Origin of the sequence: Actinomycetospora sp. NBRC 106375 (assembly GCF_030269665.1) — a bacterium.
Classification (GTDB): domain Bacteria; phylum Actinomycetota; class Actinomycetes; order Mycobacteriales; family Pseudonocardiaceae; genus Actinomycetospora.
Genome location: NZ_BSTS01000025.1, coordinates 1 through 54165 on the forward strand (window position 1 = coordinate 1; position 54165 = coordinate 54165).

Annotated in this window: 63 protein-coding genes and 1 pseudogene (1 of these 64 only partly in view); 25 read left to right on the forward strand and 39 right to left on the reverse strand. The window is 74.6% G+C overall.

The genetic code is table 11. The annotated features are described in order from the left end of the window. Nucleotides 1-144: 144 nt before the first annotated feature. From QSK03_RS28820 to QSK03_RS28840, 5 genes are read right to left on the reverse strand one after another with little or no spacing between them, the layout of a single operon-like run. A complete protein-coding gene (locus QSK03_RS28820) occupies nucleotides 145-2157 on the reverse strand; it encodes a CehA/McbA family metallohydrolase (protein WP_285659025.1) in 2013 nt (670 codons plus the stop codon). Then, entirely contained in the window at nucleotides 2157-2987 is an 831-nt protein-coding gene (locus QSK03_RS28825; protein WP_285659026.1) for a mycofactocin-coupled SDR family oxidoreductase, read from the reverse strand. Before QSK03_RS28825 ends, QSK03_RS28820 begins: the two co-directional genes overlap by 1 nt. 58 nt (nucleotides 2988-3045) lie before the next feature. Then, nucleotides 3046-3834 carry a DUF1684 domain-containing protein gene (locus QSK03_RS28830; protein ID WP_285659027.1) on the reverse strand — a complete coding sequence of 263 codons (789 nt, stop codon included), beginning with the start codon at nucleotides 3832-3834 and terminating at the stop codon, nucleotides 3046-3048. Then, complete coding sequence (gene msrA, locus QSK03_RS28835; RefSeq protein WP_285659028.1) at nucleotides 3831-4346, reverse strand: peptide-methionine (S)-S-oxide reductase MsrA; 516 nt, start codon at nucleotides 4344-4346, stop codon at nucleotides 3831-3833. The genes QSK03_RS28830 and msrA overlap by 4 nt, the downstream gene beginning before the upstream one ends. A gap of 60 nt (nucleotides 4347-4406) precedes the next feature. Beyond that, nucleotides 4407-4955 (reverse strand): helix-turn-helix domain-containing protein, encoded by a 549-nt coding sequence (locus QSK03_RS28840; RefSeq protein WP_285659029.1) that lies wholly within the window; start codon nucleotides 4953-4955, stop codon nucleotides 4407-4409. Between the two features lie 154 nt (nucleotides 4956-5109). Here QSK03_RS28840 and QSK03_RS28845 point away from each other — a divergent pair, with 154 nt between their 5' ends. After that, a complete protein-coding gene (locus tag QSK03_RS28845; protein ID WP_285659030.1) occupies nucleotides 5110-5577 on the forward strand; it encodes an SRPBCC family protein in 468 nt (155 codons plus the stop codon). Here QSK03_RS28845 and QSK03_RS28850 read toward each other — a convergent pair. Next, nucleotides 5513-6085: a 2'-5' RNA ligase family protein gene (locus QSK03_RS28850; RefSeq protein WP_285659031.1), complete on the reverse strand. Its 573-nt coding sequence runs from the start codon at nucleotides 6083-6085 to the stop codon at nucleotides 5513-5515. The genes QSK03_RS28845 and QSK03_RS28850 overlap by 65 nt on opposite strands. Before the next feature lie 10 nt (nucleotides 6086-6095). Between QSK03_RS28850 and QSK03_RS28855 the strand changes: the two genes are divergently transcribed. From QSK03_RS28855 to QSK03_RS28875, 5 genes are all read left to right on the forward strand, one after another. Beyond that, on the forward strand, nucleotides 6096-6422 hold the full coding sequence (locus tag QSK03_RS28855; RefSeq protein WP_285659032.1) for a hypothetical protein: 327 nt from the start codon (nucleotides 6096-6098) through the stop codon (nucleotides 6420-6422). 22 nt (nucleotides 6423-6444) lie between these two features. After that, the gene (locus QSK03_RS28860) at nucleotides 6445-7371 is read left to right on the forward strand and encodes an LLM class flavin-dependent oxidoreductase (protein ID WP_285659033.1); all 927 of its coding nucleotides are present in this window, start codon (nucleotides 6445-6447) and stop codon (nucleotides 7369-7371) included. Nucleotides 7372-7589: 218 nt separating this feature from the next. Next, entirely contained in the window at nucleotides 7590-8465 is an 876-nt protein-coding gene (locus tag QSK03_RS28865) for an EamA family transporter (protein WP_285659034.1), read from the forward strand. A gap of 67 nt (nucleotides 8466-8532) precedes the next feature. Next, nucleotides 8533-9840 (forward strand): alpha/beta hydrolase family protein, encoded by a 1308-nt coding sequence (locus QSK03_RS28870; RefSeq protein WP_285659035.1) that lies wholly within the window; start codon nucleotides 8533-8535, stop codon nucleotides 9838-9840. Between the two features lie 39 nt (nucleotides 9841-9879). Beyond that, nucleotides 9880-10659, forward strand: coding sequence for an SDR family NAD(P)-dependent oxidoreductase (locus tag QSK03_RS28875; RefSeq protein ID WP_285659036.1), 780 nt, complete (start codon nucleotides 9880-9882; stop codon nucleotides 10657-10659). Nucleotides 10660-10675: 16 nt separating this feature from the next. On the opposite strand, the gene QSK03_RS28880 is transcribed toward QSK03_RS28875, so the two are convergent. Further along, entirely contained in the window at nucleotides 10676-11497 is an 822-nt protein-coding gene (locus tag QSK03_RS28880; RefSeq protein WP_285659037.1) for a sulfite exporter TauE/SafE family protein, read from the reverse strand. Between the two features lie 55 nt (nucleotides 11498-11552). On the opposite strand from QSK03_RS28880, the gene QSK03_RS28885 reads away from it, so the two are divergent. After that, on the forward strand, nucleotides 11553-11711 hold the full coding sequence (locus QSK03_RS28885) for a hypothetical protein (RefSeq protein ID WP_285659038.1): 159 nt from the start codon (nucleotides 11553-11555) through the stop codon (nucleotides 11709-11711). Nucleotides 11712-11724: 13 nt separating this feature from the next. On the opposite strand, the gene QSK03_RS28890 is transcribed toward QSK03_RS28885, so the two are convergent. From QSK03_RS28890 to QSK03_RS28915, 6 genes are all read right to left on the reverse strand, one after another. Further along, nucleotides 11725-12489, reverse strand: coding sequence for an SDR family NAD(P)-dependent oxidoreductase (locus QSK03_RS28890; protein WP_285659039.1), 765 nt, complete (start codon nucleotides 12487-12489; stop codon nucleotides 11725-11727). 71 nt (nucleotides 12490-12560) lie between these two features. Beyond that, nucleotides 12561-13250 carry an alpha/beta fold hydrolase gene (locus QSK03_RS28895; protein ID WP_285659040.1) on the reverse strand — a complete coding sequence of 230 codons (690 nt, stop codon included), beginning with the start codon at nucleotides 13248-13250 and terminating at the stop codon, nucleotides 12561-12563. A gap of 79 nt (nucleotides 13251-13329) precedes the next feature. Further along, entirely contained in the window at nucleotides 13330-13614 is a 285-nt protein-coding gene (locus tag QSK03_RS28900) for an alpha/beta fold hydrolase (RefSeq protein WP_285659041.1), read from the reverse strand. Between the two features lie 129 nt (nucleotides 13615-13743). After that, nucleotides 13744-14382 (reverse strand): DNA-3-methyladenine glycosylase family protein, encoded by a 639-nt coding sequence (locus tag QSK03_RS28905; protein ID WP_285659042.1) that lies wholly within the window; start codon nucleotides 14380-14382, stop codon nucleotides 13744-13746. A 27-nt stretch (nucleotides 14383-14409) separates the two neighbouring features. Further along, nucleotides 14410-16239, reverse strand: coding sequence for a [protein-PII] uridylyltransferase (locus QSK03_RS28910; protein ID WP_285659043.1), 1830 nt, complete (start codon nucleotides 16237-16239; stop codon nucleotides 14410-14412). A gap of 117 nt (nucleotides 16240-16356) precedes the next feature. Then, on the reverse strand, nucleotides 16357-17622 hold the full coding sequence (locus QSK03_RS28915; protein ID WP_285659044.1) for an ammonium transporter: 1266 nt from the start codon (nucleotides 17620-17622) through the stop codon (nucleotides 16357-16359). On the opposite strand from QSK03_RS28915, the gene QSK03_RS28920 reads away from it, so the two are divergent. Next, entirely contained in the window at nucleotides 17609-17746 is a 138-nt protein-coding gene (locus QSK03_RS28920; RefSeq protein ID WP_285659045.1) for a hypothetical protein, read from the forward strand. The genes QSK03_RS28915 and QSK03_RS28920 overlap by 14 nt on opposite strands. A gap of 17 nt (nucleotides 17747-17763) precedes the next feature. Here QSK03_RS28920 and QSK03_RS28925 read toward each other — a convergent pair whose 3' ends face one another. The 3 genes from QSK03_RS28925 to QSK03_RS28935 form a co-directional block, all read right to left on the reverse strand. After that, complete coding sequence (locus QSK03_RS28925; RefSeq protein ID WP_285659046.1) at nucleotides 17764-18963, reverse strand: pyridoxal-phosphate-dependent aminotransferase family protein; 1200 nt, start codon at nucleotides 18961-18963, stop codon at nucleotides 17764-17766. Nucleotides 18964-19058: 95 nt separating this feature from the next. After that, nucleotides 19059-19892 carry a polyphosphate kinase 2 gene (gene ppk2 / locus QSK03_RS28930; RefSeq protein WP_285659047.1) on the reverse strand — a complete coding sequence of 278 codons (834 nt, stop codon included), beginning with the start codon at nucleotides 19890-19892 and terminating at the stop codon, nucleotides 19059-19061. A 65-nt stretch (nucleotides 19893-19957) separates the two neighbouring features. Continuing rightward, the gene (locus QSK03_RS28935) at nucleotides 19958-20503 is read right to left on the reverse strand and encodes a hypothetical protein (protein ID WP_285659048.1); all 546 of its coding nucleotides are present in this window, start codon (nucleotides 20501-20503) and stop codon (nucleotides 19958-19960) included. Nucleotides 20504-20728: 225 nt separating this feature from the next. Here QSK03_RS28935 and QSK03_RS28940 point away from each other — a divergent pair, with 225 nt between their 5' ends. Then, on the forward strand, nucleotides 20729-20884 hold the full coding sequence (locus QSK03_RS28940; protein ID WP_285659049.1) for a DUF6131 family protein: 156 nt from the start codon (nucleotides 20729-20731) through the stop codon (nucleotides 20882-20884). 9 nt (nucleotides 20885-20893) lie between these two features. On the opposite strand, the gene QSK03_RS28945 is transcribed toward QSK03_RS28940, so the two are convergent. The 4 genes from QSK03_RS28945 to QSK03_RS28960 all read right to left on the reverse strand — a co-directional run bounded on the left by QSK03_RS28945 (nucleotide 20894) and on the right by QSK03_RS28960 (nucleotide 23379). After that, complete coding sequence (locus QSK03_RS28945; RefSeq protein ID WP_285659050.1) at nucleotides 20894-21961, reverse strand: CHAD domain-containing protein; 1068 nt, start codon at nucleotides 21959-21961, stop codon at nucleotides 20894-20896. Between the two features lie 93 nt (nucleotides 21962-22054). Next, complete coding sequence (locus tag QSK03_RS28950; RefSeq protein ID WP_285659051.1) at nucleotides 22055-22651, reverse strand: hypothetical protein; 597 nt, start codon at nucleotides 22649-22651, stop codon at nucleotides 22055-22057. Nucleotides 22652-22671: 20 nt separating this feature from the next. Beyond that, a complete protein-coding gene (locus tag QSK03_RS28955) occupies nucleotides 22672-22818 on the reverse strand; it encodes a hypothetical protein (protein ID WP_285659052.1) in 147 nt (48 codons plus the stop codon). Nucleotides 22819-22887: 69 nt separating this feature from the next. Then, the gene (locus tag QSK03_RS28960) at nucleotides 22888-23379 is read right to left on the reverse strand and encodes a TIGR03618 family F420-dependent PPOX class oxidoreductase (RefSeq protein WP_285659053.1); all 492 of its coding nucleotides are present in this window, start codon (nucleotides 23377-23379) and stop codon (nucleotides 22888-22890) included. Nucleotides 23380-23518: 139 nt separating this feature from the next. Between QSK03_RS28960 and QSK03_RS28965 the strand changes: the two genes are divergently transcribed. Beyond that, entirely contained in the window at nucleotides 23519-24109 is a 591-nt protein-coding gene (locus QSK03_RS28965; protein WP_285659054.1) for a dihydrofolate reductase family protein, read from the forward strand. 37 nt (nucleotides 24110-24146) lie between these two features. Here QSK03_RS28965 and QSK03_RS28970 read toward each other — a convergent pair whose 3' ends face one another. Then, nucleotides 24147-24857, reverse strand: a complete 711-nt coding sequence (locus QSK03_RS28970; protein ID WP_285659055.1) for a hypothetical protein — start codon at nucleotides 24855-24857, stop codon at nucleotides 24147-24149. A gap of 529 nt (nucleotides 24858-25386) precedes the next feature. On the opposite strand from QSK03_RS28970, the gene QSK03_RS28975 reads away from it, so the two are divergent. Next, entirely contained in the window at nucleotides 25387-26376 is a 990-nt protein-coding gene (locus QSK03_RS28975; RefSeq protein WP_285659056.1) for a hypothetical protein, read from the forward strand. Nucleotides 26377-26465: 89 nt separating this feature from the next. Further along, entirely contained in the window at nucleotides 26466-27236 is a 771-nt protein-coding gene (locus QSK03_RS28980) for a GntR family transcriptional regulator (RefSeq protein WP_285659057.1), read from the forward strand. A 12-nt stretch (nucleotides 27237-27248) separates the two neighbouring features. On the opposite strand, the gene QSK03_RS28985 is transcribed toward QSK03_RS28980, so the two are convergent. Continuing rightward, nucleotides 27249-28358, reverse strand: coding sequence for a YeiH family protein (locus QSK03_RS28985; protein WP_285659058.1), 1110 nt, complete (start codon nucleotides 28356-28358; stop codon nucleotides 27249-27251). 134 nt (nucleotides 28359-28492) lie between these two features. Here QSK03_RS28985 and QSK03_RS28990 point away from each other — a divergent pair, with 134 nt between their 5' ends. The 5 genes from QSK03_RS28990 to QSK03_RS29010 all read left to right on the forward strand — a co-directional run bounded on the left by QSK03_RS28990 (nucleotide 28493) and on the right by QSK03_RS29010 (nucleotide 34676). Beyond that, nucleotides 28493-29857 (forward strand): MBL fold metallo-hydrolase, encoded by a 1365-nt coding sequence (locus QSK03_RS28990; protein ID WP_285659059.1) that lies wholly within the window; start codon nucleotides 28493-28495, stop codon nucleotides 29855-29857. Nucleotides 29858-30110: 253 nt separating this feature from the next. After that, on the forward strand, nucleotides 30111-31139 hold the full coding sequence (locus tag QSK03_RS28995) for a 3-oxoacyl-ACP synthase III (protein ID WP_285659060.1): 1029 nt from the start codon (nucleotides 30111-30113) through the stop codon (nucleotides 31137-31139). Next, on the forward strand, nucleotides 31136-32032 hold the full coding sequence (locus tag QSK03_RS29000; RefSeq protein ID WP_285659061.1) for an alpha/beta fold hydrolase: 897 nt from the start codon (nucleotides 31136-31138) through the stop codon (nucleotides 32030-32032). Before QSK03_RS28995 ends, QSK03_RS29000 begins: the two co-directional genes overlap by 4 nt. Further along, nucleotides 32029-33684 carry a fatty acid CoA ligase family protein gene (locus tag QSK03_RS29005; protein WP_285659062.1) on the forward strand — a complete coding sequence of 552 codons (1656 nt, stop codon included), beginning with the start codon at nucleotides 32029-32031 and terminating at the stop codon, nucleotides 33682-33684. The genes QSK03_RS29000 and QSK03_RS29005 overlap by 4 nt, the downstream gene beginning before the upstream one ends. Further along, entirely contained in the window at nucleotides 33654-34676 is a 1023-nt protein-coding gene (locus QSK03_RS29010; protein WP_285659064.1) for an NAD-dependent epimerase/dehydratase family protein, read from the forward strand. Before QSK03_RS29005 ends, QSK03_RS29010 begins: the two co-directional genes overlap by 31 nt. Here the strand turns inward: QSK03_RS29010 and QSK03_RS29015 are convergent. After that, nucleotides 34613-35059 (reverse strand): YchJ family protein, encoded by a 447-nt coding sequence (locus QSK03_RS29015; RefSeq protein ID WP_285659065.1) that lies wholly within the window; start codon nucleotides 35057-35059, stop codon nucleotides 34613-34615. The genes QSK03_RS29010 and QSK03_RS29015 overlap by 64 nt on opposite strands. 99 nt (nucleotides 35060-35158) lie before the next feature. On the opposite strand from QSK03_RS29015, the gene QSK03_RS29020 reads away from it, so the two are divergent. Further along, nucleotides 35159-35854 (forward strand): ankyrin repeat domain-containing protein, encoded by a 696-nt coding sequence (locus QSK03_RS29020; RefSeq protein ID WP_285659066.1) that lies wholly within the window; start codon nucleotides 35159-35161, stop codon nucleotides 35852-35854. A 9-nt stretch (nucleotides 35855-35863) separates the two neighbouring features. Here QSK03_RS29020 and QSK03_RS29025 read toward each other — a convergent pair whose 3' ends face one another. Next, nucleotides 35864-37216, reverse strand: a complete 1353-nt coding sequence (locus tag QSK03_RS29025) for an NAD(P)/FAD-dependent oxidoreductase (protein WP_285659067.1) — start codon at nucleotides 37214-37216, stop codon at nucleotides 35864-35866. Nucleotides 37217-37410: 194 nt separating this feature from the next. Here QSK03_RS29025 and QSK03_RS29030 point away from each other — a divergent pair, with 194 nt between their 5' ends. Continuing rightward, on the forward strand, nucleotides 37411-38481 hold the full coding sequence (locus QSK03_RS29030) for a homocysteine S-methyltransferase family protein (protein WP_285659068.1): 1071 nt from the start codon (nucleotides 37411-37413) through the stop codon (nucleotides 38479-38481). 13 nt (nucleotides 38482-38494) lie between these two features. Here the strand turns inward: QSK03_RS29030 and QSK03_RS29035 are convergent, their stop codons facing one another. Continuing rightward, a complete protein-coding gene (locus QSK03_RS29035) occupies nucleotides 38495-39073 on the reverse strand; it encodes a TetR/AcrR family transcriptional regulator (RefSeq protein ID WP_285659069.1) in 579 nt (192 codons plus the stop codon). Nucleotides 39074-39161: 88 nt separating this feature from the next. On the opposite strand from QSK03_RS29035, the gene QSK03_RS29040 reads away from it, so the two are divergent. Next, a complete protein-coding gene (locus QSK03_RS29040) occupies nucleotides 39162-39614 on the forward strand; it encodes an anthrone oxygenase family protein (RefSeq protein ID WP_285659070.1) in 453 nt (150 codons plus the stop codon). Here QSK03_RS29040 and QSK03_RS29045 read toward each other — a convergent pair. The 3 genes and pseudogenes from QSK03_RS29045 to arr all read right to left on the reverse strand — a co-directional run bounded on the left by QSK03_RS29045 (nucleotide 39592) and on the right by arr (nucleotide 42110). Further along, the gene (locus tag QSK03_RS29045) at nucleotides 39592-40725 is read right to left on the reverse strand and encodes an MBL fold metallo-hydrolase (protein ID WP_285659071.1); all 1134 of its coding nucleotides are present in this window, start codon (nucleotides 40723-40725) and stop codon (nucleotides 39592-39594) included. The two genes, QSK03_RS29040 and QSK03_RS29045, sit on opposite strands and share 23 nt — an antisense overlap. Nucleotides 40726-40762: 37 nt before the next feature. Continuing rightward, a complete protein-coding gene (locus QSK03_RS29050) occupies nucleotides 40763-41506 on the reverse strand; it encodes a TetR family transcriptional regulator (RefSeq protein ID WP_285659072.1) in 744 nt (247 codons plus the stop codon). 158 nt (nucleotides 41507-41664) lie between these two features. Beyond that, a pseudogene (arr, locus tag QSK03_RS29055) lies at nucleotides 41665-42110 on the reverse strand (NAD(+)--rifampin ADP-ribosyltransferase). A 74-nt stretch (nucleotides 42111-42184) separates the two neighbouring features. Between arr and QSK03_RS29060 the strand changes: the two are divergent. The 3 genes from QSK03_RS29060 (at nucleotide 42185) to QSK03_RS29070 (ending at nucleotide 44630) form a co-directional block, all read left to right on the forward strand. Continuing rightward, nucleotides 42185-42742, forward strand: a complete 558-nt coding sequence (locus QSK03_RS29060) for a cysteine hydrolase family protein (RefSeq protein WP_285659073.1) — start codon at nucleotides 42185-42187, stop codon at nucleotides 42740-42742. A gap of 167 nt (nucleotides 42743-42909) precedes the next feature. Continuing rightward, complete coding sequence (locus QSK03_RS29065) at nucleotides 42910-43869, forward strand: CPBP family intramembrane glutamic endopeptidase (RefSeq protein WP_285659074.1); 960 nt, start codon at nucleotides 42910-42912, stop codon at nucleotides 43867-43869. Beyond that, nucleotides 43866-44630 (forward strand): alpha/beta fold hydrolase, encoded by a 765-nt coding sequence (locus tag QSK03_RS29070; protein WP_285659075.1) that lies wholly within the window; start codon nucleotides 43866-43868, stop codon nucleotides 44628-44630. Before QSK03_RS29065 ends, QSK03_RS29070 begins: the two co-directional genes overlap by 4 nt. Before the next feature lie 5 nt (nucleotides 44631-44635). On the opposite strand, the gene QSK03_RS29075 is transcribed toward QSK03_RS29070, so the two are convergent. The 3 genes from QSK03_RS29075 to QSK03_RS29085 form a co-directional block, all read right to left on the reverse strand. Further along, complete coding sequence (locus QSK03_RS29075) at nucleotides 44636-44830, reverse strand: hypothetical protein (protein ID WP_285659076.1); 195 nt, start codon at nucleotides 44828-44830, stop codon at nucleotides 44636-44638. Nucleotides 44831-44853: 23 nt separating this feature from the next. Further along, nucleotides 44854-45156, reverse strand: a complete 303-nt coding sequence (locus QSK03_RS29080) for a DUF1905 domain-containing protein (RefSeq protein ID WP_285659077.1) — start codon at nucleotides 45154-45156, stop codon at nucleotides 44854-44856. Between the two features lie 121 nt (nucleotides 45157-45277). Further along, on the reverse strand, nucleotides 45278-45733 hold the full coding sequence (locus tag QSK03_RS29085) for an ArsI/CadI family heavy metal resistance metalloenzyme (protein ID WP_285659078.1): 456 nt from the start codon (nucleotides 45731-45733) through the stop codon (nucleotides 45278-45280). Between the two features lie 91 nt (nucleotides 45734-45824). Here QSK03_RS29085 and QSK03_RS29090 point away from each other — a divergent pair, with 91 nt between their 5' ends. After that, nucleotides 45825-46211: an ArsR/SmtB family transcription factor gene (locus QSK03_RS29090; protein WP_285659079.1), complete on the forward strand. Its 387-nt coding sequence runs from the start codon at nucleotides 45825-45827 to the stop codon at nucleotides 46209-46211. 25 nt (nucleotides 46212-46236) lie between these two features. Here the strand turns inward: QSK03_RS29090 and QSK03_RS29095 are convergent, their stop codons facing one another. Then, nucleotides 46237-47475, reverse strand: coding sequence for a helix-turn-helix transcriptional regulator (locus QSK03_RS29095; RefSeq protein ID WP_285659080.1), 1239 nt, complete (start codon nucleotides 47473-47475; stop codon nucleotides 46237-46239). Nucleotides 47476-47982: 507 nt separating this feature from the next. After that, nucleotides 47983-48888 (reverse strand): AAA family ATPase, encoded by a 906-nt coding sequence (locus tag QSK03_RS29100; RefSeq protein WP_285659081.1) that lies wholly within the window; start codon nucleotides 48886-48888, stop codon nucleotides 47983-47985. 246 nt (nucleotides 48889-49134) lie between these two features. Here QSK03_RS29100 and QSK03_RS29105 point away from each other — a divergent pair, with 246 nt between their 5' ends. Further along, nucleotides 49135-50145 (forward strand): beta-ketoacyl-ACP synthase 3, encoded by a 1011-nt coding sequence (locus QSK03_RS29105; protein WP_285659082.1) that lies wholly within the window; start codon nucleotides 49135-49137, stop codon nucleotides 50143-50145. A 42-nt stretch (nucleotides 50146-50187) separates the two neighbouring features. Here the strand turns inward: QSK03_RS29105 and QSK03_RS29110 are convergent, their stop codons facing one another. From QSK03_RS29110 to QSK03_RS29135, 6 genes are all read right to left on the reverse strand, one after another. Next, nucleotides 50188-51147 (reverse strand): universal stress protein, encoded by a 960-nt coding sequence (locus tag QSK03_RS29110; protein WP_285659083.1) that lies wholly within the window; start codon nucleotides 51145-51147, stop codon nucleotides 50188-50190. An 8-nt stretch (nucleotides 51148-51155) separates the two neighbouring features. After that, the gene (locus QSK03_RS29115; RefSeq protein WP_285659084.1) at nucleotides 51156-51359 is read right to left on the reverse strand and encodes a hypothetical protein; all 204 of its coding nucleotides are present in this window, start codon (nucleotides 51357-51359) and stop codon (nucleotides 51156-51158) included. A gap of 117 nt (nucleotides 51360-51476) precedes the next feature. Further along, nucleotides 51477-52022, reverse strand: coding sequence for a MarR family winged helix-turn-helix transcriptional regulator (locus tag QSK03_RS29120; RefSeq protein ID WP_285659085.1), 546 nt, complete (start codon nucleotides 52020-52022; stop codon nucleotides 51477-51479). A gap of 60 nt (nucleotides 52023-52082) precedes the next feature. Next, nucleotides 52083-52526 (reverse strand): DUF7144 family membrane protein, encoded by a 444-nt coding sequence (locus tag QSK03_RS29125; RefSeq protein ID WP_285659086.1) that lies wholly within the window; start codon nucleotides 52524-52526, stop codon nucleotides 52083-52085. Between the two features lie 151 nt (nucleotides 52527-52677). Then, nucleotides 52678-53298, reverse strand: a complete 621-nt coding sequence (locus QSK03_RS29130; protein ID WP_285659087.1) for a CBS domain-containing protein — start codon at nucleotides 53296-53298, stop codon at nucleotides 52678-52680. Further along, a protein-coding gene (locus tag QSK03_RS29135) for a universal stress protein (protein WP_285659088.1) crosses the window boundary here: on the reverse strand, nucleotides 53295-54165 show its 3' portion. 62 nt of this gene lie beyond the right edge of the window; only the last 871 of its 933 coding nucleotides appear in the window; its start codon lies beyond the right edge, outside the window; the stop codon is at nucleotides 53295-53297. The genes QSK03_RS29130 and QSK03_RS29135 overlap by 4 nt, the downstream gene beginning before the upstream one ends.

Consider the following 54165-nt stretch of genomic DNA (forward strand, 5'->3'; position numbering starts at 1 on the left):
CACCAACACCTTGACCCCACCAAGCGCTACCAAGGCCGCCTCACCCCCGCGGCCTGACCACCAAGATCCGAACCCGCGACACAACCACCGAGACTCGGCCTTGACAGATCACCCGAGACAGGACACCGGCTACAGCCGGGAATTTCACTCACACAGGGGTCGGTAGACGGCGCGGGCCTGCTCGAAAACCGCGTGGTGGTCGGCGAGCTGGGTGTCGCGGTGGTCGGGGTCGAAGCGGCCCTCGGCGAGCAGGAGCGCCTCGACACGGTCGAGCAGGCCCAGGCACCAGCGGGCGTCGGCGGGCCGGGCGACCCGCTCCCCCGCCACCTCCACGTGCACCGGCGAGGTGTGGGCGAACACCGGCCGCTCCGGGTCCATCGGGTGCGGGCCGCCGCGGGCGAGCGCGGCGATCCACAACGGGCCGCCGACCGTCACCGAGGCCACCACGGTGTCGTCCGAGCCGTCCGGCCCGACCGGGGCCGCGGCGATCTCGCCGTCGGGGCCGACGAGGACGACCTCGTCCGCCCCGCTCCCCCGCACCCGGGCGTGGACGGCGAGGACGTCGCCGGCCTCGGCCGCCACGACGTCCCCGGGTCCGGCCCCGTTGACGGACAGCGTCACGAACGGCCCGTTCGTCGCCAGCGTCCGCCCGGCCCGGATCGCGTCCCGCACCGCCTCGGCGGAGACCGGCGCGTCACCGAGCTGCGCGTAGGTCCGCAGCCAGCCCGGCGGGTTGGACGCGACGCCCGGGCCGTGGGCGAAGGACAGGAAGACGTCGCTGCCCGCCACCGCCGCGAGACGCAGGCCGCACCCGAGCAGGCGGTGGTACAGCTCGGCGCCGGCGCGGTCGTCGAAGCACGACACGACCTCGAGGCCGTCGACCAGACCGAGCGCGGCGTCCACCACGAGCGCGCGGGCCTCGACGGTGCGGTGCGGCGAGAGGAACGGGCCGTACGGGTCGTCGTCCGCGACCCCGAACGGGGCGAACACCGGGTGCGCGTACGCGGTGGAGGCGCCGGTGGCCTGCAGGTCGGTGCACGCCTCGCTGTTCGGTGGCCAGTCGTGCGGCTGCGCGGTGCCGGGGTGCCCGGTCTGGTACCGCGCCGGCGGGGCGCCCGGGGCGAGCGCGTGGACGTGGCCGAGCAGGTCGTTGCGGAACTCGACCGACGCCCGGGCGGAGGCATCACCACGCCAGAGGTCCGTCCCGACCGTCGCCTCGAACAGCTCACGGTCGTACACGCGCTCGCCGCCGAGGTTGCCGGCGGTGAGGTTCAGGAGGTCGAGAGCCTCGCCGCGCTGCATCGCGCGGGCCTGCTCGGGGGCGACGACGAGGTCGCCGGAGTAGTTGAGGTGGACGTGCAGGTCCGCCGAGCGCCAGCCCTCGGCGCCCGGGTCGACGACGCGCTCGGGCTCGAGGTCGACCACCGCGTCGTTGTCCACGGCGATCGTCCGCGACTCCGGCGCGTACTCCGGCCCGCGGGTGCACGTCACCGTCAGCTCGCCGGCCGGGACCGTGAGCGTGGTGTCGCGCGCGTGGAAGTACGGCCGGTGCGCGCCGTCGTGCTTGGCCGGCGCCCCCTCGGGCCACCACCCGCCGCCCGCCGCGTCGACCACCGACCAGCGCGACCACCCCGTCCCGCGCACCCGCAGCGTCGCGGCGGCCCGGACGTCGACCGCCCCGTCCACCAGGTGCACGGCGCCCGCGTACCCGACGCGCAGGGCGTCGCCGGCGAGGTCGACGGTCAGCACGTGCGCGCCCCCGGTGCGCACGGTGACCGGCGTGCCCGCGACGTCGAGCTCCGCGGTGACGGCGGCCTCGACGACCACGTCGAGCGTCACCGGCCGGCCCGCGACCGCGAGCCGCGGCGTCCCGACCCGCGAGGTCAGCGTCCCGTCGGCGTCGACGGCGAGCACGACGAGGCCCGGTCCGGGGTGCTCGCCCGCGACGCGGCGGATCGCCAGCGACCAGTCGCCGCCGGTCGACGCCAGCGCGGCGGTCAGGTCGCCGAGACGCGAGAAGCGCGCGAGCCGGAGGAACTCGGGCAGGTCCTCGGCGCCCCAGTCCCAGGGGCGCTCGTCGCGCAGCCGCCGGTAGTGGGCCAGCGCCTCGATCGCGGCCGGCGGGAGATCGAGGACCTCGTCGTCCTGACAGCACATCAGCGAGCAGTGAACCCCGCGTCGACGGGCAGCGCCACACCCGTCACGTAGCGGGCCTCGTCGGAGACCAGCCAGGCGACCGCCGCCGTGATGTCCTCCGGCGCCAGCAGGCCGACGGGCAGCAGGTTGCCGACGTCGGGCATCTCGTCCGCCGGCACGGAGAAGCGCGCCGCCACCGCGTCGTTCAGCACCATCGTCGTGGCGACGCCGGCGGGGTGGACGGAGTTGACGCGGACGGAGTGGGGCGCGAGCCAGTGCGCCCACGACCGCATGAGCCCCACGACCGCGTGCTTGCTCGCGATGTACCCGTCGGACTGCCCGCTGCCGTCGCCGCCGCGCCCGGTGAGGCCCATCGAGGAGCTCGTCAGCACGATCGCGCCGCCCCGCCCCTGCTCGATCATCGTGGGTGCGGCGGCCTGGACGGTGTTCCAGACGCCGACGGTGTTGACCTCGAGCTGGTCACGGAACGCCCGCGCCTCGGTGATGTCCGGCGAGGCCATGCCGATGCCGGCGTTGGCGAGCACGACGTCGACGCCGCCGAGCTCCGCGATCCCCGCCGCGACGGCCTTGCCGAGCGCGTCGCCGTCCCGGACGTCGGCGATGTGCGCGCTCACCCGGCCGCCGCGGGCACGGATCCCGGCCGCGGTCTCCTCGAGGTCGTCGTGGCCCGCCATCGGGTAGGCCACGCCCTCGATCGACGCGCAGATGTCGACCGCGATCACGTCAGCGCCCTGCTCGGCGAGCCGCCAGGCGTGACTGCGGCCCTGCCCGCGGGCCGCGCCCGTGACGAGCGCGACCCGCCCCGCCTGAGGTCCTGTGCGTGCGTCCATGGCGGGCACCGTAGCAGGCGGTGGTTGTAAAAAAGAACCACGTACTACGGCGGCAGGATCAGACCGGTGTCTTCTCCCCCGCCGCCACCGGCACCGTGACGGTGTTGCCCGCCGGGGGCAGCGGGCACGTCGCCGACGCGGTGAAGGCGCACGGCAGGTTGAGCGTGCGGTTGAAGTCGATCCGCACGCTGCCGTCGGCTGCGGGCACCTCGGTGCGCAGGATGCGCCCACCGCCGTAGGTCTCCGCGCCCGACGTGCCGTCGCGGAAGTGCAGCTTGAGCTCGTCACCCTCACCGGAGAGCGCCACCAGCTCCTGCTCCGCGCCGCCGACGGTGAACGTCACGGTCCCGACGGCGGTCGGGTGGAACCCGAGGCCGTCCACCACCGTGTCGACGTCGATCCGCCGCGGCGCGTCCCACGGCGTGAACCGGCCGGTGACGACCCACGCGGCGTCGACCGGGAACGCGGGCACGCCGGCGAACTCCCGGCGCGTCCGTGCTTCGGGGTCGCGCACCCGCAGCGCCAGGTGCTCCTCGCGGCGGATCACCTCGACCCGGCGCCGGTCGACCGTGACGAGCACGCCCGGCTTGCCGTCGACCGGCTCGACGCGGGCGGTGCCGTCCACCGGCTCGCCGTCGACGCCGACCTCGTCGGCCGCCGCGGCGGTGATCTCCACCCCGCCGTCGGCGGCCCGCCACGTGCCCGGCAGACCCGGGTACGGGCGGGCCTCGCCGTCGAGCCAGTACAGCCCGGTGAGGCTCAGCCAGCCGTGGGGCGCGCGGAGCACGTCCTCGCGCTCGGCGTGCCAGGTGGCCCAGTCCTGCGCGAGGTCCAGGGTGCTCGTCATCCGGTGGTCGCCTCCCGGCGCGGCAGCACCCAGCCGGGGCGCACGAAGTGGCAGGTGTAGCCCCAGGGCTGCTTCTGCAGGTAGTCCTGGTGCTCCGGCTCGGCCTCCCAGAAGTCGCTCGCCGGCTCCACCTCGGTGACGACCTTGCCCGGCCACAGGCCGGAGGCGTCGACGTCGGCGATGGTGTCGCGCGCGATTCGCTCCTGCTCGGGCGTCGTGTAGTAGATGGCCGAGCGGTAGCTGCGGCCGATGTCGTTGCCCTGACGGTTCTTCGTCGACGGGTCGTGGATCTGGAAGAAGAACTCCAGGATCGTCCGGTAGGAGATCACCTCGTCGTCGAACACCACCTCGACGGCCTCGGCGTGGTCGCCGTGGCGGCGGTAGGTGGCGTTCGGGGTGTTCGGGTCTCCGGAGTATCCGACCCGGGTGGAGAGGATGCCCGGACGCTGCCGCAGCAGCTCCTGCGCTCCCCAGAAGCACCCACCGGCCAGGATGGCGGTCTGCGTGGCCACTGATCGACCTCCTCGGTCTCGGCTTGCGTGGGGGAAACGCACGCCGGCTCGTGGGTGTTCCTACTCCCGGCTCACCACCGACAGGAAGCGCACCGGGGCCTCGAGCAGCTCGTACGGGCCGTGCTCGCCCTCGGCGTCGAGCTGCAGCGTGTCCCCCGCCCGCAGGGTGTAGCGCGCGTCCTCGTAGCCGTAGACCATCGCGCCCTCGAGGACGTAGAGCAGCTCGCGTCCCGGGTGCCGGCCACGATCCCGGGGGCCGACACCGGCGTCGCCGTCCAGCGTGACGAGGTGGGCCTCGAGTGGGCCGTGCGGTGGTCCGAGCCGGCGGTCCCCCGGCGTGGCGACCGGCGCGCCGGCGGGCGTGAACACCACCCGGTGGGTCGGTGCGACCTCACCGAGCAGCGCCCCGACCGGCACCTCGAGGGCCGCCGCGAGGCGGGCCAGCGTCGTCAGGCTGGAGGACGTCCGCCGGTGCTCGATCTTCGAGAGCATCGCCCGCGAGATCCCCGCGCGGGCGGCGAGCTCACCGTTGGACAGACCGAGGGCCAGGCGACGCCGGCGGACCTGCTCGGCGAGGGCGTGCTCGGGGCCCTCGGGATCCTCAGTCACCGCTCCCGTTCACCCGTCCTCCCCCTCGCGTCGCACGACCAGCGTCACCCGCGGCTCGGCGCGGTGGGTTACAGGGACGTTTCCGGTGGTGCGTCGCGGCGCGCGTCCGGGTGCCGACGGTCGATGTGCCACTCGGGGTGACATGCTCCGCACCGTGAGCGAGCAGCGCATCGAGGTCACGCGGGTCATCGCCGCCGAGCCCGCCACGATCTTCGACGTCCTGCGCGACCCGCACGGGCACGTCTCGATCGACAGCTCGGGCATGCTCATGGACGCCACCGGCGAGCCCGTCGAGGCGGTGGGCGACCGCTTCACCGTGCACATGGACCGCGAGTCGCTCGGCGACCGGCCGCTCGGCCGCTACGACGTCGACGTCGTCATCACCGTCTACGAGCCCGACCACGACATCGCCTGGACCATCGAGGGCGTGGCGCGGCCGTTCATCGGCCACGTCTACGGCTACCACCTCGAGCCCGTCGAGGACGGGACGCGTGTCACGTCGTACTACGACTGGTCGCACATCCATCCCGAGTGGGCGGAGCGCGACGTCTTCCCGATCATCCCGGAGCAGGCCCTCCGGTCGACGCTGGGGATCCTCGCCCGGACGGTGCAGAAGGACTGAGCACCGCCTCGGCGCCCACGTCCCAGGTCTGCGTGCGGATCATGAGCTGCACCCGGTCGACGGTGGTCGTGAGCGGGAGCCGCGGGGCGAGGGCCGCGGCGGCGTCGGCCAGCGCGGCGGCCGGGGCGGCCCGGCGCAGGCCGACGGTGAGGTGCGGGACGAGCTCGCGGTCCGCGGGCGGCAGCGCCGGGACGGCGCGCCGGATGCGCTCGGCGATCTCGCGGAACGGGTCGACCGGGTCGGGAGCGAGCCACAGCACGCGGTCGGAGAACCACCGCAGCGCGCCGAACGAGCAGGCGAACCGCGCGACGGGCGCCACGGCCTCGCGGAGCGCCGCGACGTCCGAGTCGGTGACGTCCGCGGGCTCGAGGAAGGGGTACACCAGCGTGAGGTGCGCCCCGAGCCCGCGGCGCGCGGTGGGGTCGAGCCGCTCGCGGAACGGGGCCACCAGCGGCTCGGCGTCGGGGACCAGCACCGCGATCATCGTGCGGCGCGGCTGATCGTCCATGCTGGAGAGCGTGGCAGCGACGACGGCGAGCTTCGACCGCTTCGGTGTGAGCTACCTGACCGGCAACTCCCGCGCGCCGGGCGCCATCGCGGCGGTCGTCCAGTGCTTCTCCGGCGACGGGGAGGTCGCGCAGCTGCAGTTCTTCCCCCGCGGGGTCCCGGTGACGCTGCCGGGCGGCCTGGGCTCGAGCGGCAACGTCGTCCTCTACTTCGGGATCGACGACCTGCCCGGTGTCCTCGACGTGCTCCGGCGCACCCCGGCGGCCACGGTCGTGCTCGATCCCGACGAGGGCCACGGCGCCCTGTACGGGGCGACCGAGCAGGCCGGCGACGGCTGACGGCGGGGCTAGGGTCGGCGGCGTGCGCTGGTCGATCTCCCTGCCCCAGCTCGACGTCGACGGCTTCGACGGCGACGGGCTCGCGTTCTTCCTGGCCCGCGCCGAGGAGCTCGGCTTCGAGGGCGGCTGGACGCTCGAGCAGGCGGTCGGCCCGACGCCGCTGATCGCCCCGCTCGAGCTGCTCGCGTGGGCCGCCGGGCACTCGACGCGCCTGCGCCTCGGGGTCGCGGTGCTGGTCAGCTCGCTGCACGACCCCCTCCAGCTCGCCGCCTCGCTCACCGCGGTCGACCGCCTGAGCCACGGGCGCCTGGACGTCGGCGTCGCGCCCGGCGGCGGGTTCCGGAAGTTCGAGGCGTTCGGGGTGGAGCGCGAGACCTTCGTCGCCCGCTTCACCGAGGGCCTCGAGCTGATGGAGGCCGCGTGGTCGGACGCCCCGCGGGTGACGTTCCACGGCCGGTTCCGCGACGTCGACGACCTCCCGATCGCCCCGAAGCCGGTGCAGCGCCCGCACCCGCCGATCTGGTTCGGCGCGAACGCCCCGCGCGCCCTCGCCCGCGCGGTCCGGCTCGGCGACGCGTTCCTCGGCGCCGGGTCGTCGTCCACGGCGCGGTTCGCCGAGCAGGTGTCGACGGTGCGTGCCGAGCTCGACCGCCAGGGCCGCGACCCGGTCCCGTTCACGATCGGCAAGCGCGTCTACCTCGCCGTCGACGACGACGCCGACCGCGCGCGCCGGCAGGTCGCCGCCGGCCTGCACCGGATCTACGGCGAGATGCCGGGCCTCGACGACGTCGCCGTCGCCGGCACTCCCGACGACGTCGCCCGGGGGCTGACCGAGGTCACGGCCGCGGGCGCCGAGATGATCGTGCTCAACCCGCTCGGGGACACCGTCACCGACGACCGCGAGCAGATGGAGCGCCTCGCGGCCGAGGTCCTGCCCCGGGTGGGCTGAGCGGGTACGGTCCGGCACAGCACGTGGTTGCGCCTAGGGTTCCGCCCGCTGCCCGCCTCCTGACCCACAACCAGGGTGGCCGGGGCCAGGACCGAGCGGCGCCACGGCCGCCCCGAGGACAGCGTCGGGCCGGTCGACACCTGACGGGAGAGAAGCCCTGAGGGCTCCGATTCGACGTGCCCGTCCCCGGACGGGACCGACGCCCAGGAGCCTCCCCGGTGATCCTCCCCGTCCTCTCCACCTCCCCCGCCACCGACGGTCTGTCCGGCGGGATCGTCGCGATCACGCTGCTCGCCGCCGTGCTGCACGCCACGTGGAACGCGGTCGCCCACGGCGTCCCCGACCGTCTCGTCGGCTTCGGGCTGATCGGCGCGGCCTACGTGGTGGTGCCCGGCATCGGCGTGCTCGTGCTCGGGCTGCCGCCGGCCGCCGCGTGGCCCTTCATCGCGGCCTCGGCCGTGCTGCACGTCGTCTACACGCTGCTGCTCTGGGCGAGCTACCAGCTCGGTGAGTTCAGCCAGGTCTACCCGGTGGCGCGCGGCACCGCGCCGTGGGTCGTCGCGCTGATCGAGGTGGCTCTCGGGCACGGCCTGCCGCCGCAGCAGCTCGCAGGCGTCGTGGTGATCTCCGTGGGCCTCCTGAGCCTGGCGCTCGACGGCGGCCATCCGTCCCGGGCGACGCTGCCCGCGCTGGCGGCCGCGACGGCCACCGGGCTCGCGATCGCCGGGTACACCGTCGTCGACGCCACCGCGGTCGCCACCACGCCGGTGCTGGTGTACGCGTCGTGGACGTTCCTGCTGCAGGGCCCGGTGATGCCGATCGTCGCCCTCGCCCGCCGCGGACGCCGGCTCCGGGCCGTCACGCCCGCCGTCGCGCTCGTGGGCCTCGGCGGCGGCGTCGTCTCCCTGGCCGCGTACGGGCTCGTGCTCGTCGCCCAGACCAGCGGGGCCACCGCCGCCGTCGCGGCCCTGCGCGAGACCAGCATCGTCATCGGCGCGCTGATCGGGACGGTCTTCCTCGGTGAGAGCTTCGGGCTGCGCCGGGCGGTGGCCGCCGCCGTCGTCGCGGTCGGCATCGTGCTGGTCAACGTCTGATACCGGTATCGGGACTGGTCGTCGTGACCAGTGCCCCGGGCGCGGGCGGCGACCACGATCGGCCGGTATGGCGGACACGCAGACCCCCTCCACCACTCCCCCGGCGGCCGGCCTCAAGGTCGACCAGCTCTCCCACTCCGGGACCACCTCGCACGAGATCTACACCGCGGGCTTCTACGAGGACGTCGGCCGGGACTTCGTCGTCCGCGTCCTGCTGGGCAAGGCGACGCGGGGCGGCGCGGACATCGGTGAGGTGCTCGCGGCCATCGCGCCGATCCGCCCGAGGGACGACACCGGGTGGTTCGCCGCGTGGAAGGCGCTGGGCGAGCGCACCGCCGCGATCGCGGACGGGTGCGCGCGGCGTGGCCACCGGGCCAGCGCCGCGCGGGCCTACCTCCGGGCGGCGAACTACCTCGCCGTCGAGGTCAACGCCGTCAACGGGCTCGACACCGACGACGAGCTGCTGCCGACGTTCCGGGCCCACCGGGCGGCGTGGGAGGGGTTCCTCGGGGCCACACGGTGGCCGGTCGAGCGGTTCACGATCCCCTACGACGGCGACACGATGCCGGGCTGGATCTTCCGTCCGGACGCCTCCGGCGCGGTGCGCCCGACGCTGGTGATGAACCTCGGCAGCGACGAGGCGATCACCGGCGTGTGGAGCGAGGGCGCGGAGGGCGCGCTCGAGCGGGGCTACGACGTCGTGCTCTTCGAGGGCCCGGGCCAGCAGTCGATGCTCTTCGAGCGCGGCATCCCGTTCCGTCCCGACTGGGAGGAGGTGCTCACCCCGGTCGTCGAGACCGTCCTGGCCTTCCCCGACGTCGACGCCGCGAAGCTCGCGGTCTACGGCGTGAGCCAGGCCGGCTACTGGGTGCCCCGCGCCCTCGCCTTCGAGCACCGGTTCGCCGCCGCGATCGCCGACGGCGGCGTCGTCGACGTCTCCCGGACCTGGACCGACGCCCTGCCCCACCGCGTGGTCGCCGCCTGGGAGCGGGGCGAGAAGGAGCGCTTCGACACGGAGATGGGCCTGGCCATGCACCTGCCCGGCATGAAGGGCCGGCGCACCGAGTGGCGCTTCCGCTCCCGTCCGTACGGCGTGTCCGGCTACTCGACCGTTCTCGACGAGGTCGCGAAGTACTCGCTGCGCGACGTCGCGGGTCGGATCACCACGCCGCTCTACGTCATCGACGCCGACGGCGACCAGTTCTTCGCCGGCCAGCCCGCCGAGCTCGCCGCCCTGGTCCCCGGCGCGACCCACGCCCGCTTCACCGAGGCGGAGGGCGCGAGCTACCACTGCCAGCCGCTCGCCCGCGAGCTCACCGAGCAGCGCATGCTCGACTGGCTGGACGAGCAGATCGGTCACGTCGAGGGCCCGTAGGGCGCGACGGGGCAGATCACCAGAGGATGAGGAGGGGTCATGGACCTGGGGTTGCGTGATGCGGTCGCCGTCGTGACCGGGGCGAGCCGCGGCATCGGGCTCGCGGTGGTGCGCGGGCTGGTCGACGAGGGCGCGCACGTCGTCGCGGGCGCCCGGTCGAGCTCGGAGGAACTGGCGGCGCTCGCCGACACCGGAGCGGTCGACGTGGTCCCGGTCGACCTCGCCGATCCCGCGGGCCCGGCCGAGCTGGTCAGGGCGGCCGGCGACCGGATCGACGTGCTGGTGAACAACGTCGGCGCCGTCACGCCGCGCCTCGAGGGCTTCCTCGCGATCACCGACGAGCAGTGGGAGCGCTCCTGGGCGCTCAACCTCATGACCGCGGTCCGGTCCACGCGCGCGGCGCTGCCGGCGATGCTCGCGGCCGGTCGCGGCTCGGTGGTGTGCGTCGGGTCGGTCAACGCCTTCCTGCCCGACCCCGGGGTGATGGACTACTGCGCGGGCAAGGCGGCGCTCGAGAACTTCGCCAAGGCGCTGTCGAAGGAGGTCGGGCCGCGCGGGATCCGCGTGAACTGCGTGAGTCCCGGGCCCGTGGCCACCGACCTGTGGCTCGGTGACCAGGGGGTCGCCCAGACGATCTCGGCGTCGGGTGCGGGCACGCCCCAGGAGATCGCCGACGCCGCGGTCGCGGGCACGGCCACCGGACGCTTCACCCGGCCCGAGGAGGTCGCGGACCTCGTCGTCCTGCTCGCGGGCGGGCGCGCCGGGAACGTGACCGGTACCGGGATCACGATCGACGGCGGGCTCGTGCAGACGCTGTGAGGGCCGGCGCCAGGGACTAGCCGACGCCGGCCCGCGACCGGCGGCGGGCCAGCGCCACGATCTCCCGCACCGCCATGAGCAGCGCGAACGTGCCGAACACCAGACCGAGCACCTCGGTGTGCAGCGCGAGACCGAGCAGGGCACCGACGATGACGCCGGGTGCCGAGGTCAGCCCGAGCACCCAGCCCCAGCGCGCCGAGGCGGTGCCCTGGCGGACGTGCACCACGGTGCCGACGACGGAGTTCGGGATGAACATCAGCAGCGACGTCCCGGCCGCCACGTGCAGCTCGACGCCGAACAGCAGCACCATCGCGGGCACCGCGAGCAGCCCGCCGCCGAGCCCCATCGCGCCCGACCACGCACCCACCACGAGACCGACGACCAGGGTCGTCGGCACGACGAACCACGGGTCGGCGAGCAGCGCGGGCGGGACGAGGGCGTGGGTGAACAGCGGCGGGCCGAAGGCGTCGATCCCGAACTTGGCCGCCGTCAGCAGCAGGATCGCGATCAGCAGTACGCGCAGCACGGTCTCGTGGGTGCGGGCCAGCAGCCACGGCCCGAGCGCCCCGCCGAAGGTCGCGCCGACCGCCATCGGCGTCCCGACCGCGAGGTCGAGCGCGCCGCCCCCGATCGCGTAGGTGGCGGCACCGGCGACGCAGAGCCCGATCTGCGCGACGGTGGACGTGCCGTGCACCCGGGCACGGGTCATCGACGTGAAGCGGTCCAGCGCGGGGACGAAGAGCACCCCAGCGCCGCCGCCGATGAGGCCGCCGACCACGCCGCCCGCGACCCCGATGGCCGCGATCCGCCCGGTGGAGCCGACCTCCTCGTCCGTCACGCGCCCCACGCTAGAGCTCGCCCGTGATCTCGCCGCGGGACATGCTCGCGATGACGTGGCGGCGTCGTCGTCGGTGTCGACCGGCGAGGCGACGATCCGGGGTCAGGTCGATGCCGTTCTGCGCGCCGAGCCGCGGCAGGACGGGCAGGTGCCGCACGTGCAGGCCTGGGGCTCGTCGACGTCCTCGATGCGGATGTCGTGGGGGTGGTGGTAGATCGCCGCGCGCATCAGGCGCCGCCGCTCATGCCGCCGTCGATGGCGAAGGTCGTGCTGGAGACCATCGCGCTCGCGTCGGAGGCGAGGTAGAGCGCGGCCTGCGCGATCTCGTCGACGGTCGTGTGCCGGCCGAGGGGGATCATCCCGTCGAAGTCGACCGCGGCGTCGGCCTGCGACTTGCCGGTCGCCCGCATCTCGATGTCGTCCTGGAACGGGGTCGACGTGGGCCCGGGGTGCAGGGTGTTGACCCGGATCCGCCGCGGAGCGACCTCGGCGGCCGCGGACTTCATCAGCCCGACCTGGCCGTGCTTCGCCGCGACGTACGCCGACAGGTCGCCGAAGCCGACCAGCCCGACCACGCTGGACGTGATGATCACGCTCCCGCCGTCGTTCATCTGCGGCAGCGTGTGCTTGAGGACGTGGAAAGCGCCTCCGACGTGCACCGCGAGCGTCCGGGCGAACACGTCCTCCGGGTAGTCGACGATCTTCGCGACCGCGCCGGAGATGCCCGCGTTGGAGAACACGACGTCGAGACGCCCGAAGCGCTCGACGCCCGTGCCCACCGCGGCTGCCACCGCGGCGGAGTCGGTGACGTCGGCGACCGCCGACACCGCGTGGTCGGGCCCGATCTCCGCGGCCGCGGCCTCGAGCCTGGTCTCGTCGATGCCGACGAGCACCACCTTCGCCCCCTCGCGCACGAAGAGCTCGGCCGCGGCTCGACCGATCCCGCTCTCCCCTCCGGTGATCAGGGCGACCTTGTCCTGGAGATGGGCCATCGAGCGTCCTCACGTCGTCGGTCGTGTCCGACCGACATGATGACCATGCGGCCCCGGCGAGGAGAAGGACGTCAGCCGACGCGGGCCAGCGCGGTCTCGACGAGATCCACGACGGCGTCGGGGTGCGAGATCATCGGCACGTGGCTGGACGCGACCTCGACGGTCGCCGCCCCCATGCGCGCGGCGAAGGCGCGCTCGGCGTCCGGCGGGATCGCCTCGTCGTTCGTGGCGACCATGTACCAGCTCGGCAGCCCCTTCCACGCCGGGATGCCCATGACGTCCTCGAGCGTGCTCGCCGCGAGCGGCTGCTGGACGGCGTGCATGACGCGGGCCTGCGCCGGCTCGACGTCGGCGGCGAAGTGCTGGACGAAGTCGTCCTGGGGGAGCCACGCATAGCCGAGCTCGTCGATCTCGAGGTGGGCCAGGGCCGGGGTCGGCGGGCCCTGGGCCAGGAGCTTGCCGATCGACTCGCCCTCGTCGAGCCCGAACGCCGCGATGTAGACGAGGCCGACGGCGTTGGGGGCGTCCTGGCTCAGTGCCGTCATGATCTGTCCGCCGTACGAATGGCCGACCACGAGCGTCGGCCCGTCCTGCCGGCGCAGCACCTGGCGCAAGCGCGCCACGTCGGCGTCGAGCGAGGTCTCGGGGAACTGGGGGCTGGTCACGGTGTGGCCGCGCTCCTGGAGCGCCCGGACCACCGCGCTCCAGCACGAGCCGTCGGCCCACGCGCCATGGACGAGGACGATGTTGAAGCCGCTCACCTGGTCTCCTCCCGCAACGGCTGTCGTGACGCCGACCGTTCCCGGTGGCGGACACGCTCCGATATCGCGGGTACGTCGATCAGGTGACGGAATGGATCACGCGGCGCAGGACGTCGCGGACGGTGGCCAGCAGCTCGTCCGGATGGTCGAGGTGCACACTGTGGCCCGCCCGCGGCCAGGAGATCACCGGCGCATCGAGCGCGTGGGCGATGCGCTCGTGGGCACGCCGGACCGGCGCGCTCGACGGGCGGTCGGCGGTGACGACGGCGGCCGGGACGGTCGGCAGGGCGTCGTCGCGCCACCGCCGGGCCTGCTCGGTGAGCCCGACGACCGACGCGGCGACCTGCCCGGGATCCAGACGCACGGTCCGGTCGACGGCCGCGGCGCAGTCCGGCCGAGCTCGGGGTCGTTCACCGGTGTCGTGTCCAGCAGCACCGCCGGGCCGTCGTCGCCGTGGACACGCACTCCCTCGATCGCCATGGGCCCATCGTCATCAGGCGTTCCCCGGGCCGGGCGCCTGCCCCAGCACCGCCCAGCAGTACCAGGCCGCGACGGTCCGGTAGGGCCGGAACGCCTCCCCCAGGAGATCCAGTTCCCGTGCGGTCGGGAGCGGGATCTCCCAGGCCGCGGCGTAGCCCTTGCGCACGGAGAGATCCCCGGTCGGCCAGACGTCGAGGCGCAGCAGCTGGAGCATGAGGAACATCTCCGCGGTCCACCGGCCGACGCCGCGCACGGTCGTCAGCTCGGCGACGACGTCCGCGTCGTCCAGGGCGGCGAGCGCCGGGCCGTCGAGCCGCACCACACCCCCGCCGACCTTCGCGGCCAGGTCCCGCAGCGACACGATCTTCGCGAGCGACAGCCCGGCCCGGCGCAGGTCGTCGTCCGGTACCGCCCGCAGCGTTTCCGCCGTGACCTCCCCGCCGAGCGCGTCCACCAGGCGACCGTGGATGGCGTCCGCGGAGCGGTTCGACAGCTGCTGGTGCGTGATCGCCCGCATGAGGAAGGCGAACCCGGTCGCGGTCGGCGCCGCGATGGTCGGCAGGCCGAATCTGTCGGCCAGGCGTGCGATCGTCGGCTCCCGGGCGGCGAGCGCGGTGGCCGCGGCGCGATGGGCCTCCGACAGGACCGGCACGACGCCGCCTCCGTTCCCGCCCGGGTGTCAGGCTCCGTGCCGGTCGGCGAGGACGACGCCGACGTCCGGGGGCTCCGAGGATTCCATCCCGATCCCGGCGACGACGGCCGTCTCGCCCGCGCCGCGTCGCGGGTGGGGCACCGGCCCGGGTACCGGGCGCCCGGTCAGCACCGCCCGACACCGCCGCACCAGGTCGCCGACGAGGGCCGCCTCCCACGGGGTCCAGGCTCCGGGGCCGGTGGCGAGGGCGTCCGCCTCGGCGAGGGTCGCCAGCAGCTCGAGCAGGACCGGGTCACCGCCGAGCGTCGCGAGGACCCGCCGCACCGTCGCCGGATCCTCCGGATCGCGGCGCCGTGCCGTCAGGGGCAGGAGCCGGTGGTGACGCACCAGCGTCGCCAGGGTCTCCCGGTCCGCCGGCGCGAGCCCCAGCCGGCGCCCGAGGTGGCGGGCCAGCTCCGCGCCCACGGCAGCGTGGTCGGGGCCGCGCCCCCGCCCGAGGTCGTGCGTGAGCGCCCCGAGCAGCAGGAGGTCCGGGCGCGGGACGCGGGTCGTGCGCGCCGCGGCGTGCCGTGTCGCCTCCACCAGGTGGCGGTCGACGGTCCAGAGGTGCCGGTGGTCCCCCGACGGCAGGTCGCGGACCGCGCCCCACTCCGGGAACAGCCGGCCCCACAGCCCGGCACGCTCGAGCGCCTCGACGACGCCGACGACCCCGTCCGATCCGAGCACGGCCAGCAGCTCGGCGCGGGCCTCGTCGGGCCACGGCTCCCGCAGCTCCGGCGCGGCGTCGGCCAGCCGGCGCAGGGAGGACGGCGCCATCGGCAGGCCCGTGCGGGCCGAGGCCGCCGCGAGCCGCAGCACGAGGGCCGGGTCCCGGCCGGCGGGTGCCTGGCGGGCGAGCCCGACCTCCCCGCCGTGCTCGACGACCCCCTCGGCGAGCGATCGGCGGCCGGGGCCGCGCCGGAGGGCCGCGAGGCCCCGCTTCGTCGCCGTGGCCTGCACGGACCGCAGCGCCGCGTCGAGGGCGTGGGCGACCGTGCGCCCCGCGCCCGAGAGCGACCGCGCGAGCTCGGCACCGTCGGCGAAGCCGGACCCGGGCGTCGCGGCCAGCTCGTGGGCGTCCTCGGCCCACAGGACGTCCCGCGCGCGACCGGCCCGGCGGTGCAGCTCGGTGCGGAGGTCCAGGAGCAACGCCCGGGCCGCGCGGACCTGGGCGCCCGGCGCCTCCACCAGCTCGGCGGCGACCAGCGCGTCGAGCACCCGGAGATCGCGCAGCCCGCCGCGGCCGCGCTCGAGGTCGGCGCCGATCAGCTGGGCGACCTCCCCGGAGGCCTCCCGGCGGGCCCGGACGGCGTCGGCGACCACGTCGATCCGGCCGCGGGCCCCGGCCCGCCACGCCCGTCGCGCCGCCGCGGCCAGACGCTCGGCCACGGCGGCGTCGCCCGCGACCGGCCGCACGTCCAGCAGGTCCATCGCGACGTCGAGGTCCTCGAGCGACCGCGCGACGACCTCGCCCACCGTCCCCGTCGCGGAGCGCAGCCCGATCCCGGCGTCCCGCAGCGGGGACCACAGCGCGCCTGCGGTCCGGCCGGTGCCCGCCGCCGGGGCGCTCCCGTCGTGCACGAGCAGGAGATCCAGGTCCGACCACGGAGCCGGCTCGCGCCGGCCCAGCGCCCCGAGGGCGACCAGCGCGGTCCCCCGGGCCACGCCGACGGCCGCGGCCCGGCTCGCCAGCCAGAAGTCGTGCAGCTCGACCAGCGCCCCGCGCAGCGCCTCCGGACCCAGGCGCCGGGCGCCCTCCGGCGGGGAGATCAGCGCCTCCCGGGCCCGCATCAGGTCCGTCGCCGCGTCCCCGTCCATCCCCGACCCCTCGTCTCGACCGTGCCGGCTCCCAGCACGCGCGCAGGCGAACGGCACCGGCCCCGCCGTCGCTCCCGGCGGGAGGACGGCGGACCCGGTGCCGTGCGACGTGCGGTGCTAGAGGACCCCGGCGGTCGCGCCGTTGCCCGCGGCCGCCCCGACGCGGCCGCTCGCCATGCCGGAGTAGTCGTAGCCCGACTCGGCGTGCTCGGCCTCGTCGATGCCGACGGTCTCGGCCTCCTCCTCGATCCGCAGACCCATCGTGACCTTGACGATCAGCGCGATGACCGCGGTGAGCACCCCGGAGTAGACGATGACCGCGAGCGCGGCGACGGCCTGGACGCCGAGCTGTCCCCAGCCCCCGCCGTAGAAGACGCCCCCGGCACCGGCCGGCGAGCCGTCCCAGGCGAAGAAGCCGATCAGCAGCGTGCCCACGAGGCCGCCCACGAGGTGGACGCCGACGACGTCGAACGCGTCGTCGAACCCGAACCGGTACTTCAGCCCGACGCCGAAGGCGCAGGCGAGGCCGGCGATGAAGCCGATGGCCATGGCGCCCAGCGGCGTGACCGCCGCGCAGGCCGGGGTGATGGCGACCAGGCCCGCGACGATGCCGGAGGCGGCCCCGAGCGAGGTGGGCTTGCCGTCCCGGATCTGCTCGATGATCAGCCAGCCGCAGATCGCCGTGCAGGTCGCGACCACGGTGTTGAGGAACGCGTAGGAGGCGGCGAAGTTCGCGACGGCGGCGGAGCCGGCGTTGAACCCGAACCAGCCGAACCACAGCAGCCCGGCGCCGAGCATGACCATCGTGAGGTTGTGCGGGCGCGCCGAGTCGTTCGGCCAGCCCTTGCGCTTGCCCAGGATGAGGGCGAGGACGAGCGCGGCCATGCCGGCGTTGATGTGCACCGCCGTCCCGCCGGCGAAGTCGACCGCCCCGATGCCGTTCGCGATCCAGCCCGCGTCGAGGTCGAACACCCAGTGCGCGATCGGGAAGTAGACGATCAGTGCCCAGAGCAGCGAGAAGACCATCCACGAGTTGAACTTCATGCGGTTGGCGACCGCACCGGCGATCAGCCCGACCGTGAGGATGGCGAACATCGCCTGGAAGGCCACGAACGCGATGTCGGGCAGCCCGTCGGTCTGGACGCTCTCCGAGAGCAGGCTCGAGAGCATGAAGTACTGCGCGGGGTTGCCGAACCACCCGCCGACGGCGTTGTCACCGAAGGCGAGCGAGTAGCCGACGATGACCCACAGGACGCCCACCGTGGCGAACGTCGAGAAGACCATCATCATCATGTTGAGGACGCTCTTCGAGTGCGCCTGGCCGCCGTAGAACAGCGCCAGGCCCGGCGTCATGAGGAGGACCAGCGCGGTGCTGGTCAACATCCAGGCGATCGTTCCACTGTCGAGTTCCACGACCGGCGGGTTCCTTCCCTATCAGGACAATCCGGTCGCAGAGCTTCTGATCATCGTGTTGCGCGACGAAACGCCCACGATGACGGTCGGGTGACGTCACGGCCCCGCCGGTTACGTCCTGATCACCGGCTCGCCGCCCTTCTCGTCGGCGAGCGCCTGCCGGAAGTACTGCTGCGCCGCGGCCACGCCCGCGCCGGGGTCGATCGCGGCACCGGCGTCGAGCAGGGCCATCTCCGCCGCCGCCAGGGCCGTCAGGCAGGACACCTCGTTGACGTCGCCCAGATGCCCGATCCGGAACACCTTCCCGGCGACCTTCCCGAGCCCGCCCCCGAAGGACGTCCGGTAGCGGTGGTAGGCGTTGCGGCAGAGCGCGGCGCCGTCGACGTCGGTCGGGAGACGGACGGCGGTCACCGTGTCCGAGTGCCACCTCGGGGCGGTCGCGCACAGGTCCAGGCCCCAGGCCTGCACGCCCTGTCGCACGCCGTGGCCCAGGCGGCGGTGCCGCGCGGCGACGTCGTCCATCCCCTCGTCGAGCAGCCGGTCCAGCGAGGCGCGCAGCCCGTGCAGCAGCGGGGTCGGCGGCGTGTAGGGGAAGTAGCCGACGTCGTTGGCGGTGATCATGTCCCGGAAGCTGAAGAAGCACCGTTCCGTCGCCGTGCGCTCGGCGGCCTCGACCGCCCGCTCGCTCACGCCGAGGATCGCGAGGCCCGCCGGCAGCATGAAGCCCTTCTGGCTCCCCGCGACGGCGAGGTCGACGCCCCAGTCCTCCTGCCGGAAGTCGACGGAGCCGATCGACGAGACGCCGTCGACGAACAGCAGCGCGTCCGAGCCGGCCGCGTCCATCGCCCGGCGGACCGCGCGGACGTCGGAGGCGACACCGGTCGACGTCTCGTTGTGGGTGACGAAGACGGCCTTGATGCTCGGGTCGGCGCGGAGCTCCCGCTCGTAGGTCTCGACGGGGACGCCCTCGCCCCACGGCACGTCGTGGCAGACGACGTCGAGCCCGAGCCGGCGCGCCATGTCCGCCCACAGGTGGGAGAAGTGCCCGAAGCGCGACATCAGGACGCGGTCGCCGCGCTCGAGGCAGTTGGTGATCGACGCTTCCCACGCCGCCGTGCCGGAGCCGGGGTAGAGCAGCACGCGGCCGGTGCGGAGCCGGAAGACGCACCGGAGGTCCGAGAGGATCTCCAGGACGAAGTCCGGGAAGTCGGGCGCGCGGTGGTCCTCCATCGGCACGTTCATCGCGCGCCGGACCACCTCCGGCACCACGGTGGGCCCGGGCACGAACAGGTGCGTCGTTCCGATCTTCACGACCGAGCCTTTCGCCGAGGGCGTGGGTCGTGTCGCACCGTAGGCGCACGGACGGCCTCCCCACGTCCCCCGACGTGGGGGGACGAGGGGGGAGCTCAGTCGCCGTCGAGCAGGGTCGCCGCGTGGTCGGGGACGGCGCGGGCCAGCTCACGGGGCGGGCGCACGTAGCCCTCGCTCGGCGGGCGCACCGGCAGGTGCAGGGCCGGCTGCTCGATCGGCTCCCACGGCACGGTGTGCAGCAGGTGGGCGATCATGTTCAGCCGGGACCGGCGCTTGTCCTCCGATTCCACGATCGTCCAGGGCGCGATGTCGGTGTCCGTGGCGGCGAGCATGGCGTCCTTGGCCTTGGAGTACTCGTCCCAGCGGTTGATCGACTCCAGGTCCATGGGCGAGAGCTTCCAGCGCTTGAGCGGGTTCTCCAGCCGGCCGCGGAAACGGCGCTCCTGCTCGTCGGGGCTCACCGAGAACCAGTACTTGCGCAGCAGGATCCCGTCCTCGATGAGCATGTCCTCGAAGGTCGGGCACTGGCGCAGGAACCGGTCGTACTCCTGCGGAGTGCAGAAGCCCATGACGTGCTCGACGCCGGCGCGGTTGTACCAGGAGCGGTCCAGCAGCACGATCTCCCCGGCCGCCGGCAGGTGCGGGACGTAGCGCTGGAAGTACCACTGGGTGCGCTCGCGCTCGGTGGGCGCGGGCAGCGCGACGATGCGCGCGACGCGGGGGTTGAGGTTCTCGACGACCCGCTGGATCGCGCCGCCCTTCCCGGCCGCGTCGCGTCCTTCGAAGATCACGACGAGGCGCGCGCCGGTCGCCTTGACCCACTCCTGCATCTGGACCAGCTCGCCCTGCAGACGCAGCAGCTCGGCCTCGTACACCTTCTTGGGGAAGCGCTTCTTCTTCGCGTCCGACTTCGTGCCCGACTTCGCCACCGTCCTGACCCCCTGCCTCGAACGACCTCGGACCAGCATGTCGTGCGCGACGCCGATCGGACAGATCAGCCGATCCGGGGGGACAGCGCCGCGCCTGCGAAGCCCAGGAGCGCGGCCCCGGAGCCGACGCCGGCGAGCAGCTGGACGAGCAGGACGGATCCCGTGAGCACCGCCGCGACGGCGGCGAGCACGGCGAGGGCGCTCATCACCGCGCCGAGCGCGACGAAGCGGCCGAAGCGCCAGACGCGGCCGAGGACCACGAAATGCACCCCCACGACGAGGGCCACCCACACGACGGCGAGGTCGGGGCGGTCCAGCACACCGTTGATCAGCCAGAGGCCGGCGGCGAGGGCGACGACCTCGCCGGCCACGACGAGCCAGTAGCCGCGTCCCCACCGGGTCCGGCCCTGCCCGGCGCCGGTCGCGCTGCGCGCGGCCCGGCGGAACACGACGACCGCGCCGACCGCCAGCGCGACGGCCGCGACGACCGCCGCGATCCGCAGCGCCGCCGCCCACGGCGCCGGGAACGCGTCGGTGTTGGCGAGGACGAACACGGCCCCGAAGGCGGCCGCCACGAGCGTGCCGACGAGCCGGCCGAAGGGGTCTGCCACGCGATCATCCACGCGGCCGGCATCCCTCTGAGACAGCCCCGCTGTCCCTGTCGCGCCGATTGTCAGAACCCCCCGCGACGGCACGGCCGAACAGCGCAACCTCATCCGCAATCCGCGGCCGGGCCGCACCACGGGCGCCGACCGCGTCGTTGCCGCTCTGCCCGTCGGGGGTCAGGACGTTCCTCGCCCGACGGCGAACGCTCCCCAGCGGACAGGAGTCCTCACGTGATCATCCTCGGCATCATCCTCATCGTCCTGGGCTACCTGGCCCCAGTGCCCTCCATCGTCATGACCATCGGCTGGATCCTGCTGGTCGTCGGCCTGATCCTGACCCTGCTCGGGGCGGTCGGGCGGCCGATGGGGCGCAAGACGTACTTCTGAGCCCGACCCTCAGGCGGCGTCCACCAGGCCCTTGCGCAGCTTGGGCCTGGTGTACGCCGCGACCGCGGCGGTCAGGGCCTCGTCGGCCGCCACGCGGCGGGCGCCCGCCTCGGCGTGCAGCACGCCGTAGGTGAAGCTCGGCTCCCCGGCGCGGTGGGCCAGGTCGGCGAGGTCGACCAGCCAGTGCGCCACCGCCTCGCTGCGGCGCCGGTCCTCGACGGCGCCGGCCAGGGCCTCCGCGGCGTCGGCCAGCCGGCGGGCCTGCTTGCCGAGCGCGACACGGGTGATCCGGGCCGTCGTCGCGACCGCGTGCGCCGCCGTGGCGGCCCGGGCCAGCTGCGCCTCGGGGCCGTCCTCGTCCACCACGGCCTCGGCCGCCTCGCGCGCCGCGGTGTCGGCGTCGGCGAGCGCGCGGGCCAGGACGCGGCCGGCGTGCTTCGGCTTGCCGCCGCCGATCGGTGCCGAGAGCACGAGCTGGTCGGCGTGCGCGAGCAGGCTCGTCCACTCGGCCTGCGCGAGCATCCCGGTGACGGCGTCGCGACGTTCGGTCGTGCGGGCGGCGACGACGATCCCGACCCGGGCCTCCACCGGACCCTGACGCAGGGCCGGATCGAGGTCCTCGACGAGCTCCTCGAGCACCTCGACCGTGCCGTCGAGGGCGCGGGCCTCCTCGACGGTCGACCGGGCCCAGGCCAGTTCCGCGCGCAGCGCGGCGAGCTCGCCGCCCTCGATGAGCGACGCGAACCCGGTGACGACGGCCTCCAGGTCGGCGAGCGCCTCGGCGAGGCGCTCCACGTCCGGCTCGTCGGAGCCGCCGGCCTCCAGCACGGGGTCGTCGTCGGGCGTCTCGTCCTCCGCGGCCGGCACGGTCACCGACGATCCGCCGTCCGCGCCGAAGTCGGCGCCGGGGTCGCCGCCCTCGGCCGCGACGTCGGTGCCGATGTCGGTGTTGGTGTCGGTGTCGGCAGTCGACGCGTTCGGGGGCACCGTCTCGGGCTCGAGGGCGGCGTGGAGCGCGGCCACCCGTTCACGGATCGCGGCGAGGACGACGGTGGCGGCGGAGACGGTGTTCGACACGTGGTCAGGTGTACCCCACCCTCCCCCGCGCGATCGACGCCGGAGCGCGGATCCCCCGACGTTCACGGGGCGGCCACCTCGCGGACCCGGCGCTCACCCGCTCCAGCCGGTCCGCTCGAGCCACGGCCGGAGGTACTCGCGGTCGAGCGCGGCCGGGTCCGCCACGAGGTCGAGCATCAGCGCGTGGCGGCGCGCCGCGTCCCTGGTGAGCCGGGCGTCGTCGTCGCGGGTGAAGGGCCGGTCGGGCCCGTACCGCCGGGCCGCCGCCACGATGTCGCCGGCGGCGTCGCGCACGTCGTCCGCGTCGGGCCCGGCGAGGGCCGGGTCCAGCCCGGCACCCGCGAGGCGCTGCCCGAGATCCTCGAGCCGCGCGGCGAGCCACTCCCACGGTGCCGCGGTCAGTCCGGCGTCCCAGTGCCGGTCGGACGGCTCGACGCCCTCGAACCAGGGGTGGAAGTGAGCGGCGGAGAAAGGCTCGTCCGGCCGGTCGAGGCGGCCGAAGAGGTCGGCGCGCCAGAACACCCCGTCGACCACGAGCCGCTGCGCGGCCGACTCGGACCCCCGGTGCTCCTGGGGCTCGCGGAGCGCGAGCTCGATGCGGGCGCCGTGCTCCATGGTGGCGTCGGGACCGATCTCGAACCACCGCCGGACGGTGACGGCGGTGCGGGTGAAGCTGAAGGTGACGAGCATGCGGGCGGCTCCGGGTGTGGTCAGGTCAGCTCGGCGAGGGCGCCCAGGTGGAGGTCGAACCGGTCCCCGGCGGCGGTCGGGTCACCGCCGGGGCGCTCGAGGTAGGCGGTGCGCAGACCGGCGGCAGTCGGCCCCGAGCCGGGCCAGCGTCGGCGGTGTCGGGCCACGCCGGCCGGCCGTGTCGTCCACGAGCGCGCCCAGGATGTCGAAGACGATCGTGTCGACCTCGGGCCGCGTCACCACGGCTGACTGCTGCTCGTCCAGTGGGTCAACGTGTCGATGTCGTCCGGGCTGTGGGTGTGCCGCGGCGGCGTCGCGAACGTCGCGTACGGGGTGATCCGTACGACCACCCGGTGCTCGTCCGCGCACATCGTCCGCACCGTCGCCATCTTCTCCTCGGGGACTTCCTGGCCCTCGCCCATCAGCACGATGATGCGGCGCATCAGCTCGGTCGCGGCGTCGAGATCGTCCTCGATCACGGCGTCGCCGTAGACCTGCAGATAGGTCAGCGGCCAGTGCTCGTCGAGCACGCACAGGCTGACCTTGCCGTCGCGCGCCACGGCCTTCGCCTTCTGCCGCTCCGCCATGGTGGAGACGAGGATGTCGCCGGTGTCGGGATCGAGGACGTAGTAGACGACCGTCATCGCGGGCCCGTCGGCGCGGCGGTTGTACCCGAAGATCGCGGTGCGGTGGTCCCGGACGAAGTCCCGGCGTTCGGCCTGGTCCATGAGGGCACGGTAGGCCCGGGAGGGCGGCGGCAACCAGGGACGACGGTGGACGGGGAGTGCCGCCCACCTGCTAGCGTGTCGTCAACCGATTGCAACTTGCAACCGCCTGGGAGGGCCGATGTCGGACACCACGTGCCACATGTCGATCTCACTCGACGGCTTCGTCGCCGGACCGGACCAGAGCCGGGACGACCCGCTCGGGAAGCGCGGTGTCGAGGTGCACGGGTGGCACATCGGCGACCCGCGGGCGACCGAGGCCGACAAGGTCGCGACCGACTGGCTCATGCGCCCGCGCGGGGCCTACGTCATGGGCCGGAACATGTTCGGACCGGTCCGCGGCGAGTGGGACGAGGACTGGCGTGGCTGGTGGGGGGCCGAGCCGCCGTACCACGCGCCGGTCTTCGTGCTCACCCACCACGCCCACGAGCCGATCGAGATGGAGGGCGGGACGACCTTCCACTTCGTCACCGACGGCTTCGACACCGCGTACGCGCGCGCGCTCGAGACCGCCGGCGAGAAGGGCGTGGACATCGCCGGGGGCGCGTCGGCGGTCCGCCAGGCGCTGAACGCGGGCGTGATCGACGAACTGACCCTGGACATCGCCCCCACCCTGCTCGGGAGCGGCGAGCGCATGTTCGACGGTGTCGCCTCCTTCGACTTCGAACCCGTCGAGGTCCTGCACTCGCCGCTGAGCACACACATCCGGTATCGCCGGAGCACCGCCGGCTGACCGGGAGCGTCCGGGGCAGAGATCACCTCGAGGTCCGTCAGCGAGCCTCCGATCCGCCGGCAGGGTGCGGACAGTCCGCACACCGGCCGGCGGCCCGCCCGTCGGGCGGACGACCGAGCACCTCGGCGACGAGATCGGTGGGCAGCGGCGGTGGTTCTCGTCGCCGAAAGGGGATGTACCCCCGCCGGAGGTCCTCGTCCGACGGGGCGAGGAAAGCGGCCAGGAGGCGAGGGCGGTGGATCTGCTGGACGAGCTCCACACCGATGGCCGATCCCACGATGACCAGAGCCGCGACGCGCGGGACGTTCCAGTCGCCGGGGCCCGGAACGGCGACGCACAGCAGCCCGGCCAGGAAGGCGAGAATGCCGGTGTTGTACGTGTGGCGCGCGAGGAGGCGATGGTGACTGGCGACGTCCTCGTCGATCCACTGCTCCGAACGGATCTCGTGCATCAGCTCCGGATCGCGGGCCTTCTCGGGGTGGACCGCGACGCGCTCGGCCACCGCCACGTGGCGGCTCGCGGCGGCCAGTCCGGCCTGGATGGCGAAGACGAGGCACGCGATGGCGAGCGAGAAGAACATGATCGCGAGGTCGCCCCGGAGGCCGCGGTCGGTCCTCCCGGCGAGCGCCACGATCGCCGCGATGGAGAAGCCCGCCAGCAGCGGTGACGCCACGGACGCGAACGCAGCGGTGGCGCCGGGGTGGCCGAGAGGGCGCGGCGTGCTCCAGAAGTCCCCCTGTCGAGGCATGACCGGTCCTATGCCTCGAGGTCGGCCCAACCGTGGAGCCTCGTCACGTGGGGGTCGTCGGGATCGTGGGCCCGGCACCTCACGGAGACGCCGGCGCCGGGTGGACCGCCGACCCGCAGAGCGGCACCGAGCTTCTCGAGGACGTCGGCCGAGACCGTGCCGCAGATGTCGTAGTAGTCAGGGGCGGACTCCTCCGCCGCGCGCGCGCTTCTCCGTCCTTTCCGACCCTGACCGAGATAATGCATCGTGCGCCGAATGGTGCCGTCGACACCACTTTCGGGCGTGACGGCCTCGTAGGTGATGCCGGACTCGGAGCGCCGAACTCTGACCATTTCCCACCGTCACCTCCGTCGTCCACTGACGGACACCTTGCAGCACATTCGGGTGCGAGGCGAGTTCGTTCGTCCGTCCGGAGCAGGCCGGCGCGAAACCCTCGCGGACACGGTCCGCGCGGCAGTCGGCACTCTTCGTGACAGCACGTCTCTCGCGCTACGATCCGTCGTCGAGGCACGAGGAAAGATGGGCGTCGATGAGCGCACTCGCCACGGTCATGCGCTCGACCGGATTCGTCCTCGTGATCCTCAGTCTGCCGGTCGGCATCCTCGCCGTCGGACTGTTCCGCCTGGAGGACTACCACGTCGGCGTTCTCGTCGCGCCATTCGTCGTCATCGCGCTCGGCGCCCTGGCCCTCTTCCGCGGCCGTCAATTGGTCGCCCGGGCAATCAACTCCACCGAATTCGCACCCGGCCACCCGACCGTCCTCTACCTCCGTGGTTTCGACGCCGATGTCACACCGCGACGCGCGACCCTGACCGCAGCCGCCCAGTTCCTCTCGCTCGTGTCGATGCTGGCGCGGCTGATGGAGAGCTGGGCCACCGAGGAGGAGCAGCTGGCGGACGCCCTGATGCCCATCGGCACCCTCGTGGCCGTCGGCAACCCGACGGAGCCCCTGCCCCTTCCCGGGGCCCGGCGCGTCTACGTCGGGGACGACTGGCAACGGGCCGTGGTGTCCCTCATGAGGGCGTCACGGTTGACCGTCATCCGGCCGGGTCGCAGCCCCGGCGTCGTCTGGGAACTCGAATGCGCCTCTCGGGTCGTCCCGCCGGAGCGTCTCGTCATCCTCGTCTCGGACCACCTGAGCCGGCGGCGGTACGCCGAGATCCGGGAGGCCGCCGAGCGACTGCTCCGGGCGAGTCTTCCGCCCTGGGAAGTCGTCGCGTCGAGCTCCCGGAGCACGGTCTACGGCAAGGCGGGCTACATCCACTTCCTGCCGGGTGGCTTCTCCCGCTTCATGCCGATCCATGCTCCCCCGGCCTATGCCCGTGGCACCAAGCCGCAACGGCAGATGCTGCGCTACTCGTTCTGGCCGGTCTTCCGAGCGACGGGCGTTCCCTGGACGCCTCTCCCCCACATCGGCGGGTGCCTGGCGATCACGCTCGTGATGCTCGTCGCGCTCCTCGGGGGCGTCGCGCTCGTGGTGGCGGCCTCCGCCCTGACGGGAGGCTTCCACGGGCGATGACGTCGCGAGGCGTCTCCAGGTGGCTCGTCCGACGTGCCGGTCGTGCGGGCGTGCAGGTCAGGCCAATGTCCCGACGTTAGGCTGACGAGATGGCGCGGCGCCCGGTGGACCGGCAGAGTCCCGTCCCCCTGTGGTCGCAGGTCCGGGACGACCTGCGACGACGGCTCGCGGGGGGCGAGTTCGACGCGGTGTTCCCCGGCGAGAACGCCCTCGTCGCCGACTACGACGTCAGCCGCAACACGGTGCGGCAGGCGCTGCAGGGCCTGCGTGCCGAGGGGCTCGTCACCGCCGAACGCGGGCGGGCACCGCGGGTCCGGCACGCGGAGATCGAGCAGCCGGTCGGGACGCTCTACAGCCTGTTCGCGTCGGTCGAGGCCGCGGGCCTGACCCAGCACTCCGAGGTGCGCGTGCTCGACACGCGTGCCGACGGGGTCGTGGCTGCCCGCCTCGGGCTCGAGGAGTCGACCCCGCTCGTGCACCTCGAGCGGCTGCGGCGCGCCGGGGACGCACCGCTGGCCGTCGACCGGGTCTGGCTGCCCGCCTCGATCGCGGAGCCGCTGCTGGAGGCGGACTTCACCCACACCTCGCTCTACGCCGAGCTCGCCGACCGCACCGGCACGCGGCTGGAGTCCGGGCGCGAGCGCATCAGCGCCCAGCTGCCGACGCCCGGGGAACGCACCCTGCTGGAGTGCGCCCGGGACGTCGCGGTCTTCGTCATCGAGCGCACCGGTATCGCCGCCGGCCGGCCGGTCGAGTGGCGCCAGACCGTGGTGCGCGGCGACCGCTTCGCCTTCGACGCCCGCTTCTCGGCGCAGGGCTACCAGCTCGACGTCGCGTCCGCGCTGTCCCGCAGCGCCTGATCCGGGGTCGCGTCAGAGTGTGCCGGTGATCGCCTGGAGTCCCAGGCTGGACGCCGCCACGAGCACCCAGAGGCACGCGCCGAGGACCAGAGGGCGCACGCCAGCACGGCGCATGTCCGCCGGCCGCAGGCCGAGGCCGATGCCGGCGAGAGCGGTCGTGATCAGGAACGTGCCGGCGGCCGCGAGGCCCGCGTGCCAGGACGGGGGCACGACACCGACCGTGTCGAGCGCCGAGGCGACGACGAAGCCGACGAGGAACAGCGGCACGATCCGCCGCCAGGGCAGCGACCTCCAGAAGCCGGGCCCCTGATCGTCGGGCGTGCCCGGCCCCGCGTCACGACGCGCGATCCACACCGCGAGCACCACCACGATCGGGATGATCATCAGCGTGCGCACGAGCTTGACCACGACCGCCGCCGGGCCCGCGCCGTCGCCGAACGAGTACGCCGCCGCGACCACCGACGACGTGTCGTTGACCGCCGTCCCGGCCCACAGCCCGAAGGCCTGACCGTCCATGCCGAGCGCGTGGCCGAGCGGAGGGAACGCCAGCACCGCGAGCACGTTGAAGGTGAAGATCGTGCCGATCGCGTAGGCGACCTCGTGCTCCCTCGGACGCACGACCGCGGTCGTGGCAGCGATCGCCGACGCGCCGCAGATGCCGGTGCCGACGCCGATGAGCAGGCCGGTCGCGCCGCGGACGTCCAGCAGCCTGCTCAGGACCCAGGCCCCGGCCAGCGCGACGGCGAGCGTCCCGAGCATCACCGGGAGCGAGTCCAGGCCCACGGAAGCCACCTGGCCCAGCGAGAGCGTCGCACCGAGAACGACGATCGACGCCTGCAGCACCGGCCGGGCGGCGACGTCGAGGCCGGGCCGCAGCCGCGCGCCCGGGCGCAGGAACGCCCCGGCGACAATGCCGAGCACGATCCCGAACACCGGCGCGCCGACCACCGGGACGAGGTGTCCGAGCGGCGTCGCGATCCCGGCGACCACGAGCGCGAGCCCGAGACCCGGCACCACCGCGCGCACTCGTGATGACAGCCGGTCGACGCGGGACCGCGTCCCCCCGGGCGACGGCGTCGTGAGCACCTCGGTCGTCGGCACCCGCTCCGTCGTGGAACGCACCCGCCACCTCCTCCGATCCTCTACCCGCGCCCTCAGTATGTACCTACATTGGCCTCATGCAAGACCCGGATCATCGTTGACGGCCTCCCGAAGGCGCCTTAATGTAGGTACATATCGTCCCCGAGGAGGTCCCCGTGCACGTCGACGTGATCGCCACCGGCTCGCTCGGTGACCGCAGCCATGTGATCCACGACGGCGAGGTCGCCCTCGTCGTCGACCCGCAGCGGGACCTCGACCGCGTCGAGGCCGTCGCATCCCGGGAGGGGGTGCGGGTCGCGGCGGTCGCGGAGACCCACATCCACAACGACTACGTCACCGGCGGCCACGCCCTGGCCGCCGCGACGAGAGCGCCGTACCTCGTCCACGCGGCCGATCCGGTCGCGTTCGACCGCCGGGCGGTCGTCGACGGCGAGGAGATCCGGGTGGGGACGCTGCGGGTCCGCGCGGTGGCCACCCCGGGGCACACCGTCACGCACCTGGCCTACGTCGTGGACGACACCGCCGTGCCCGGCGAGCCGCCCGCGGTGTTCACCGGCGGATCGCTGCTGTTCGGCAGCGTGGGGCGCACCGATCTCGTCGATCCCGCGCGCACCGCGGACATGACCCGCGACCAGTACCGCTCGGCCCACCGGCTGGCCGACTCGCTGCCCGACGAGGCACACGTCTACCCCACCCACGGGTTCGGCAGCTTCTGCTCCTCCGGGTCGGCGACGGGGGCCGCGGCGAGCACGATCGGCACCGAGCGCGCGACCAACGACGCCCTGCTCGCGGTCGACGAGGACCGGTTCGTCGCCGGCCTGACCGCGCACCTCACCGCCTACCCGCGGTACTACGCCCACATGGCGCCCCGGAACCTGGCCGGGCCCGACGCCGCCGACCTCTCCCCCGCCGCCGCAGTCGACCGCGACGGGCTCCGCAAACGCATCGCCGACGGCGAGTGGGTGGTCGACCTGCGCGAGCGCACCGCCTTCGCCGCCCGGCACCTCGGCGGCACGATCGGCATCCCGCTCGGCCGCCAGTTCTCGACCTACCTCGGCTGGCTGATCCCCTGGGGGACACCGGTGACGCTCGTCGGGGAGACCGCGGACGACGTCGCCGTCGCCCAGCGCCAGCTCGCCCGTATCGGCATCGACCGCCCGGCCGGCGCCGCCGTCGGGCCTCTCGCCGACCTCGGCCCGTCCGGCGACCTGCGCCGCTACCCCACCGCGACGTTCGCCGACCTCGCCGCGCGGTCCGCCGTCGAGGCCGACGAGCCGGTCCTCGACGTGCGCCGGGACGACGAGCGGGCCCGCGGCGGCATCGCGGCGGCGCACCACGCACCACTGCAGGACCTCGCGGCGGGCCTCGACGGCCTGCCCGCCGGGCGGCTCTGGGTGCACTGCGCGTCGGGCTTCCGTGCCGGCATCGCCGCGAGCCTGCTCGACCGCGCCGGACGCGACGTCGTGCTCGTCGACGACGACTACGCCCGGGCTGTCGAGCTCGGCCTCGCCCGCGGCTGACCGCGCGACCGGCCGGCGATTGTCGGATGGATCGCACGGCCCATCCCCACCGGAACGCACCCGCGCGCGTATCGTCGTCGATCACCGATTTCCGCCCGACCATTCCTGCGGATGCCGCAGAATCGACTGCGCCGTGCGGCGGCATTCGGACAGCGTGTTCCCGTTACTGCTGTTCCTAGAACCGACGGTAGCGCACACCGGTGCCCACGGCTCCTCTGTGCGGCGTCCTCCGCGGCCCCGCAAGCTCGATGCCATGCGAGCTGCGCGGCGGTACGGCGACGTGGTGATCACCGGACTGGCGCACCTCGATGCGCCCCACGTGATCACGTCGGAGGAACTCGAGGAGCAGCTCGGCGGCATGTTCGCCCGGCTGCGCATCGCGCCGGGGCTGCTCGAGAGGCTCTCCGGCATCCGGGAGCGACGGGTGTGGGACGCGGGGACGATGCCCAGCGAGGTCGCCGCGGAGGCCGGCGAGAAGGCCCTCGAACGCAGCGGTGTCCCGCGCTCGGAGATCGGCGCGCTCATCAACACCTCGGTGAGCAGGGATCACCTCGAACCGTCGACGGCCAGCATCGTCCACGGCCGGATGTCCCTACCGCCCGAGGCCGTCAACTTCGACGTCGGGAATGCGTGCCTCGGATTCCTCGACGGCATGAACCTGGTGTCGTCGATGATCTCCGGCGGCGAGATCGACCACGGTCTCGTGGTCGCCGGCGAGACGAGCCGCGCGGCCACCGAGGGGACGGTCGCCCGCCTCGCCTCGGACGCGGCGACCCGGCGGATGTTCCACGAGCAGTTCGCCACGCTCACGGTCGGGTCCGGCGCCGTCGCGATGGTGCTGTCCCGGGCCGACGGGCCGGGCGGGCACCGCTACCGCGGCGGGCTCGGGCGTGCCAGCACCGTCGGCAACGCCGGGCTGTGCGTCGGGCAGGGGGACGAGATGCGCACCGACAGCAAAGGCCTCCTGATGGCGGGGATGGAGCTGGCGGGACGGGTCTGGAAGGAGGCCGTCGCGACCTTCGACTGGGACCCGACCGGCTACGACGCCTACTGCCTGCACCAGGTCAGCAAGGTGCACACCCAGGCCGTCGCCGACCAGCTCGGCCTGGACATCGAGCGCTTCCCGTCGCTGTACCCGCGCTTCGGCAACATCGGCCCGGCCGGGGTGCCGACGGTGCTGAGCAAGGCGGTCGAGGACGGCACGGTCACCGAGGGCTCGTCGGTGATGCTCATGGGGGTCGGCAGCGGCATCAACGCCGCGGCGGCGGAGGTGCACTGGTGAGCACCGCGACCGCTCTCGCCGGGTATCCGTTCACGCCGCACCGGGTCGAGGTCGGCGGGCACCGCATGTCCTACGTCGACGAGGGCGACCCCACGGCGCCGCCGGTCCTGCTCGTCCACGGCAACCCGACCTGGTCGTTCTACTACCGGAGCCTCCTGCAGGCCCTGCCTGCCCGCGGGCGGCGGGTGATCGCCCCCGACCACATCGGCATGGGCCTGTCGGACAAGCCGACGCCCGAGGACTACCCGCACACGCTCGCCCGCCGGGTCGCGGACCTGACCGCGTTCGTCGACGGGCTCGAGCTGACCGAGCCGGTGTCGCTGGTCGTCCACGACTGGGGCGGGCCCATCGGGCTCGCCTGGGCGGCAGAGCACCTCGACCGCGTCCGCGACGTCGTCGTGATGAACACCGGCGCCTTCCCGCTCCCCGCCGACCACGGGCTGCCCTGGATGCTGCAGGCGGCGCGCCTGCCCGTCGTCGGCGACGTCCTCGTCCGGCGCCTCGGGGCGTTCTCGCTCGGCGCGCTCGTGCTCGGCACCGGCCGGGCGTGGCTGCCGCCCGAGGCCCGCCGCGGGCTGCTCGCGCCCTACGACCGTCCCGAGCACCGGGTCGCGGTCCAGGCCTTCGTGCGCGACATCCCGCTCGGCCCCGACGACCCGGCCCACCCGGTGCTCGTCCGCCTCGCCGCCCGGCTCCCCGACCTCGACGCCCGGCCGGTGCAGGTGCACTGGGGGATGAAGGACCCGGTGTTCGACGCCGACATCCTCGCCCACGTCGAGCACCACCTCCCCCACGCCGAGGTGCACCGCTACCCGGACGCCGGCCACTACGTCCTCGAGGACGCGACCCCGGCGATCGTCGAGCGTGTCGGCGCGTTCCTGGACCGCCGGTGACCACACCGACCGCGGTCACCGCGCTCGACGAGCTGCTCGCCGCGCACGCGCGGGAGCGGCCGGACGCGGCCGCGCTCGTCCTGCCGTCGCCGGGCCGGTCGTGGCTCGAGCCGTGGCTCGGCGACCGCGTCACCCACGAGGTCACCTTCGGCGCGCTCGAGCGCCGGGTGGGGCACGTCGCCGCCGGCCTGCGGAGCGCCGGCATCGGCCCCGGGACGCGCGTGGCGCTGCTCGTCCCGCCGTCGGACGAGTTCTTCGTCGTCGCCTACGCCCTCATGCGGGTCCGCGCCGTCCCGGTCGTCGTCGATCCGGGCATCGGGCTGCGCCGCGTGGGCAGCTGCCTCGGTCAGGTCGCCCCCGAGGTCGTCATCGGGACCACGCAGGCACACCTCGCCCGCCGGGCGCTGCGCTGGTGCCCGGGAGCCCGCCTCGCCCTCGGGGTCGGCGCCGTCCCCGCCCCGGGCACCACGCCGCTGCGCCGGCTCGAGCGCACCGGGCGCCACCTCGGGCCGGCCGGGCCCGTCGAGCGTCCTGCCGGGAGCCCGGCGGCCATCGTGTTCACCAGCGGCAGCACCGGGCCGCCCAAGGGCGTCGAGCACGACGACGCGGGCCTCCTCGCGCAGGCCGGCCTCGTGCGCGACCTGTACGGCCTCGCGCCGGGCGACGTCAGCCTGGCGACCTTCCCGCCGTTCGCGCTGTTCGGGCCCGCGCTCGGTATGACCACCGTCGTGCCCCGCATGGACCCGACCCGGCCCGCCCGCGTCGTCCCGGCGCGGCTGGTCCGCGCCGCGCGGCGCACCGGGGCCACGGTCATGTTCGGCTCGCCCGCGGTCCTCGACCGCCTGGGGCGCGGCGCGCCGGCCGGCACGTCGCTCCACCGCCTGCGCCGGATCATCTCCGCGGGCGCGCCGATCCCGCGCGACGTCCAGCGCCGGGTCCTCGCCCTGCTCGGGCCCGGCGCGCAGGTCCACACCCCGTACGGGGCCACCGAGGCCCTGCCGGTCACCTCGATCGGCAGCGACGAGCTGCTGGAGCTGCCCGACGACGGGATCTGCGTGGGCCGCCCGGTGGCCGGGGTCGACGTGACCCTGATCCGGGTGGTGGACGGCCCGGTCCGCGCGCTGACCCCGGACCTGGCGGTCCCCGCCGGGGAGGTCGGCGAGGTGGTGGTCCGCGGCCCGGTGGTCAGCCGGCGCTACGCCGACCGCCCCGACGCGACCGCCGCCGCCACCCTCGACTGGGACGGCGCGCCGGCGCACCGCATGGGCGACCTCGCGGCGTACGACGCGGCCGGGCGGCTCTGGTACGCCGGCCGCGTCGCCCACACCGTGCCGACCGCCGACGGCCCGCTCCACAGCGTGCCGTGCGAGGAGGTCGTCAACCGCCACCCCGCCGTCCGCCGCAGCGCCCTCGTGGGGGTGGGGACCGGTCCCGTCCGCGAGCCCGTGATCGTCGTCGAGCTCGTCGCCCGCGCCCGGATGACCGACAGCCTGCGGGCCGCGCTGCGCGCGCACGCCGCGACCGACCCTCGCACCGCGTCGATCACCACCGTCCTCGCGCACCCGGGGCTGCCGGTCGACCCCCGCCACAACTCGAAGATCGACCGCGACGCGCTGGCCCGGTGGGCGACGACCCGGCTGGGCGTGCGGTGAAGGCCCTCGTCACCGGCGGCGGCGGATTTCTCGGCGGCGCCGTCGTCGACGCCCTGCTCGCGCGGGGCACGGAGGTCACCAGCCTGGCCCGGGGCGCCTATCCCGACCTCGAGGCCCGGGGCGTGCGGACGCTGCGGGGCGACCTCGCGGACCCGAGCGCGGCGCACGCCGCCGTGGCGGGCCAGGACGTCGTCGTCCACGTGGCCGCCAAGGCCGGGCTGTGGGGGCGCGACGAGGAGTTCCACCACAGCAACGTCGTCGGCACCCGCGTCCTGCTCGACGCATGCCGCGACACCGGCGTCGCGCGTTTCGTCTTCACCAGCACACCGAGCGTCGTGCACCGCGGCGGCGACATCGCCGGCGGTGACGAGTCGCTCCCCTACGCCGAGCACTACGACTCGGCCTACCCGCGCACCAAGGCCGAGGCCGAGCGTCTGGTCCTCGCCGCGAACGGGCCCGACCTCGCCACCACGGCGCTGCGGCCCCACCTCGTGTGGGGTCCCGGCGACACCCAGCTGGTCCCCCGCATCCTCGCCCGGGCCCGCGCCGGCACCCTGCGCCTCGTCGGGGACGGCTCGGCGGTGATCGACACGACGTACGTCGACGACGCCGCGGCCGCGCACCTCGACGCCGTCGACCGCCTCGCCCCGGACGCCGCCTGCGCCGGGCGGGCCTACTTCGTGACCTCGGGCGACCCGCGACCCGTGCGCGAGCTGGTCGACGGCATCCTCGGCGCCGGCGGCCTGGCTCCCGTGACGGGCACGGTGCCGCGACCCGTCGCCGTCGCGGCGGGCGCCGCGGTTGAGACGGCGTGGCGGCTGCTGGGCGGGCTCGTCGACCTCGGCGAGCCCCCGATGACCCGGTTCCTCGCCCGCCAGCTCGCCACCACGCACTGGTTCGACATCTCCGCCGTGCGCCGCGACCTCGGCTACGAGCCCCGCGTCGACCTCGACGAGGGCTTCGCGCGCCTCGCCCGGGCGCTGGCCGGCTGACCGACGCCGTCCACGTAGACCCATCTCCCGGCGTGCCGGGCGAACCGGCTCCGCTCGTGCTGGACGTCGGCCCGCCCGCGACGCCGGCTGTGGGCACGGAACTCCACGACACCCTCGGCGTCGAACGGGCTCCCGCCGACACGGTCCAGCACCTCGAGCCCGGTCCACTCCACGCCGGGGTCGAGGTCCAGCGCGGGGGGTCGGTGATCCGGGTGCCAGGTGCGCACCAGGTACTCGTCGTCGCCGTGGACGAAGGCCGTGTAGCGCGACCGCATCAGGGCCTCCGCCGTCGGCGGGGCGGGGCCGTCGGCGGCCAGGTAGCGGCCGCAGCACGCGGGGAACGTCTCGAGCGAGCCGCAGGGACAGCGGGCAACGTCGTCCACGCCCGGGGAGGATAGGCCCGGACCTGATGCAGGAGGCGGGCGCAGCGGGTCTGATCGGGGGACTGACACGCCGGCACCCGTCGGGAAGGGTCGACGCCGATGGTTCGACCTGCTCCGGCCGAGACCCGCCTCGTGTGGGACTCCGTGGTCCAGCGCTCCGACCTCGAGCCGACCGTCCTCGCCCTGCGCGACTCGTTCTCCGACGCCGTCGAACAGGGTCACTGGGCGCACGTGGCGACGCTGCTGGACCGCACCGACGAGGACCTGCCGTCGGCGCTGAGCGCCAACGCCCTGCGCGCGGGCGACGCGGCAGGGACGGCGCCCGTGCACCACGCGGCCCTCCAGGGGGCGCACCCGGACGTCGTCGACGACCTCGTCCGGCGCGGTGCGTGGCGCACGTTGCGCACCGCCGACGGCGACACCGCCGAGGACCTGGCCCGCCGCCTCGGGCACGCCGGGCTCGCCGACCGGCTCCGCCCGGACGTCGCCCTCGACGTGGACGAGGAGACCTGGACCAGTCTCGAGATCTTCCTGCACGCGTTGATCGAGGTGCGGACCCGTCGGCTGGATCGACGCCTGCGCCCGCCGCAGCTCGGGCCCCTGCTCGAGCACCCCGACGCCACGATGTGGGTCGGGGTCCCCGGGATGTACGGCGGGTTCGCGTGCCGCTGGGCGGAGGACACCGCCGAGCCGACGGTCGAGGTCCGCAGCTGGAGCCGGGTCGTCGGGGGGTCGAGCCGGGCGCACCACATCACCGCGGAGGGGGTCCGGCCCGTCACCCGCGGGCTGCTCTGACCCCGGGGGTCAGCTCCACGGGAAAGGCGAGTGGCTGGTCGGGTGGAGCTCGCCGCGCCCGTAGCGGGCGAGGCGGAACGGCGCGAGGAGGTCCTGGGGCTCGCCGAGCAGTTCCCGCGCGACCAGCGCGCCGACGCCGATCATCTTGTAGCCGTGGTTGGAGTCGGCGATGACGTAGGCGTTGCCGCGCACCCCGTCGAACACCGGGAAGCTGTCCGGGGTGAAGGCGCCGAGACCACCCGAGGGCTCGCGACGGTAGACGTCGCGGCGTCCCTCGAAGCGCTTGTGGCAGGCGGCGAGCGCGGAGGTCCACATCCGCACGAAGTCCGTGCCCACGACGAACTCGGGGCTGGCCGGGCCGTACGGGTCGACGGCCACGGTGTCCGCGGGCCGGCCCACCGGCTCCGGTGACGCCCCGCCCTGGACGCCGCCGAAGTGGAAGTCGGGCTTGTAGTAGATGCCCCAGATCTCGTCGGTGATCAGCTCCCCGTCGACGTCGTCGTACAGCGGGGAATCCGAGTCGACGTGGACGACCGGCGGGAACCGCCCGTGGTTGTCGGTGAACTCCTGGGGGTCGACGCCGAGGATGCCCTCCTGCAGCGCCCAGTAGGTCCACATCGGGGCGTCGGGGACCTCGCCGCCCTCCGGGGTGCGCACCGTGATCGTCGACGGCATCCCGAGCATCGACCAGAGGTCGCGGATCCAGGGCCCGACCGCGGCGACGAGGTGCTCGCAGGCGATCGTCCCGGCGTCGGTCTCGACCGCGTCGACCCGGTCGCCGGTGAGGCGCAGCCCGGTGACGGTGACGCCGGTGAGGATGGTGGCGCCGGCCGCGCGCACCTTGTCGGCGAGCCCGCGCAGCGAGGCGACGTTGTTGGCGTACCCGCCGCGCTTCTCGTGCAGGATCACCGACACCCCGGGGGCCTGCCAGTCCGAGAAGATCTCCCGCATGTAGTCGCGACAGGCCTCGACACCTTCCACCAGCACCGACTCGTAGCCGATGGCCTGCTGCTCGGCGTGGATTTGCACCACGTCGTCGTGCATCGCGTCCGGAGCGGCCTGGATGTAGCCGACCCCGTGGTACGAGAAGGCCTCCGGGTCGGACTCCCACACGGCCACCGAGTGCGCCATGAGCCGGCGCATGGCGGGCTGGAAGTAGTTGTTGCGGATGACGCCGCACGCCACGCCCGAGGCGCCCGCGCCGATGGCGGTCTTGTCGAGGACGAGGACCTCGCTGCCGTCGCCGAGGCCGCGGGCGCGCAGCTCCGTCGCGAGGTGCCACGCGGTCGACAGCCCGTGGACGCCGGCGCCGACGATCACGTAGCGGGCTGCGGTGGGGATGGTGGGGACGGTGGGGTCCATGCTGCTCACCCGTTTCGCCGACGACGCGATCGGCCCCAGCGTGCGGCACGCGAGGGCGCTCGGGAAGCGTTCGGCGAGCCGCGGGTCATAAGGCGCGCCTTCTCCGACCAGTGACGCTTCGGATGGGTCGCGCGACGTCACGGCGGTGCCGGAGCGCGACCCTGGGGGAGATCCGCCACGAAAGCGAGACGACCATGGCCCTCCCCCAGCCGGCACCGGAACCCGCTCGCCGTCGCACCCTCCACGAACGGCTGGCGACGGCCCCTGTCGTCTGCGGCGAGGGCTACCTCTTCGAGCTCGAGCGCCGCGGCTACCTGCAGGCCGGGGCGTTCGTGCCCGAGGTGGTCCTCGAGCATCCCGAGGAGGTCGAGGCGCTGCACCGGCAGTTCGTGCACGCCGGCTCCGACGTCGTCGAGGCCTTCACCTACTACGCGCACCGCGAGAAGCTGCGCGTGATCGGCAAGGACGGCATCCTCGAGCCGCTCAACCGGCAGGCCCTCGAGATCGCCCGCCGCGTCGCCGACGGCACCGGCACGCTGCTCGCCGGCAACATCTGCAACACCGGGGTCTACGACCCGGCCGATCCCGCGACGCACGCCGCCGTCCGCGAGATGTTCACCGAGCAGGTCGGCTGGGCCGCGGAGGCCGGCGCGGACTTCGTCATCGGGGAGACGTTCCGCTTCCTCGGCGAGGCGCGGATCGCGCTCGAGGTGATCCGTGCGGCCGGCCTGCCGTCGGTCGTCCTGCTCGTCGCGGGCCACGAGCCGACGACCCGGGACGGCGTGGCGATCACCCAGGCGTGCCGCGCGATGGCGGACGCCGGCGCCGACGTCGTCGGGCTCAACTGCGTCCGCGGACCGGCCACCATGCTCCCGCTGCTCGGGCCGATCGCCGCGGCGGTCGACTGTCCTGTCGCGGCGCTGCCGGTGCCCTACCGGACCACCCCGGAGCAGCCGACCTTCCACGCCCTGCGCGACCCGGAGCCCCTCCCCCTGCCCGCCGAGCTGCCCTTCCCGACCGCGCTCGACCCCTTCACCTGCCACCGCTACGAGATCGCCGACTTCACCCGCCGGGCCCGGGCCGCGGGCGTGCGCTACTTCGGTCTGTGCTGTGGCGCCGCCCCCCACCACCTGCGGGCGATGGCCGAGACGCTCGGCCGCACCCCGCCGGCGAGCCGCTACTCCCCCGACATGTCCAAGCACGTGTACCTCGGCGCCGACCGCCGGCTGCGGGCGGCGAACCAGGAGTACCGGCACTCGTTGTGACGGCGCGCCCTGGTCACCCGTGCCGGTCCGCCGCGAAGCGGGCCGCGAGGTCGGCCACGCGACGCCTCCGGTGGCGCGGGCGCACCCGGCCGGCGCGCTCGAGCAGGGTGACGCCGTGGAGGGCGCTCCAGAACACCTCGGTCGCCGTGCCCTCGCCGTCGTCGCCGATCGCGTCGGCGAGGACGTCGAACCCCGCCCGGAGCTCGGCGCGGGTGTCGTCGCGGGCGAACTCGGCGTCGATGGGCTCCTGGAACATGGCCTCGTAGACCGCGGGGTGCTCGCGGCCGAAGTCGAGGTAGGCGACGGCCACCGCCTCGATGGCCCGCCGCCCCCGCTTGCGGCCGAGCGCGGCGCGGCACCGTTGCGTGAGGTCGACGAAGCCCTCGAGCGCGACCGCCAGCATGATCTCCGACTTGCCGCCGGGGAAATGGCTGTAGAGCACGGGCTGGGTGTAGCCGATGGTCTCGGCGAGGTGCCTGGTCGTCACGGTCGACCATCCGCCGCCGTCGGCGCGCTCCCGGGCGGCGGCCAGGATGCGGCGACGGCGCTCGTCGAGGCGCTCCTGCCGCGTCTGCCGCGTCTGCTCCGCCATCGGTCTCCTCCCTTGCCGGTCGCGTCGCGACGGACGTAGCCTAGCAACGCTAGAACTTCTAGCGCCGCTAGTCGCAGAGGAGCCCGCCATGACACCCGTTCTCGCCGTCGTCACCGCGACCGTCGTCGGCCTCATGGTCGGCGTCGAGCTCGCGGTCGCGGTCGTCGTCAACCCGATCCTGCTGCGCCTGCCGGCCGGCGCCTCGCTCGCGGCGCGGGCGGACGGCGGGCGCATGCTGGGGCGCCTGATGCCGTTCTGGTACGTCGGCTCCCTGGTCCTCACCGCGGCCCTCGCGGCGGTCGCCTGGGGCACGCCGGGCGCCACCACGGCGCTCGTCGCCGGCGTGCTGCTGGCCCTCGGCGTCGTCCTGTCCGTCGCGCTGCTGGTCCCGATCAACAACCGCTCGAGGACGTGGACCGCCGAGGATCACCCCGACGACTGGCGCGAGCAGCACCGGCGCTGGGATCGCCTCCACCACGGCCGCGTCGCGATCATCGTCGTGGCCTTCGTGCTCGTCGTCATCGCGGCGACGACGGTGTGACCAGCGCCCGCCACCACGGGCCGCCGTCCGGGACGGCCCGGGGCCCGTTCGAGAGGTCCAGACGCTCGCCCGGACACGGGAGCGCGAGCACGACGTCGCGTGCCGCGGCGTCGGCCACCGTCCGCTCGGCGGGTTCGGCCCACGGGTGGAAGCCGAGCACGAAGGTCGCCCAGTGGACGGGCAGCATGACGGCGCCCCCGAGGTCGACGTGGGCCGCGACGGCCTGCTCGGGCGTCGTGTGGATGTCCGGCCAGAGGTCGGCGTAGGCCCCGACGGGCAGCAGAGTCAGGTCGAACGGGCCGTGCTCGGCGCCCGTCCGCCCGTGCGCCGCGGTCGGCCCGGTGTCCCCCGCGACGTAGACCGCGTGGTCGGGCCCGGCGACCGCCCACGCGGCCCACTGCGTGGTGTTGCGCCGGAACCCCCGCCCGGAGAAGTGCCGGCACTCCAGGCACGTCAGCCTCAGCCCGGCGACCTCGACGACGTCGTCCCAGTCGCCCTCGACGATCCGCGCGGGCGGGACGCCCCACGACCGCAGGTGCGCGCCGACCCCGATCGGGGCGACGAACGTCGCGCCGGTGCCGCGGGCGAGCGCGGTGATCGTCGGACGGTCGAGGTGGTCGTAGTGGTCGTGGCTGAGCAGGACGACGTCGACCTCGCCGATCGCTGCGAGCGTGGCGGGCGGCGGGTGCAGGCGGCGGGGTCCGAAGCGCGGCACGGGGGACGTCCGCTCCGACCACACGGGGTCGACGAGCACCCGGCGGCCGTCGACCTCGAGCAGGACGCTCGCGTGCCCGAGCCACGTCGCGGCCAGGGCGGCGCGCTCGCGGCGTGGCTCGTGCTGCGCGAGCGGGATCGGCGCGGGCGGGACGCCGTCGGGGCGGCGGGAGAGCAGCATCGTCGCGAGCTGTCGCACCGTCAGATCGGGACGCGGGAGGCCCGGTTCGCGGTTGGCGAAGGACCCGCCCGGCGCGTGGGGCGACCGGTGCGCGGCCCGGCGCAGCGTCGCGCGACGCGCACCCATGTTCCGGCGGACGTGCAGGCCGAGTCCGGCGACCGCGAGCAGACCGGCGGTGGCGGCGCCGAGCAGCAGGGCGCGGATCGCTCGGGGCATGATCCCCACGGTACGGAGACGATCTCCGCCGCCACGGTCACGGCGCGGTCGACGGCTCCCCGATCGGCCGGACGGCGAGGTGCTCGGCGTCCCCGGGTCCGACACCGAGCGGACGCGGGCGCCGGGCCCAGGGCCGCGCGTCCCACCGCGCGCGCCACTCGGCGGTCGCGACCAGCGGCAGCAGGCCGGCCCAGAAGTCGTTCATCAGATCCCAGAGCGCCTCCGGGGAGCCCGGCGCCTCGTTCACCGTCGCGCGCCCTGCGAACCCCGCGACCAGCTCGCGGGCGACCCACGCCGGGTCGGCCTCGGGCCGCAGGAGGCCCGCCCGCTGGGCCTGCCCGAGCAGGTCCTCGGCCTGGTCACGCCACCAGCCCGAGATCTCGGCCAGGGTCGGCGAGGCCACGACCCCGTCCCGCAGCACGCGCCCGGCGCCGCGCACCACCGGGTCGTCGAGGCGCACGGTGACCGCGTCCGTCAGCAGGACCAGCGCCTCGAGAGCGTCGCGCCCCGCCGTGGTCACGGCGTCGGTCACGGCGTCCCACGAGTCGGTCATGGCCGCCACCAGCGCCTCGGCGACCGCCTGTTTCGAGGAGAAGTGGAAGTAGAACGCGCCCTTGGTCGCCGCGCCGTCGCCCACCAGCTCGCTGAGCGCCGTGCCGTGGAAGCCCTGTACCGCGAACCGCTCCCCCGCGGCCGTCAGCAGCGCCCGGTGCGTGGCCTGGGACCGCGCCTGGCGCGGGAGCCGCCGGCCGTCGCCGGCCGTCCCGATCGTCGCCACCATCGGACACCCCCCTGCCTCGCCGACGGCGAGCATCCCACGGTCTTGCCCGAACGCATACCGCTCGGTACTTTTCTCCTCGGCACGGTCGGCGAGGGCGTGTCCGCAGTCGGGGGTGGCGTCGCCGGACCGGGGGGCCGGCGGCGCCTCGCCGACGGTGGTCAGTCGTCGATGACCGCGAGACGCGTCGCCGGAGGTCGTCGAGGCCATCCTGCATCGTCCGGCGCTGCTCGGGGGTATGGCCGACCCAGCCCTCGAGCTCAGCGACCACGCGGACGGGCTCGCGGGTCCGGTACGAGCGCGTGGGGTTCCCGGGGAGCTTCTTGTCGGTGACGTTGGGGTCGTCCTCGAGGGCGCCCGTCGGCTCCACGACGTAGATGCGGCCGGGGCCGTCCCCGACGGCGAACTCGGCTCCCCAGGCCGCGGCGTCGAGCGTCTCGGTCACGTAGACGTGGTTCATGATCCGGCCCGCCTCGTAGTTCGACGGGCGTCCGGGGACCAGCAGGTCGCCGACCGCCAGGTTGGCCTTGGTCCCGTGCAGCAGGGACCCCGACTCGTGGACCTCGAACGGGGTCGGTCCGGTGGTCGCGTCCTGTCCACTCGCCATCGCCAGGTCTCCGTCTCTCCCGCTCCGTCCGCGGGTACCGATCATCCGACACCCCCGGCGCGGAGGAGACGACGATGTCGCGCAGTGCCGTCCTCGTGATGGACGTCCAGACCATGGTCCTCGCCCGGATCCCCGACCCGGAGTACCTCGCCAGGCTGCGCGAGGTGATCGACACCGCGCGGGCCGCCGACATCCCGGTGATCTACGTGGTCGTGGGCTTCCGGCCCGGCGCCCCCGAGGTCAGCCCGCGCAACAAGCTGTTCGCCGGCGTCGTCGCCCGCCTCGGCGACGCCGACCCGCAGGCGACCGCGATCCCCGCGGAGGTGGCACCGCGGGACGGTGACGTCGTGGTCACCAAGCGCCGCGTCAGCGGCTTCGCCGGCAGCGACCTCGACATGGTGCTCCGCGCCCAGGACATCGACCACCTCGTCCTCACCGGGGTCGCCACCAGCGGTGTCGTGCTCTCGACCCTCCGGCAGGCGGCGGACCTCGACTTCGCGCTCACCGTCCTCGCCGACTGCTGCCTCGACCGCGATCCCGAGGTCCACCGCGTGCTGACCGAGAAGGTCTTCCCGAGCCAGGCCGACGTCACCACCGCGGCCGACTGGATCGCGGCGGCGGACCGGACCTGACGTCACCGACCCGCGCTCCGACCTGTCCTCCCGGTGACAGGAGCCTGCTCCCGCGGCCACGGAAATCGCGCCGCGAGGCCACAGACCGCGCCGGTGATGCGCCCGACCCTGCTCGCAGGGCCGCCGCGCCCGTCACCGTGCCGTTCTGCAGCCCGCCGGAGGAAGCCATGACCGCGACACATCCGACCATCCCGCCGACGACCGGGGACGCCGTCAGCACCGTCGGCACCGCGGCGGTCGACCCGGCTCCGATGACCTACGACCACCTCGCGAGGACGCCGGGCCGCCGCTGGTGGGTCGGCCCCACGGCACTGCTGTCGATCGTCGTCGGGGGCCTGCTGTTCGTGGCCGCGGTCGCCGCGGCGATCGACCTGGCCGCGCTGGTGGCGGGAGTCCCCCTCGACGCCGACAGCTTCCCGACCGACCCGGTCTGGGCGGCCGCGGCCGGCCTGCTGGTGATCGTCGCCACCCTGCCGGCGGTGCTCCTCGTCGTGCGGGTCGTGGAACGGCGCCAGCCGGGGACGCTGTCGTCGGTCACCGGGCGCCTGCGCGGTCGCTGGCTCGTCGTGTGCCTGGTCCCCGCGCTCGCGGTCTCCGTCGTCACCGTCCTGGTCGGCGAGCTCGTCGACCCGACCGAAGGGGCCTTCGCGGGCTGGTCCTCGTTCCTCGGGATCGCCGTCGTGGTCCTCGTGCTCACCCCGTTCCAGGCCGCGGCCGAGGAGTACCTGTTCCGGGGCTGGATCGTGCAGACCTTCGGCGCCGTCGTCCGCGGCCCCTGGCCCGGCGTCGCGGTCAGCGCCGTCCTGTTCGCGCTCGTCCACGAGGGCGCGACCGCGAGCGTGTGGGGCTTCGCCGACCTCGTCGTGTTCGCCGTCGTGCTCTCGGTGCTGACCCTGCGCACCGGGGGCCTCGAGGCCGCCCTGGCCCTGCACCTGGTCCACAACACCGTCGTCTGGATCGTCTCGGCCGCCTACGCCGCGACCGACTCGGTCGCCGACTACAGGGAGGTCGGCAGCGGTGTGTTCGTCGCCTCGATGCTCGGGACGGTGGTCTACGCGGCGACCGTGCTGACGCTGGCCCGCCGTCGGGGCATCGAGACGACGCGTCCGGGGTATGCGCCGACGTGACGGTGGCACTGGTGCACGTCAACCCGGAGAGCGCGGCGGTGTGGGACCCGCTCGTCGCCGAGCTGGCCCGCGCGGGCGTCGACGACGTCGTGCGGCTCTCCCCGCCCGGCTTCGGCGTGCCCCTGCCGGCCGGGTTCTCCCCGACCGTGACGGGGTATCGCGACTGGCTCGTCGGCGAGCTCGAGCGCCTCGACCGGCCCGTCGACCTCCTGGGCCACGACTGGGGCGGCGGCCACGTCGTGACCACGGTGATGGCGCGCCCGGAGCTGGCGCGTAGCTGGGCGAGCGACGCGCTCGGGCTCTTCGAGCCGGACTACACGTGGCACGACCTCGCGCAGACGTGGCAGACGCCCGGCGAGGGCGAGGCCAGCCTCGACGCGATGTTCGGCGGGACTCCCGGGCAGCGGGCCGAGCAGATGGAGTCGCTCGGCATCGGTCGGGCCGAGGCCCTCCAGATCGCTGGTGTGCAGGGCGACGAGATGAAGCAGGCGGTCCTCGCCCTTTACCGCTCCGCCGCCCAGCCGGCCATGGCCGAGCTCGGCCGGGGGCTGTCCGCCCTCGCCGCCCGCCCCGGTCTCGGCATCGTGGCCACGGAGGACCCCTACGGCGGGTCGGTGGCGCTGCGGCGACGCGCCGCGGAGCGCGCGGGCGCGGAGGTCACGGAGCTCGACGGACTGGGCCACTGGTGGATGGCCGAGGACCCGGCCCGCGGTGCTCGCGTGCTCACGGCCTTCTGGCGCTCGCGGGCCTGGAGCGCTTGAGCCGGTCAGCGCCGTCGGCGCGGTGATCGCAGCACCAGGACGCCGCCGGCGACCGCCGCGATCGCGAGGCCGACGAGCACCCCGAGCCACGTCGTCCCGCCCCGCTGGAAGACCTGCCCGACGCTGACCACCGCGATCGCGATCCCGGCGAACATCACGAGGATCAGGACCCCGGTCCCGCCCCGGCCCTCCCTCGCCATCCTCCGACCGTACGGCGCGGGCCTCACCCCCGGGCGAGGCGCTGCGTCAGGTGGACGGTGACGGTGTCGCCGACCCCTTTGCCGATCGTCGCCAGCAGCGCCGCCGGCATCGGCAGCTTGTGTGTGCCGTCGCCGAGGGCCATGAACGATCCGCGGTAGGCGTGGCCGTCGACCGTGCCGACCACCTTCACCAGACCGCGCGTGCCGAAGAACGCTGCGGACCAGTCGGTACAGAGGTAGGTCCAGCCGCCCGGCTTCGGGCTGCGCTGCACCACGCCGGCGAATGTGTGGTCCAGGTCCGTGGTCTTCGTGGTGTTCGTGCTCATGGCGATCTCCCCGATGATGTCGACGCTGTCGAGGACTCCACGAACAGCCTCGCCGTCATCGACATCCTCGTCCCACGGTTCACTCCGAGGGGCCCGGCGGCCGGGCTCCCCAGCGCCGTGATCACGCACAACACCCGGTCTGCTCGGTGACGGGTTCGGCGGAGGCGTCGTCCGGCATCGTGGTGATGATCCCGTCGGTGCCGTACTCCGGGGAGTCGTCCTTCACGGTGTAGACCTCCCACGGCTCGTTCCCCGGACCCCGGACCCACACCTTGTCCTGGCGGGCGTAGCAACAGGTGGTGTCGTCCTCGACCTGGGTGAACAGCCCCAGCTCGGACAGGCGCGCGGTCGCGTCGTCGACCTCGTCGGTCGACTCCACCTCGACCCCGAGGTGGTCCATGACCGTCGGACGGTCGGCCTCGCCTTCGAGCAGCACCAGCTTCAGCGGCGGCTCGGCGACCGCGAAGTTGGCGTACCCGGGGCGGCGCTTGGCCGGCTCGACGCCGAAGAGCCGGCTGTAGAAGCGGATCGAGCCCTCCAGGTCGGAGACCCGCAGGGCGAGCTGCACTCGGGACATGATGGTCCTCCTCGGTCTCGGCGGACGTCTGCTTCGACGTCGGTCGAACCAGAGGTTGCCCCCTTGGTTCGACGAGTGTCAAGGTAGACGTATGTCGAAGCAGGAGCGGGCGTCGGCCACGTTCGGCCCGGTCGTCGGGTGCTGCGAGCCCCTCGTTCGTGAGCCGCTCTCGGCCGAGCAGTCGGTCGAGCTGTCGCGGGTGTTCAAGGCGATGGGCGACCCGGTCCGGCTGCGGCTGCTCTCGCTGATCGCCTCCCACGTCGGCGGCGAGGCGTGCGTCTGCGACCTCACTGACGTGTTCGACCTGTCCGGCCCGACCATCAGCCATCACCTCAAGGTGCTGCGCGAGGCCGGGCTGATCACCGGTGAACGGCGCGGCACCTGGGTGTACTACCGCGTGCGCCCCGACCTTCTCGCCCAGGTGTCCGCGGTGCTCGCGCCCGCCGGCTGTGACGAGCTGCCGGTCCTGGACGCATGAGCGTTCCCGGGCGACAAGACGGTGCCTACGTCCGCGGAGGGACGGGATCCGACCCGGCTCCGTCGCGGGAGGCGCGGCGACGATCCGGGGTGACGCCCAGGGTCCGGGCCACCGCGGCGGCCTCCCGACGGGTGCGCACGTCCAGCTTGGTGAGGATCGCCGAGACGTGGTGGTCGGCGGTCTTCTCCGAGATCACCAGCCGTGCGGCGATCTCGGCGTTGGTGAGACCGTCGGCGAGGAGGCGCACCACGTCGACCTGCCGGGAGGTCAGCCCACCGGGGTTGGCCCGGGTGCTCGTCCGGGGCCGGAGGGGGACGCCGGTGACGCCGCGCCGGCGCAGGTCGCGCCGCACCCTCGCCGCCGCGGCGTCGGCGCCGAGCCGGTCGAGGATCTCCAGTGCCGCGAACGTCTCCGTGCGCTCGCCGGAGTCGGCCATCGCGAGCGCCCGCTCGTAGGGGCACCCCAGCGTCTCCCAGCTCGCCGCGGACGCCGAGGGCCGCCCGTCGAGCAGCAGGCGATGGGGCTCGGCGACGCGCAGGCGCGTGGTGTCGACGTCGCGGCCGAGACGCACGAGCCAGACCGCGAGGTCGCCGGCCGACCACTCGGTGCCCGGCAGAGCCGCGGCCGGAAGGAGGGCGGCCGCGTCGTCGAGGCGGGAGTCGGCGGTCCCGGTCGTCCAGCACCGCTCGGCGAGCGCGGCGGCGGCGGGCAGCAGCTTGAGCGGCTCGCCGTAGCCCCGCGCCAGCTCCCAGGCCCGGTCGAGGAGGTCGCCGCCGCCGATCCTGCCGGTGCGCAGTTCCACCAGCCCGCGGACCAGGCACGGCCAGGTGTGGGTCACCGCCGACCGACTCCCGGAGAGCACCGTCGACGCGTCGCGGCGCGCGTCGTCCCAGGCGCCGCGCAGCAGGTGCAACCGCGCCCGGGCGCCGAGCTGCAGGCCGTGGGCGATCCGGACGTCCCGCTCCGCGGTCAGCGGGAGGCTGCGCTCGAGGACCTCCGCCGCGTCGTCGAGCCGGCGCTGCTCGACGTCGATCTCGGTGAGGCTGCTCGCGACGGTGGAGCGGGCCTCCTCGTCGAACCGCTCGCGGGCGTGCTCGAGGACGGCGAGGAGCCGGTCGCGGGCCCCGTCCTCCCCGTCCATCATCGCGACCACGGACTCGATGACCCCGAGGCGGACGTCGAGCGCGCGGTCCCGGGCGACGTCGGTGACCTCGCGGGCACGCGCGCACCGCTCCCGGGCGCCCACGAGGTCGCTCGCCTGCATGGCCAGGAACGCCTGGATGGAGTGGGCGTGCCCCGAGCGCCGCGTTCCCGGGCGGGCCGGGGTCCGGCTCGGCGGCGAGCACGTCCACGGCGGCGGCCGCGTACTCCTCGGCGTGGCGCCGGTGGCCGAGATACCACTCGAGCACGGCCAGCAGCCGGTGGCCGGCGCTGACGCCGCGGGAGTCGCCCTCGGTCCGGCGCAGCGAGACGGCCTGCCGACCGGCGGCGACCGCCTCGTCGAGACGGTCGGTGAGGTACAGCTCGACGGTGAGCAGCTCGGCCAGCTCGGCACGGACGTCGAGAGCGCCGTCGGGGGCCGCCTCGAGGGCGGTCCGGAAGAACCGGACGGCCTCGGTGTGGGCTCCCGACCCGGACGCGACGCGCGCCGCGCTCGCGGCGTAGGACGACACACGCTCGCCGTCGCCGGCGGCCGCGGCGTGGTGCACCAGTACCGCGGGGTCCGGGTCGGGCTGCGTCTCGAACGCCGCGAGCAACCGCCGGTGCAGGGTCACGTCACCGCCGGGAGGGATGGCGTCGGCGATCGCGAGCCGGCAGATGTCGTGCCGGTAGGTGATCCGCCGCCGGTCGCGGACCACGAGCCCGGCGGCGTCGAGCGTGCGCAGGGGTCCGCTCCCGACCCCGAGCGCCGGCAGCAGCCCGTCCGGGATCCCGGTGGGGCGCAGGCGACCAGCTCGGCCAGGTCGCGGGCGACGGCATCGAGGCCGGCGGCACGGGCGAGGACGGCGTCACGCACCGTAGGAGGCAGGACCTCCCCGCCCTGGGTGACGATCTCGGTGACGAAGAAGGAGTTCCCGCGGGTGAGCCGGTGCAGGCGGGCCGGGTCGATGTCGCGGGCCCCGACCATCGCCGTGACCCCCTCGAGGCTCAGTGGCGCGACGTCGAGCCGGGTGGCCGCGGGCGAGCGGGCCACGTCGCCGAGCAGGCCGCGCAGGGCGTGCTGGTGGTCGAGCTCGTCGTCGCGGTACGTAGCCAGCACCAGCGAGCGCGTCCCCGGCATCCGGCGCAGCAGGAAGCGCAGCAGGTCGACCGTGGCCTCGTCGGCCCACTGCAGGTCGTCGACGACGAGCAGCACCGACCGTTCCCGCAGGAGGCGCAGGAGCTCGTCGCAGATCGCGTGGAGCGGGGCCCCGGCGGCCAGCGATCGGGCGACGGGGTCGCCGAGGTCGGCCGCGACGTCGTGCAGAGGGCCGAGCGGGCGCGGGACGCCCAGCGGGTCGCAGACGCCCCACAGCACCTGGCCGTCGTCGACACCGTCGGCGAACACCCGGGCGAGCCGGGCCTTGCCGACACCGGACTCGCCGGCCAGCAGGACGGTCGACCCCGATCCACCGAGCGCGTCGTCCCAGGCCCGGCGCAGACACAGGAGCTGGTCGTCGCGCTCCAGCAGGTCCACGGCGATGACGGTACGTGACCACATGATTGGGCGGAACGTCCCGATCGGAGCAGTGGCCGCCGTGAGGTGCACGATCTGGCGCCTCCCGGTGCGCGCGGTGGCGACGCAGTGGTGGTGAGCCCTCCTCGTAGTGTGAGCAGCACCATCCCGGTACCGATTAGTAGGACTTCCGAGTAACCGAGGAGGGGCGGCACCGTGGGGGGAAGCGTCGCTCCCTGGCGTGCCCCGCCCTTCGTGGAGGTCCACGTGCCTGCTGCCCCGATCACCGCCCGGACCGTCGAGGCGCGCGAGGCGAGGTTGCTGGGGCTGGGGGCCTACCGACCCCGACGCACGGTCACCAACGACGAGGTCTGCGCACGGATCGAGGGCACCGACCCCGGATGGGTCCTGTCGCGCTCGGGCATCAGCACCCGGCGGTTCGCCGGCGCCGACGAGACCGTCGTGGTGATGGCCGCGCAGGCGGCCGGCGACGCCCTGGCCGCCGCCGGCCTGGCTGCGGGCCAGATCGACGCGGTGCTGGTCGCGACCATGTCCCCCGACACCGTCTGCCCCCAGGTCTCGACGCGCGTCGCCGCCCTCCTCGGCGTGACCGCGCCGGCGATGGATCTCGGCGCGGCGTGCTCAGGGTTCTGCTACGGCCTCGAGCTCGCCGCCTCCCTCGTCCGCGGCGGCACCGCGCAGCACGTGCTCCTCGTCGGCGTCGAGCGCATGAGTGACCTGCTCGACCCCACCGACCGCGGCACCGCGTTCCTGTTCGGCGACGGCGCAGGCGCGGTCGTCGTCGGACCCTCCGCGGCCCCGGGCGTCGGACCGGTCGCCTGGGGCAGCGACGGCGCCAACGCCGAGCTCATCGTCCACGGCCCGAGCGGATCGGGGACCGACGAGCAGGTCCCCGGCCTGCGCATGCAGGGCCCCGCGGTGTTCCGATGGGCCAGCACCCAGATCGCCCCGCTCGCCGAGAAGGCCCTCGCCACCGCCGGCGTCGGCGTCGGCGACCTCGACGCCTTCGTCCCCCACCAGGCCAACAACCGGATCACCGACGCCCTCGTCCGCGCCCTGGCGCTGTCCGAGCGCACCGTCGTGGCACGCGACGTCGTCACCACCGGCAACACCTCCGCGGCCTCGGTCCCCCTGGCCATGCACGCGCTGCTGACCGACGGCACCGCTCGCCCCGGCGACCTCGCCCTGCTGGCGGGCTTCGGCGCCGGCCTGACCTACGCCGCCCAGGTCGTCGCCCTGCCGGGCGTGGGCTCCTGACCGGTGCCCGGGCGCGCAGGCCGGCTCCCCCCGCTCGAGTCGTCAGGAGCTCGGGGTGCATGTGCTCTCGAGCGCGTCCGCGGCCTGACGGGTCGCCACCCCGAGCGGGTGGCGCGGTCCCCCGGGCGGCGGCACGACCGCCACGGGACACGGCGAGCGGTGCACCATGCGCCGGCTCACCGAACCCAGCAGGAGGCCGGCGACCGGTCCGCGCCCACGGGTGCCGACCACCAGGAGCCGCGCCCCGCGGGCGTGGTGCTCCAGCGCTGCCGACGGGTGGGTGCGCTCGACGACCGACGAGATCGCCACGTCGGGATGCGCCGCGGAGTGGCCCGCGAGCTGTTCGGCGAGGATGCGGCGCTCGCTCGTGGCGATCGCGCCCCAGTCGAGCAGCGGTTCGAGGTCCGGCCCGATGCGGAGATCCCACCAGGTGTGCACGGCCACGAGCGGGCAGCCGGCCGCATCCGCGGCCTCGACCGCGAAGTCGACCGCGGCCGCGCTCGTCGGCGACCCGTCGACCCCGACCACGACCGGCGCCGCGTCGTCCGCGGTCACGTCGCCCCGCACCACCACGACCGGCCCGGCGGAGTGGGCCGCGCACGAGGCCGCGACCGAGCCCGCGAAGGGTTCCCCGAGGTCGGCCTCGCCGCGTTCCCCCACGACCAGGAGTCCTCTCCCCGCCTCCTCGAGCAGGACCGGGGCGGCGGGACCGTCGACGAGCCGATCGGTCACGACGAGTCCGGGGGCGACCTCCTCGGCCGCCCGCAGCGCCTCGTCGACGTCGTGGCGCGCCCGGACGAGGATGCCCTGCTGGTACCGGCGCCACAGCGACGCCTCGGACATGAGGGTGGGATCGACGCCGCCGTACGCCAGCACGATGCGCAGCTCGCGGCCGCGGGCCAGCGCCTCGCGGGCGGCCCACCGGACGGCACGCCGGGCCGTCGCGGACCCGTCCGTCCCGACCACGACCGGCCCGAGAACGCTGGTGCCGTTGCTCGTCACGGCGGCGCTCAGGCGACCGCGGCGTGGCGCGCGGGCCCGCCGGCGACGACGCCGAGGTGGATGCCCGCGAAGTCCTCGACCACGCCGCCGGGCAGGACCCGCCCGATCCGTACGCCGGCGAAGTCGGTGACGCAGCCCTGGTCGTCCACCCGACCGATCGCCACCCCGGCGTGGTCCTCCACCCGGCGGGCGCCGTCCTGCGTCGTGTCCATGTCGTTCTCCTCTCGGCACGGCGGGCGCACCGCCCGCCGGGGTCGAGGCTCCCGCTCCGGGGCCGTCGGGCACCGCGGCCCGAGGACCCGCCGTGCCGGGCCGTTGGTCCGTGCCTGTCAGGTGGTCGGCTCCTCTCCCGACTCGACCACCGGCGGTGGGGGTCCGGGTGCGGCGGGACCGTCCCCGGACGCGCTGTCCGCCCGCACCATCCGGCGCCGCAGGTCGTTGAGGTCGCCGGCGCGCAGCCTCAGGGCGGCCGCGACGCGATCCAGCAGGTCGGCGAGCTCGTGCAGGTGCTCCAGCGGCACGCCGTCGAGCCCGGTCGAGACGTCCTCGTGGAACAGCCGGTCCATGAGCTCCGCGACGCGACGGCCGCGCGGCGTGAGCTCGACGAGCCTGCTGCGGCGATCCGTCGGGTGGCGGCGCCGGACGACGAGACCCTTGGCGTGCAGCCGGTCGACGAGGGCCGTGCCGGCCGGGGCCGCGACACCGAGGCGCGCCGCGAGCAGGGAGACGGGCTGGGCGTCCTGCCTCCCGAGGTCCGAGAGCGTGAGCAGCTCCCCGATGCCGAGCCCGAGGACGTCGGCATGGGCCCGCCGGTAGGCATCGAGCGCGAGCACCAGGTCCCGCATCCGGCCGGGCATGTCCGCGTGGTCGGTCATCGGCCCTCCTCCCGACGCGCGCCACGGGCCGGCGCGTGCACCGGCCCGGGGCCACGGGCGTCAGCGCCGGGTGCCCAGCGGCATGCCCCACGTGGTGACGAGTGCGTAGAGCACCAGCACGTCCAGGCCGATCACGACGATCGACCAGACCGGCGCGACGGGGATGGCGATCAGGTGCACGATCGCGCTCAGGGCGACGAGCACGATCGCCGCGCTCCGCGCCCAGGCGGGCGCCTCGCCGAGCATGCTGACCCCGACGAGGGCGACGAGCGCCCCCAGGATCAGGTGCACCCAGCCCCACGTCGCCCAGGACAGGACGAACACGGCGCCGCCGGCGGTGGAGACGAAGTACGTCGGGCTCAGCGTCGCCGCGAGGCCCTCGAGGACGCCGAAGACCCCGACCACGACCATCACGATGGCGCCGAAGTGCACCCAGCCGGCCCACGTGCCCGACGCCGGCGCGGTCGACGGGTACTCGCTCCTCATCTCGGTCTGTTCGCTCATGGCTCCTCCCAGGGCTCTCGATCGGGCCCGTCGGGTGGACGGGTCCACCGCGACGTTCCCGCCGGCACCCGCGCGGGTGCAGGGTCCAACGTCCCCGCCCGGACGGCCGCCGGGCCCGCCGCCGGAGGGCGGTCGGGGCGCGCCCGGGCGCTCAGGCGGCGCTGCCGTGGGCCGGGCACCGGTCACGGCGGTGCGTGGCGACGTGCACAGTGCCGGGGACACCGGCGGCGATCACCGTCGCGATGTGCTGCTGCAGCGGGTCGTCCTCCTCGTCGCAGAGGACGACCTCGCCTCGGTCGGCGTGCACGTCCCAGCGGTGCCAGCCGGCGTAGGTGTCGAGGCGGCGTGACACGGCCGCCCGGAGGTCTTCGTCGCTGCGGGCGAGGACGCCGGCGACGTCCCGGCGGGTCACGATGCCGACGAGCGCGCCCTCGGAGACGACCGGGAGGCTGCGGAGACCCCGATCGATCATGGGCGCGACGGCGTCGGCCACGTCGCTCCACGCGCTCACCGTGCGGACGTCGCGGGTCATCACCTCGCGGACGGTCCGTGGCGGGGGCGGGTCGTCGTCGGCCCCGCCGGACCGCGGATCGTCGAGCACCCGCCCGCGCAGGACGTCGGACTCGCCGATCACACCGACGAGGACGCCGTCGGCGGCGAGCACCGGCAGCAGCGTGAACCCGTGGTGCACCAGCAGCTCGGCCGCGGCGTGGACCGGGGTGTCCGGGCCCACCGTCACCGTGGTCCGGGTCATGACGTCCTGGACCCTCACGGGCCGTCCTCCGCCCGGGCGGCGCCCGCGGTCGGGGCACCGGCACCCGGCGCTCCCCGCCCGGCGGCACGCGCCGGTTCCGGACGGGTCCCGGCCGACGTGCCCGGCGGCACGACGACGACGGGACGGGAGATCCGCCGGAGGAGGTCGCGGCGCGTGGAGTGGACGGGGTGCCAGCGGCCGTGGGGACCGACGCCGAGCACCACGAGCTCGGCGTCGTGTGACTGATCGGCGAGGACCCGGTCCGCCCGCTCCTCGGCGACGACCACGTGCACGGCGGACGGGCGGTCCGCGCCGAGCTCGGGAAGCTCCTCGGACACCGTGCGGGCGTCCCGACCGGCCCGCACGACGACCAGCGGCGTCCCGCGTCGCGCCGCCCGGTCGGCGGCGAAGCGGAGGGCGCCGCGGGAGCCGGGGGTGCCGTCGTCGCCGACGACCACGCCGCGGCCGCCCGTGCCGTCGAGCAGGCCGTCGTCCCCGTGGTCGTCGCCGGGGACGACGACCACGGGGACGTCGACGTGGCCCGCGAGGCCCCGGGCGATCCCGCCCATCAGCAGCTCGCCGGCGAGCCCGAACCGATCGGTACCGATGACGATCGCGGCCGCGGTCCGGGCCTGCGCCCGGAGGACCCCGACCGGGCCGCTCTCGATCAGCGTCTCGTCGACCGCCAGTCCCGGGGCGACCTCCCGCGCCACGGCGCGCATCGCGTGCAGCTCGCGGCGCGCCGCCGCGAGCAGTGCCTCCCCCGCGTCCACGCCGATGACGGAGCGGCCCGGGTAGCTGCCCCGCGGCGGGACCAGGGCGCACACCAGCCGGAGCGAGGCGCCGCGGTCCCGCGCCTCGGCCGCGGCCCACCGCACCGCCGGC

Excerpts from the sequence above, each read along its gene's own strand:
- QSK03_RS28820 (WP_285659025.1), bottom strand. The coding sequence starts at position 2,157 with ATGTGCTGTCAGGACGACGAGGTCCTCGATCTCCCGCCGGCCGCGATC.
- QSK03_RS28825 (WP_285659026.1), bottom strand. The coding sequence starts at position 2,987 with ATGGACGCACGCACAGGACCTCAGGCGGGGCGGGTCGCGCTCGTCACG.
- QSK03_RS28830 (WP_285659027.1), bottom strand. The coding sequence starts at position 3,834 with ATGACGAGCACCCTGGACCTCGCGCAGGACTGGGCCACCTGGCACGCC.
- QSK03_RS28850 (WP_285659031.1), bottom strand. The coding sequence starts at position 6,085 with ATGGACGATCAGCCGCGCCGCACGATGATCGCGGTGCTGGTCCCCGAC.
- QSK03_RS28870 (WP_285659035.1), top strand. The coding sequence starts at position 8,533 with ATGGCGGACACGCAGACCCCCTCCACCACTCCCCCGGCGGCCGGCCTC.
- QSK03_RS28875 (WP_285659036.1), top strand. The coding sequence starts at position 9,880 with ATGGACCTGGGGTTGCGTGATGCGGTCGCCGTCGTGACCGGGGCGAGC.
- QSK03_RS28890 (WP_285659039.1), bottom strand. The coding sequence starts at position 12,489 with ATGGCCCATCTCCAGGACAAGGTCGCCCTGATCACCGGAGGGGAGAGC.
- QSK03_RS28910 (WP_285659043.1), bottom strand. The coding sequence starts at position 16,239 with ATGGACGGGGACGCGGCGACGGACCTGATGCGGGCCCGGGAGGCGCTG.
- QSK03_RS28915 (WP_285659044.1), bottom strand. The coding sequence starts at position 17,622 with ATGTTGACCAGCACCGCGCTGGTCCTCCTCATGACGCCGGGCCTGGCG.
- QSK03_RS28950 (WP_285659051.1), bottom strand. The coding sequence starts at position 22,651 with ATGCTCGTCACCTTCAGCTTCACCCGCACCGCCGTCACCGTCCGGCGG.
- QSK03_RS28960 (WP_285659053.1), bottom strand. The coding sequence starts at position 23,379 with ATGGACCAGGCCGAACGCCGGGACTTCGTCCGGGACCACCGCACCGCG.
- QSK03_RS28965 (WP_285659054.1), top strand. The coding sequence starts at position 23,519 with ATGTCGATCTCACTCGACGGCTTCGTCGCCGGACCGGACCAGAGCCGG.
- QSK03_RS28970 (WP_285659055.1), bottom strand. The coding sequence starts at position 24,857 with ATGCCTCGACAGGGGGACTTCTGGAGCACGCCGCGCCCTCTCGGCCAC.
- QSK03_RS28975 (WP_285659056.1), top strand. The coding sequence starts at position 25,387 with ATGAGCGCACTCGCCACGGTCATGCGCTCGACCGGATTCGTCCTCGTG.
- QSK03_RS28980 (WP_285659057.1), top strand. The coding sequence starts at position 26,466 with ATGGCGCGGCGCCCGGTGGACCGGCAGAGTCCCGTCCCCCTGTGGTCG.
- QSK03_RS28995 (WP_285659060.1), top strand. The coding sequence starts at position 30,111 with ATGCGAGCTGCGCGGCGGTACGGCGACGTGGTGATCACCGGACTGGCG.
- QSK03_RS29020 (WP_285659066.1), top strand. The coding sequence starts at position 35,159 with ATGGTTCGACCTGCTCCGGCCGAGACCCGCCTCGTGTGGGACTCCGTG.
- QSK03_RS29025 (WP_285659067.1), bottom strand. The coding sequence starts at position 37,216 with ATGGACCCCACCGTCCCCACCATCCCCACCGCAGCCCGCTACGTGATC.
- QSK03_RS29030 (WP_285659068.1), top strand. The coding sequence starts at position 37,411 with ATGGCCCTCCCCCAGCCGGCACCGGAACCCGCTCGCCGTCGCACCCTC.
- QSK03_RS29035 (WP_285659069.1), bottom strand. The coding sequence starts at position 39,073 with ATGGCGGAGCAGACGCGGCAGACGCGGCAGGAGCGCCTCGACGAGCGC.
- QSK03_RS29040 (WP_285659070.1), top strand. The coding sequence starts at position 39,162 with ATGACACCCGTTCTCGCCGTCGTCACCGCGACCGTCGTCGGCCTCATG.
- QSK03_RS29045 (WP_285659071.1), bottom strand. The coding sequence starts at position 40,725 with ATGCCCCGAGCGATCCGCGCCCTGCTGCTCGGCGCCGCCACCGCCGGT.
- QSK03_RS29050 (WP_285659072.1), bottom strand. The coding sequence starts at position 41,506 with ATGGTGGCGACGATCGGGACGGCCGGCGACGGCCGGCGGCTCCCGCGC.
- QSK03_RS29060 (WP_285659073.1), top strand. The coding sequence starts at position 42,185 with ATGTCGCGCAGTGCCGTCCTCGTGATGGACGTCCAGACCATGGTCCTC.
- QSK03_RS29065 (WP_285659074.1), top strand. The coding sequence starts at position 42,910 with ATGACCGCGACACATCCGACCATCCCGCCGACGACCGGGGACGCCGTC.
- QSK03_RS29075 (WP_285659076.1), bottom strand. The coding sequence starts at position 44,830 with ATGGCGAGGGAGGGCCGGGGCGGGACCGGGGTCCTGATCCTCGTGATG.
- QSK03_RS29080 (WP_285659077.1), bottom strand. The coding sequence starts at position 45,156 with ATGAGCACGAACACCACGAAGACCACGGACCTGGACCACACATTCGCC.
- QSK03_RS29085 (WP_285659078.1), bottom strand. The coding sequence starts at position 45,733 with ATGTCCCGAGTGCAGCTCGCCCTGCGGGTCTCCGACCTGGAGGGCTCG.
- QSK03_RS29090 (WP_285659079.1), top strand. The coding sequence starts at position 45,825 with ATGTCGAAGCAGGAGCGGGCGTCGGCCACGTTCGGCCCGGTCGTCGGG.
- QSK03_RS29095 (WP_285659080.1), bottom strand. The coding sequence starts at position 47,475 with ATGCAGGCGAGCGACCTCGTGGGCGCCCGGGAGCGGTGCGCGCGTGCC.
- QSK03_RS29115 (WP_285659084.1), bottom strand. The coding sequence starts at position 51,359 with ATGGACACGACGCAGGACGGCGCCCGCCGGGTGGAGGACCACGCCGGG.
- QSK03_RS29120 (WP_285659085.1), bottom strand. The coding sequence starts at position 52,022 with ATGACCGACCACGCGGACATGCCCGGCCGGATGCGGGACCTGGTGCTC.
- QSK03_RS29125 (WP_285659086.1), bottom strand. The coding sequence starts at position 52,526 with ATGAGCGAACAGACCGAGATGAGGAGCGAGTACCCGTCGACCGCGCCG.